Annotated in this window: 55 protein-coding genes (2 of these 55 running past the window's edge); 22 read left to right on the forward strand and 33 right to left on the reverse strand. The window is 33.1% G+C overall.

The features are described 5' to 3' along the window. From ccoN to N7277_RS02200, 6 genes are all read left to right on the forward strand, one after another. Positions 1 to 716 carry the final stretch of a cytochrome-c oxidase, cbb3-type subunit I gene (gene ccoN, locus N7277_RS02175; RefSeq protein WP_274780125.1) on the forward strand. 1,564 nt of this gene lie to the left of the window's left edge, so 716 of the gene's 2,280 nt are visible here — the last part of the coding sequence; its start codon lies beyond the left edge, outside the window; the stop codon is at positions 714 to 716. A 26-nt stretch (positions 717 to 742) separates the two neighbouring features. After that, positions 743 to 925: a CcoQ/FixQ family Cbb3-type cytochrome c oxidase assembly chaperone gene (locus tag N7277_RS02180; RefSeq protein ID WP_274780126.1), complete on the forward strand. Its 183-nt coding sequence runs from the start codon at positions 743 to 745 to the stop codon at positions 923 to 925. A 21-nt stretch (positions 926 to 946) separates the two neighbouring features. Next, positions 947 to 1,816: a cbb3-type cytochrome c oxidase N-terminal domain-containing protein gene (locus N7277_RS02185; RefSeq protein ID WP_274780127.1), complete on the forward strand. Its 870-nt coding sequence runs from the start codon at positions 947 to 949 to the stop codon at positions 1,814 to 1,816. A 70-nt stretch (positions 1,817 to 1,886) separates the two neighbouring features. Beyond that, positions 1,887 to 3,332, forward strand: a complete 1,446-nt coding sequence (gene ccoG, locus N7277_RS02190; RefSeq protein WP_274780128.1) for a cytochrome c oxidase accessory protein CcoG — start codon at positions 1,887 to 1,889, stop codon at positions 3,330 to 3,332. A 20-nt stretch (positions 3,333 to 3,352) separates the two neighbouring features. Beyond that, complete coding sequence (locus N7277_RS02195; RefSeq protein WP_446715119.1) at positions 3,353 to 3,802, forward strand: FixH family protein; 450 nt, start codon at positions 3,353 to 3,355, stop codon at positions 3,800 to 3,802. After that, a complete protein-coding gene (locus tag N7277_RS02200) occupies positions 3,793 to 4,527 on the forward strand; it encodes a sulfite exporter TauE/SafE family protein (protein ID WP_274780129.1) in 735 nt (244 codons plus the stop codon). The genes N7277_RS02195 and N7277_RS02200 overlap by 10 nt, the downstream gene beginning before the upstream one ends. A gap of 90 nt (positions 4,528 to 4,617) precedes the next feature. On the opposite strand, the gene serS is transcribed toward N7277_RS02200, so the two are convergent. The 10 genes from serS to N7277_RS02250 all read right to left on the reverse strand — a co-directional run bounded on the left by serS (position 4,618) and on the right by N7277_RS02250 (position 16,631). Next, the gene (serS, locus tag N7277_RS02205) at positions 4,618 to 5,886 is read right to left on the reverse strand and encodes a serine--tRNA ligase (RefSeq protein WP_274780130.1); all 1,269 of its coding nucleotides are present in this window, start codon (positions 5,884 to 5,886) and stop codon (positions 4,618 to 4,620) included. A 75-nt stretch (positions 5,887 to 5,961) separates the two neighbouring features. Continuing rightward, entirely contained in the window at positions 5,962 to 6,468 is a 507-nt protein-coding gene (locus N7277_RS02210; protein WP_274780131.1) for a hypothetical protein, read from the reverse strand. Positions 6,469 to 6,486: 18 nt separating this feature from the next. Continuing rightward, entirely contained in the window at positions 6,487 to 7,731 is a 1,245-nt protein-coding gene (locus N7277_RS02215) for an oligosaccharide flippase family protein (protein WP_274780132.1), read from the reverse strand. Next, positions 7,732 to 9,381 (reverse strand): asparagine synthase-related protein, encoded by a 1,650-nt coding sequence (locus N7277_RS02220; RefSeq protein WP_274780133.1) that lies wholly within the window; start codon positions 9,379 to 9,381, stop codon positions 7,732 to 7,734. Further along, positions 9,378 to 10,514 (reverse strand): glycosyltransferase, encoded by a 1,137-nt coding sequence (locus N7277_RS02225; protein ID WP_274780134.1) that lies wholly within the window; start codon positions 10,512 to 10,514, stop codon positions 9,378 to 9,380. The genes N7277_RS02220 and N7277_RS02225 overlap by 4 nt, the downstream gene beginning before the upstream one ends. Before the next feature lie 113 nt (positions 10,515 to 10,627). Continuing rightward, a complete protein-coding gene (locus N7277_RS02230; RefSeq protein ID WP_274780135.1) occupies positions 10,628 to 11,116 on the reverse strand; it encodes a hypothetical protein in 489 nt (162 codons plus the stop codon). A gap of 65 nt (positions 11,117 to 11,181) precedes the next feature. Continuing rightward, the gene (locus N7277_RS02235; protein ID WP_274780136.1) at positions 11,182 to 11,967 is read right to left on the reverse strand and encodes a (Fe-S)-binding protein; all 786 of its coding nucleotides are present in this window, start codon (positions 11,965 to 11,967) and stop codon (positions 11,182 to 11,184) included. Positions 11,968 to 12,047: 80 nt separating this feature from the next. Beyond that, positions 12,048 to 13,379: a (Fe-S)-binding protein gene (locus tag N7277_RS02240; protein ID WP_274780137.1), complete on the reverse strand. Its 1,332-nt coding sequence runs from the start codon at positions 13,377 to 13,379 to the stop codon at positions 12,048 to 12,050. Between the two features lie 34 nt (positions 13,380 to 13,413). Then, positions 13,414 to 14,358: an MlaD family protein gene (locus N7277_RS02245; RefSeq protein ID WP_274780138.1), complete on the reverse strand. Its 945-nt coding sequence runs from the start codon at positions 14,356 to 14,358 to the stop codon at positions 13,414 to 13,416. A gap of 131 nt (positions 14,359 to 14,489) precedes the next feature. Next, positions 14,490 to 16,631 carry a peptidylprolyl isomerase gene (locus tag N7277_RS02250; RefSeq protein WP_274780139.1) on the reverse strand — a complete coding sequence of 714 codons (2,142 nt, stop codon included), beginning with the start codon at positions 16,629 to 16,631 and terminating at the stop codon, positions 14,490 to 14,492. Between the two features lie 330 nt (positions 16,632 to 16,961). Between N7277_RS02250 and lon the strand changes: the two genes are divergently transcribed. Then, positions 16,962 to 19,352, forward strand: a complete 2,391-nt coding sequence (gene lon / locus N7277_RS02255) for an endopeptidase La (protein WP_274780140.1) — start codon at positions 16,962 to 16,964, stop codon at positions 19,350 to 19,352. A gap of 185 nt (positions 19,353 to 19,537) precedes the next feature. After that, positions 19,538 to 20,467, forward strand: a complete 930-nt coding sequence (locus N7277_RS02260; RefSeq protein WP_274780141.1) for a DUF4349 domain-containing protein — start codon at positions 19,538 to 19,540, stop codon at positions 20,465 to 20,467. A 2-nt stretch (positions 20,468 to 20,469) separates the two neighbouring features. Here N7277_RS02260 and N7277_RS02265 read toward each other — a convergent pair whose 3' ends face one another. Continuing rightward, a complete protein-coding gene (locus tag N7277_RS02265; protein WP_274780142.1) occupies positions 20,470 to 20,634 on the reverse strand; it encodes a hypothetical protein in 165 nt (54 codons plus the stop codon). A gap of 413 nt (positions 20,635 to 21,047) precedes the next feature. Between N7277_RS02265 and pgi the strand changes: the two genes are divergently transcribed. The 7 genes from pgi to N7277_RS02300 are packed head-to-tail and all read left to right on the forward strand — an operon-like array spanning position 21,048 to position 27,892. Beyond that, complete coding sequence (gene pgi, locus N7277_RS02270) at positions 21,048 to 22,688, forward strand: glucose-6-phosphate isomerase (RefSeq protein WP_274780143.1); 1,641 nt, start codon at positions 21,048 to 21,050, stop codon at positions 22,686 to 22,688. Positions 22,689 to 22,729: 41 nt separating this feature from the next. Further along, positions 22,730 to 23,617, forward strand: a complete 888-nt coding sequence (locus N7277_RS02275) for a bifunctional 5,10-methylenetetrahydrofolate dehydrogenase/5,10-methenyltetrahydrofolate cyclohydrolase (RefSeq protein WP_274780144.1) — start codon at positions 22,730 to 22,732, stop codon at positions 23,615 to 23,617. Positions 23,618 to 23,659: 42 nt separating this feature from the next. Further along, positions 23,660 to 24,250, forward strand: a complete 591-nt coding sequence (locus tag N7277_RS02280) for a 7-carboxy-7-deazaguanine synthase QueE (protein WP_446715132.1) — start codon at positions 23,660 to 23,662, stop codon at positions 24,248 to 24,250. A 34-nt stretch (positions 24,251 to 24,284) separates the two neighbouring features. After that, positions 24,285 to 25,652, forward strand: a complete 1,368-nt coding sequence (locus tag N7277_RS02285; protein ID WP_274780146.1) for an exopolysaccharide biosynthesis polyprenyl glycosylphosphotransferase — start codon at positions 24,285 to 24,287, stop codon at positions 25,650 to 25,652. 59 nt (positions 25,653 to 25,711) lie between these two features. Beyond that, positions 25,712 to 26,461 (forward strand): MlaE family ABC transporter permease, encoded by a 750-nt coding sequence (locus N7277_RS02290; RefSeq protein WP_274780147.1) that lies wholly within the window; start codon positions 25,712 to 25,714, stop codon positions 26,459 to 26,461. Further along, positions 26,461 to 27,273 carry an ABC transporter ATP-binding protein gene (locus N7277_RS02295; RefSeq protein ID WP_274780148.1) on the forward strand — a complete coding sequence of 271 codons (813 nt, stop codon included), beginning with the start codon at positions 26,461 to 26,463 and terminating at the stop codon, positions 27,271 to 27,273. Before N7277_RS02290 ends, N7277_RS02295 begins: the two co-directional genes overlap by 1 nt. Beyond that, a complete protein-coding gene (locus N7277_RS02300) occupies positions 27,260 to 27,892 on the forward strand; it encodes an outer membrane beta-barrel protein (protein WP_274780149.1) in 633 nt (210 codons plus the stop codon). Before N7277_RS02295 ends, N7277_RS02300 begins: the two co-directional genes overlap by 14 nt. Positions 27,893 to 27,948: 56 nt before the next feature. On the opposite strand, the gene N7277_RS02305 is transcribed toward N7277_RS02300, so the two are convergent. After that, positions 27,949 to 28,269 (reverse strand): hypothetical protein, encoded by a 321-nt coding sequence (locus tag N7277_RS02305; protein WP_274780150.1) that lies wholly within the window; start codon positions 28,267 to 28,269, stop codon positions 27,949 to 27,951. A gap of 72 nt (positions 28,270 to 28,341) precedes the next feature. Beyond that, positions 28,342 to 29,151 (reverse strand): M48 family metallopeptidase, encoded by an 810-nt coding sequence (locus N7277_RS02310; protein WP_274780151.1) that lies wholly within the window; start codon positions 29,149 to 29,151, stop codon positions 28,342 to 28,344. A 153-nt stretch (positions 29,152 to 29,304) separates the two neighbouring features. On the opposite strand from N7277_RS02310, the gene N7277_RS02315 reads away from it, so the two are divergent. Then, entirely contained in the window at positions 29,305 to 29,835 is a 531-nt protein-coding gene (locus N7277_RS02315) for a DUF4251 domain-containing protein (protein WP_274780152.1), read from the forward strand. A 1-nt stretch (position 29,836) separates the two neighbouring features. On the opposite strand, the gene meaB is transcribed toward N7277_RS02315, so the two are convergent. The 3 genes from meaB to scpA form a co-directional block, all read right to left on the reverse strand. Beyond that, positions 29,837 to 30,823, reverse strand: coding sequence for a methylmalonyl Co-A mutase-associated GTPase MeaB (gene meaB / locus N7277_RS02320; RefSeq protein WP_274780153.1), 987 nt, complete (start codon positions 30,821 to 30,823; stop codon positions 29,837 to 29,839). 178 nt (positions 30,824 to 31,001) lie between these two features. Continuing rightward, on the reverse strand, positions 31,002 to 31,214 hold the full coding sequence (locus N7277_RS02325; RefSeq protein ID WP_274780154.1) for a DUF2281 domain-containing protein: 213 nt from the start codon (positions 31,212 to 31,214) through the stop codon (positions 31,002 to 31,004). 214 nt (positions 31,215 to 31,428) lie between these two features. Beyond that, complete coding sequence (gene scpA / locus N7277_RS02330) at positions 31,429 to 33,552, reverse strand: methylmalonyl-CoA mutase (RefSeq protein ID WP_274780155.1); 2,124 nt, start codon at positions 33,550 to 33,552, stop codon at positions 31,429 to 31,431. 417 nt (positions 33,553 to 33,969) lie between these two features. Between scpA and pflB the strand changes: the two genes are divergently transcribed. Both pflB and pflA read left to right on the forward strand, forming a co-directional pair. Continuing rightward, positions 33,970 to 36,195, forward strand: coding sequence for a formate C-acetyltransferase (gene pflB, locus N7277_RS02335; RefSeq protein ID WP_274780156.1), 2,226 nt, complete (start codon positions 33,970 to 33,972; stop codon positions 36,193 to 36,195). 79 nt (positions 36,196 to 36,274) lie between these two features. Next, positions 36,275 to 37,012, forward strand: a complete 738-nt coding sequence (gene pflA / locus N7277_RS02340; RefSeq protein WP_274780157.1) for a pyruvate formate-lyase-activating protein — start codon at positions 36,275 to 36,277, stop codon at positions 37,010 to 37,012. A 61-nt stretch (positions 37,013 to 37,073) separates the two neighbouring features. On the opposite strand, the gene prfA is transcribed toward pflA, so the two are convergent. The 11 genes from prfA to N7277_RS02395 form a co-directional block, all read right to left on the reverse strand. After that, positions 37,074 to 38,156, reverse strand: a complete 1,083-nt coding sequence (prfA, locus tag N7277_RS02345; RefSeq protein ID WP_213190368.1) for a peptide chain release factor 1 — start codon at positions 38,154 to 38,156, stop codon at positions 37,074 to 37,076. A gap of 168 nt (positions 38,157 to 38,324) precedes the next feature. Beyond that, complete coding sequence (locus tag N7277_RS02350) at positions 38,325 to 38,597, reverse strand: hypothetical protein (protein WP_165785720.1); 273 nt, start codon at positions 38,595 to 38,597, stop codon at positions 38,325 to 38,327. A gap of 111 nt (positions 38,598 to 38,708) precedes the next feature. After that, positions 38,709 to 40,316: a fumarate hydratase gene (locus N7277_RS02355; RefSeq protein ID WP_274780158.1), complete on the reverse strand. Its 1,608-nt coding sequence runs from the start codon at positions 40,314 to 40,316 to the stop codon at positions 38,709 to 38,711. A gap of 173 nt (positions 40,317 to 40,489) precedes the next feature. Next, positions 40,490 to 41,197 carry an ABC transporter ATP-binding protein gene (locus N7277_RS02360; protein WP_274780159.1) on the reverse strand — a complete coding sequence of 236 codons (708 nt, stop codon included), beginning with the start codon at positions 41,195 to 41,197 and terminating at the stop codon, positions 40,490 to 40,492. 27 nt (positions 41,198 to 41,224) lie between these two features. After that, complete coding sequence (locus N7277_RS02365; RefSeq protein WP_274780160.1) at positions 41,225 to 42,691, reverse strand: DUF5687 family protein; 1,467 nt, start codon at positions 42,689 to 42,691, stop codon at positions 41,225 to 41,227. Positions 42,692 to 42,740: 49 nt separating this feature from the next. Continuing rightward, positions 42,741 to 44,390: a DNA repair protein RecN gene (recN, locus tag N7277_RS02370; RefSeq protein ID WP_274780161.1), complete on the reverse strand. Its 1,650-nt coding sequence runs from the start codon at positions 44,388 to 44,390 to the stop codon at positions 42,741 to 42,743. A 98-nt stretch (positions 44,391 to 44,488) separates the two neighbouring features. Further along, positions 44,489 to 45,391 carry a type IX secretion system protein PorD gene (gene porD / locus N7277_RS02375; protein ID WP_274780162.1) on the reverse strand — a complete coding sequence of 301 codons (903 nt, stop codon included), beginning with the start codon at positions 45,389 to 45,391 and terminating at the stop codon, positions 44,489 to 44,491. A gap of 27 nt (positions 45,392 to 45,418) precedes the next feature. Then, positions 45,419 to 46,621, reverse strand: a complete 1,203-nt coding sequence (coaBC, locus tag N7277_RS02380) for a bifunctional phosphopantothenoylcysteine decarboxylase/phosphopantothenate--cysteine ligase CoaBC (protein ID WP_274780163.1) — start codon at positions 46,619 to 46,621, stop codon at positions 45,419 to 45,421. 109 nt (positions 46,622 to 46,730) lie between these two features. After that, a complete protein-coding gene (locus tag N7277_RS02385) occupies positions 46,731 to 47,051 on the reverse strand; it encodes a DNA-directed RNA polymerase subunit omega (RefSeq protein WP_274780164.1) in 321 nt (106 codons plus the stop codon). 38 nt (positions 47,052 to 47,089) lie between these two features. Next, on the reverse strand, positions 47,090 to 48,064 hold the full coding sequence (locus N7277_RS02390) for an outer membrane protein assembly factor BamD (RefSeq protein WP_274780165.1): 975 nt from the start codon (positions 48,062 to 48,064) through the stop codon (positions 47,090 to 47,092). A gap of 107 nt (positions 48,065 to 48,171) precedes the next feature. Next, positions 48,172 to 48,795 carry a TetR/AcrR family transcriptional regulator gene (locus tag N7277_RS02395; RefSeq protein WP_274780166.1) on the reverse strand — a complete coding sequence of 208 codons (624 nt, stop codon included), beginning with the start codon at positions 48,793 to 48,795 and terminating at the stop codon, positions 48,172 to 48,174. A 102-nt stretch (positions 48,796 to 48,897) separates the two neighbouring features. Here N7277_RS02395 and N7277_RS02400 point away from each other — a divergent pair, with 102 nt between their 5' ends. From N7277_RS02400 to N7277_RS02415, 4 genes are read left to right on the forward strand one after another with little or no spacing between them, the layout of a single operon-like run. Then, positions 48,898 to 49,530 carry a TatD family hydrolase gene (locus tag N7277_RS02400; RefSeq protein WP_274780167.1) on the forward strand — a complete coding sequence of 211 codons (633 nt, stop codon included), beginning with the start codon at positions 48,898 to 48,900 and terminating at the stop codon, positions 49,528 to 49,530. Positions 49,531 to 49,546: 16 nt separating this feature from the next. Then, positions 49,547 to 50,293 carry a tRNA threonylcarbamoyladenosine dehydratase gene (locus tag N7277_RS02405; protein ID WP_274780168.1) on the forward strand — a complete coding sequence of 249 codons (747 nt, stop codon included), beginning with the start codon at positions 49,547 to 49,549 and terminating at the stop codon, positions 50,291 to 50,293. A gap of 16 nt (positions 50,294 to 50,309) precedes the next feature. Next, complete coding sequence (rnpA, locus tag N7277_RS02410; protein ID WP_274780169.1) at positions 50,310 to 50,660, forward strand: ribonuclease P protein component; 351 nt, start codon at positions 50,310 to 50,312, stop codon at positions 50,658 to 50,660. A 58-nt stretch (positions 50,661 to 50,718) separates the two neighbouring features. Next, the gene (locus N7277_RS02415; protein WP_274780170.1) at positions 50,719 to 51,327 is read left to right on the forward strand and encodes a DUF4126 domain-containing protein; all 609 of its coding nucleotides are present in this window, start codon (positions 50,719 to 50,721) and stop codon (positions 51,325 to 51,327) included. A gap of 57 nt (positions 51,328 to 51,384) precedes the next feature. Here N7277_RS02415 and N7277_RS02420 read toward each other — a convergent pair whose 3' ends face one another. From N7277_RS02420 to N7277_RS02445, 6 genes are all read right to left on the reverse strand, one after another. Next, entirely contained in the window at positions 51,385 to 53,052 is a 1,668-nt protein-coding gene (locus tag N7277_RS02420; protein ID WP_274780171.1) for a hypothetical protein, read from the reverse strand. Positions 53,053 to 53,055: 3 nt separating this feature from the next. Further along, positions 53,056 to 53,622 (reverse strand): LptE family protein, encoded by a 567-nt coding sequence (locus N7277_RS02425; RefSeq protein WP_274780172.1) that lies wholly within the window; start codon positions 53,620 to 53,622, stop codon positions 53,056 to 53,058. Further along, on the reverse strand, positions 53,622 to 54,905 hold the full coding sequence (locus N7277_RS02430) for a sigma-54 interaction domain-containing protein (protein WP_274780173.1): 1,284 nt from the start codon (positions 54,903 to 54,905) through the stop codon (positions 53,622 to 53,624). The genes N7277_RS02425 and N7277_RS02430 overlap by 1 nt, the downstream gene beginning before the upstream one ends. Positions 54,906 to 54,961: 56 nt before the next feature. Beyond that, the gene (gene miaB / locus N7277_RS02435) at positions 54,962 to 56,395 is read right to left on the reverse strand and encodes a tRNA (N6-isopentenyl adenosine(37)-C2)-methylthiotransferase MiaB (protein ID WP_274780174.1); all 1,434 of its coding nucleotides are present in this window, start codon (positions 56,393 to 56,395) and stop codon (positions 54,962 to 54,964) included. 48 nt (positions 56,396 to 56,443) lie between these two features. Then, a complete protein-coding gene (locus N7277_RS02440) occupies positions 56,444 to 57,157 on the reverse strand; it encodes an energy transducer TonB (protein ID WP_274780175.1) in 714 nt (237 codons plus the stop codon). A gap of 64 nt (positions 57,158 to 57,221) precedes the next feature. Then, positions 57,222 to 57,671: the 3' portion of a hypothetical protein gene (locus N7277_RS02445; RefSeq protein WP_274780176.1), read on the reverse strand. Its footprint extends 39 nt past the window's final position; 450 of the gene's 489 nt are visible here — the last part of the coding sequence; its start codon lies beyond the right edge, outside the window; its stop codon occupies positions 57,222 to 57,224.

A 57,671-nucleotide genomic window follows, 5' to 3' on the forward strand; every position in this document is an offset into this window, starting at 1 on the left:
ATTTAACTCTATTATCTTTCGTGGCATTAGCAATTGGAGGTATGGTAGAAATTATCCCTACATTAACTGTAAAAGATAATGTTCCTACTATCGCATCAGTAAAACCTTATACTCCGCTAGAATTAGAAGGTAGAGACTTATACATTAGAGAAGGCTGTAATGCGTGCCACACTCAAATGATTAGACCATTTAGAGATGAGGTTGTACGTTACAATGGTAAAAACGGTCAATACTCTAAAGCTGGTGAATTTATTTATGACAGACCATTCTTATGGGGTTCTAGAAGAACTGGGCCAGATTTGCATAGAGAAGGAGGTAAAAACCCAGATACTTGGCATTTCAAACACATGCTGAATCCTAGAGTTACTTCTCCAGGTTCTATCATGCCTAGATATCCATGGTTAATCTATAACGAACTAGACAGAACTAAAACTAAGGATAAATTAGTATTATTGAAAAATGTATTTGGTCACCCTTATACAGATGAAGAAATCAATAATGTAGACAAATTAGTAGACGAACAAGCTGCTAAAATTGTAGAAGGAATCTATTCTGGAGATGCTGAAATCAAAAAAGCATTTGATGCTCAAAAAGCTCAGCAAGGTGCAGCATTCGTTCCTGTAGAAAAGAGAGAAATCGTTGCTTTAATTGCTTATTTACAAAGATTAGGTACAGACATTAAAACTACCGAAGTAAAAACAGCAAGCAATAATTAATAATCTAATAAAGGAGTTTTTTCAATATGATACCAAGTAATATTAAAGATATCTTAGCAAATATAGATAATGCAGGAATCTACCAAACATTGTCTATGATTATCTTTATCATATTTTTCATCAGCACTGTGTTATACGTTCTTTCTAGACCGAAAAAACACTACAGCGAAGTTGAAAAAGCTCCTTTAGAAGATGATCATAACAATTAAAAGTTCTAAAAAACAAGAGTCATGAAACATAGAACACCCGTACTTGTAAACATAGTAGCAATATTATTTATCTTAGTATTTTTATTCTACATGTTTATACAAAATACCTCTTTCTTATCTTCTCCTTATTTCTGGGGAACTATAGTAATTGGTATTGTTTTAGCATACATTTTCAATGCAATCGGTGCATTAGCTGAAAACGAAAGATTCAAGCAAATGACAGATGCAGAAAAAGCAACTTTCTTAAAAGAAAAAGAAATTCCATTCTTCAAAAGATTATATGACAGTGGTTTCAAAAAACAATCAGATGTTGAAGAAAAAGACATCCTTATTGACCACGGTTTTGATGGCATCAAAGAATTAGATAATCAATTACCAAAATGGTGGTTAGGCTTATTCTATTTTGGCGTAATTTATGCAGTAGTTTATTTAATTGCCTACTCAGTTTCAGATTTTGCTCACCCAGACAAAGAATATGAAGCAGAGCACAAACAGCAATTAGCAGATATCGCAGCTTATGACGCAGTTACTCCTAAAGCGACTATCGAAACGGCAAAATATATTGCAGATAATATTGCAGAAGGAGAACAAATCTTCAAAACCAACTGTGTATCATGTCACAGTGAAGGTGGAAAAGGAGGAATTGGACCAAACTTAACAGATGATTTCTGGATCAATCAACCAGAAAAAACATTATTCAAAAATGTATTCCACATGGTTGAAAATGGTAGTCCAAACAATCCTGCAATGCAAGCTTTCGGTAAAAATGGAGTTCTTAACGGCAACGACATCGAAAAAGTAGCTGCATACATCTACCACATTAACCAAGAAATGCCAGATGCTGCTGGTGGAGCTGCTCCACAAGGAACCAAGGCAAATTGGGAAAAATAAATTTAAAAAATTATATTTGTTATAAAAGAAAATATGAAAAGTTAGTTTTTATAATAAATAACATACAAAAATGGCTAATAAAGAAGAACAATTTGGCGCTGGTCAAGTAATTCATGCAGAAACCTTCAGAGATTCTGTATCAACTATAGAACAATCAGGTTCTAGAAAATGGGTATATCCTAAAAAACCAAAAGGGAAATTTACCAATTACAGAGATATTGTCACGTTCATTTTATTAGCCATTTTCTTTATTACTCCATTTCTTAAAATAAATGGAAATGCAATGCTCAAAATAAATATTATCGATAGAGAATTTTTTATTTTCGGGCAACCATTCTATCCGCAAGACTTCTTTATTCTTGCATTAGGAGCAATTACTTCTCTTGTTTTCATTATTCTTTTTACCGCAATCTTCGGAAGAATTTTCTGTGGATGGATTTGTCCACAAACTATTTTTATGGAAGGGGTTTTCCGTAAAATAGAATTTTGGATTGAAGGAGATAGAAACAAACAAATTAGATTAGCCAGTCAACCTTGGAATGCAGAAAAAATCTGGAAAAAAGGATTGAAATGGTCTGTTTATGTAGTCATTTCTCTTATCATTACGCATTGGATGTTCATGTACATCGTAGGTGTAGAAGACACGCTAAAAATCATGAAAGGCGGTCCTGTAGAATACCCTACTAATTTCATTGTAATGGTAATTTTCACTGGATTATTTTACTTCGTTTTTGCTTGGTTCAGAGAGCAAGTTTGTACACTTGTTTGTCCTTATGGCAGATTACAAGGTGTATTGATTGACAAAGAAACCGTAAACGTTTTCTACGATTATAAAAGAGGAGAAAACAGAGCAAAATGGAGAAAGGGTGAAGACAGAAAAGCTGCAGGAAAAGGAGATTGTATCGATTGTAATCAGTGCGTAGTCGTTTGTCCTACTGGTATTGATATTAGAAATGGTCAACAGTTAGAATGCATCAACTGTACTATGTGTATTGATGCTTGTGATGAAGTAATGATCAAAACAGGTTTACCTACAGGTCTTATTCGTTACGCTACAGAAGACGAAATCGAAAAAGAAGAAAAATTCAAATTTACTAATAGAATGAAAGCATACTCGCTTGTTCTATTAGCATTAGTAGGTATTTTAGGCTATTTATTAAACAACAGAGGTGGTTTAGAAGCTAAATTCATCAAACCAGCGGGAAGTTCTTTCTATGTGAAAGACGGAAAAATTAATAATACCTACAATTACACCTTCCTAAACAAAACTAATGATGATAAACTTGTTACCATAAAAGTAATTGAACCAAAACATGGTGAAGTTATTTTCAGTGGAAACAGTACTATCGCTCTAAAACGTGACAAAATCACCAAAGGAACTGTAAATGTAAGTTTCCCTGAAAAAGAAGTGAACCAACCAAAATTAATTGTTACTTTTGGCGTTTATGATTCTAAAGGAAAACTTTTAGACACTTTCGAAACCAATTTTGAAGGTCCATTTAAGTTACAATTCTAATTTTTTAAAAAATATTTTTAATGAAATTCACTTGGGGACATGGTATAGTAGTCGCTTTAGGACTTTTTATATCCTTTATTTTGTATTTAATTTTCATTTTTCCAATTGGTAAACAGAATTCTGAGTTGGTTACCGAAAATTATTATGAAGACGAATTATCTTATGAAAAAGTGATCATCGCTAAAAAAAATGCGGCAAACTTAACTGCAAAACCTCAATATGCACAGTTGCCTTACGGAATTAGAATTGCTTTCCCTAAAGATATCAACAATGAAAATGCTAAAATAGAGTACTATTTATACAGAACCAATGACAAAACCCAAGACAAAACAGGTTCTGTACAACTAGATACTGATAATAGCTTTTTAATCCCTAAGAATTTTATGATTCCTGGTTCATATACACTAAAAGTTTTGTGGACCAAAGATGGAAAAGATTACCAAGTAGATTATGACGTAGAATGGAAATAACTCTTATTTTAGCGGCACTAGGTTTAGGTTTTGCAAGCGGATTCCACTGTATAGGAATGTGCGGTCCCATTGCGCTTTCGCTAGGATTGTCTAAAAAACAACAAGTTAATTTCCATCTTCAAAATCTTACTTATCAATTCGGCAGAATTCTCACTTATTCTATTTTAGGAGCCATTGTAGGAATTGTAGGCGAAGGTTTTCAGCTCGCAGGAATTCAGCAATACATCAGCATTTTTGCAGGAGTTTTATTAATGGTTATGGCACTTTTCTCTTTCGGAGGAGATTTTGCCTCAAAAATTCCAGCCATTAATAATGCTTTGCTCAAAGTTAAAATCAATCTCGGAAAATTTTTACAAAAATCTGATTATTCCTCTCGATTTTTAACAGGATTATTAAACGGACTTCTTCCTTGTGGAATGGTTTATATGGCACTTACTGCCAGTTTAGCAGCAGGCGGAATTTGGCAAAGTGCAAGTTTTATGGCTATTTTTGGTTTGGGAACATTTCCGTTCATGTTTGCCACTGTTCTTTTCGGAAATCTAATTAACACGGCTCTTAGAAACAAAATTCTTAAGATTGTACCAATTGTTATGCTCATTTTAGGCGGTTTATTCATTCTAAGAGGTCTAGAATTAGGAATCCCATACATATCTCCTAAAAAGGAAGCTTTGAAGGTAGAGAAGAAAATGAACTCAGAGAAAACTTCAGACGAAAACTGCCATTAAAATATAGAATATTAACGACTTTATCATAAAAACAAAAACCACCGAAATTTCGGTGGTTTTTTTATGTTAAAAATATTTCTAATTAAAATTTTAATCAATCATTTCAAATCTAGCGTATTCCGCTACTTTTTTCGGTAACTTAATTCCGCCTTCTACTTGATTGTTTTCTAACAGAGCAGCCATAATTCTAGGCAAAGCCATTGCAGAACCGTTTAATGTATGTGCTAGTTGTGTTTTTCCGTCACCTTTGAATCTGCATTTTAAACGATTCGCTTGGAAGGTTTCAAAATTAGAAACAGAAGAAACTTCTAACCATTTTTCTTGCGCAGCACTCCAAACTTCGAAATCATAAGTCATCGCAGAAGTGAAACCTTGGTCGCCTCCACACAATCTTAAAATTCTGAATGGCAATTCTAAATCTTCTAAAATAGATTTTACATGCGCTACCATTTCTTCAAGAGCTGCATATGAATTTTCTGGCTTTTCAATTCTTACAATTTCTACTTTTTCGAATTGGTGTAATCTGTTTAAACCACGAACATGAGCACCATAACTACCCGCTTCTCTTCTATAACATTGTGAAAAAGCAGTGTTCTTAATTGGCAAATCTTTTTCGTCTAAAATAACATCTCTGTAAATATTCGTTACGGGAACTTCTGCAGTTGGAATTAAATATAAATCATCAATTCCTACGTGATACATTTGGCCTTCTTTGTCAGGCAACTGTCCTGTTCCATAACCAGAAGCTTCATTCACAACATGAGGCGGATTAACTTCTAAATAACCAGCGTCTGTATTTTTATCTAAGAAATATTGAACCAAAGCTCTTTGTAATCTCGCTCCTTTTCCTAAGTAAACTGGGAAACCTGCACCTGCAATTTTTACGCCTAATTCAAAATCAATTAAACTATATTTCTTTGCCAATTCCCAATGCGGAATAGCACCTTCTCCCAAGCCGTGAACTTCGTGAGATTGATAAACGATTTCGTTATCATCAGCAGAAACACCAGCTTTAACTAAGTGATAAGGAATATTTGGAATTTGATATAAAATATTAAGCAACGCGGTTTCTATTTCCGAAAGTTTTGTGGTAAGTTCTTTGGAAGACTCTTTGTATTGAGCCGTTTTAGATTTAGCAGCTTCGGCTTCTTCTTTTTTTCCTTCTTTCATTAAAATTCCTATCTCTCTAGAAATTTTATTGATTTCAGCCAATTGCGAGTCTAATTCTTGTTGTGTTTTTTTACGTTCGTCATCTAATTGGATAGCTTCATCTACCAACTCTAATTGCTTAAAATTTCTTTTTTTAAGACCTTCTAAAACGCGTTCTTTTTCTTCGCGCAAAAAACTTACTTGTAACATCTTATTTGGTTTGAGATTTAAGATTTGAGTCTGAAATAAAACTCAAATTTTAATGATTTATGCAAATTTACGGAATTATTTTACGATATGAATGATGTTTGGCTGTCCTTCCACTTTAGAAAACGAAAGTTTATTATTATACCAAACTTTGGAGACTTGAAACAAGTTAGGAGACCAACTGTACTCTACTTTTACTGTGTCTACATCTGTTACCGTTTCTTTATTTACTATTTTAGAAAGATTGATGTAAAAATCAGATTGATACGTTTTTTGACTTGCCGAAATAGAATCCTTTAAAATTCTAACCGCACCAGTTGCATAATCTACATAAGCAATCGTGTCTTGGTCTTTTTTCACGGAAATTCCTGTAATATCTTGCAAAGCTCTATCCGCATTTAAATCCTGAGCTCTCACTGCGGTAAAACCTCCAGGAATATTGGTATTGAGCAAATCTTTTCCAGCAGAGTTTTTGATGTAAATATTAAGAACTTGGTCTATTTTCTGCAAGTCACTTTCATCTTCTCCTCTACAAGAGCTAAGAAAAATTAAAATTCCTAAAATAATTAATCTGCTGAACTTCATATTGCAAAGATAATTTTTCTAACCTAATTTTTTAAAATACTTCCAGAAAAAAAACATGCCTAGAAATCCTGAAAAACTCATCGCTAAAAAAACACTGATTCCCATTCCTAAGATTTGTAATTTTGGAACTAAAAGATAAGCAGAAATCGCCAAAACAATCAATGAAAATATAGAAATAACTGTGTTTTTCTTCATTTCTCCAACTGCAGAAAGTAGATTACCAAATAAATTTCTGAACAAGATATTCATTAAAAATGTCACTACTAAAATTTGAAACACTTGGATTTCATTGGCATATTGAGCCGAGAAAAATATCGTTAAAATTTCTTTGGCAAAGAAAAATGATATTCCAAAAATAACCAAACAAATCGGAATGAAAATCTTATAGTAATTTGAAATATAATCTTTTACAAAGGATTGATTATGAGCGTTTTTAGCGATTTTAGGAAAATCTGCTTGTAACATAGACAATGCCAAAAAGGTAAGATTGGAAGGTAAAATTATTGCTACTTTATAATCTGCTACCGCATTTTCGTTTAATAAAAATCCCAAAAGTAAGATATCTAAAGAAAACAGAAAATCTGATAAAAAAGCAGTAAAAACAGCATGAAACGAATAACTCCAAAGTTCTTTTTTTTGAAATTTTATTCTCTGAAAGTTTAGAATTTTATATTTAAAAAACCAGAACAAAGATAAAAATGGCGCAAGTGAAATAGCCAATAAATATCCTTTTAATCCGAAAAAGTAAGTTAAAATAATAATTAAAATCAGTCCAAAAACATTGACCACATTATTCACTCGAGCAAAGTTCTTGTTATCATGATACACCCTAAAGTAAGACTGTATATGATTGAAAAAATAAAAACCAATCAGCCGAATGGTGAAAAATATAAAAATCAGCAAAACATTACCATATTGCTTAACGAAAAAAATGCTTGAAAGGATAAAAAGAGCAGAAAGAATTAACTGATACAAAAATCCTTGAAGAAAAAAATGCTGGTGAAGTTTTTCTTTTTCTTCTGTTTGCTCTGCAGTGGCTCCGAATCTTAAAAATCCTTGCGCAGAACCAAATCCACTAAAAGTAGCAAAAACCGCAAAAACAGAAGCCACAATTGTCATCATTCCAAAATCACTTTGCGAAAGCAATCTTACCACCGCAATAGACGAAATAAGTCCACAGACTTTTGCAATCAATAGTGAAAAAAAAACGTATTGACCTTTATTTTTAAAAAAATTCTGCAAAAATTCTTGAAGGCTCTTCATTTATGACAAATAATATTTAAAAATAGCGAGAATATTCACCGCTGAAGATTTTGAAAAAAAATCTTTACGATGATATAATTCTTGAATATCTTTTTGAAGTTCTTTATAACCGTCTAAAAACCAAATATTTGACTGAAAATAATCGTTATAATAAGATTGAATTTTTGGATTTGAATCAAAATAAAATTGATAAGGATACATGCTTATTTTATATTCCTTTCCGAAAATTTTATTGTAAAAAACATTTACCAATCTTTTTTTAAAATGATCTCCAAGAGTCGTTTTCCAATGAGCATTGGGGTTCATCATGGTTCGTTCCCATTTGAAAAGAGTTGCCTCTTTACAATGTTCTTTAATCCATTCTAAGTAAAAACGATGGTTAAATTTCCATTTTTCTGGCAAACTTATAGCAAAACTCATAAAATCTTTTGTCATAAAAGGAGAAGTCTGATACGAGAACTGCTGGAATACTTGCCCTCCAAAAACGGCCCTGTTAAAAGCGATATTCCTGAGATAAAAAAGCTCTTCTCTCTCATATTGAGATTTTATTTTTTCTAGATTTTCAGAGACTTTTGGTAAAAAATGACTATTAACTACTATTTTCTTGTTGGTAGGTTTTTGTACATCGGGAACCGTATTAAAACCACCTAAAACACCATCACCAACTTGTCCAGAGTGAATTAATCCAAAGTTATCACCAACCATATTTTGCATCGCATAATCAGCATGAATAGCTCCTGTGTATAAAACCATTCCTTCTGAAATAGAAACCATTTTATCTATGTTTTTCAAGAAAATTCCGCCATCTAATGGAACAAAATCATAATCAAAATTAAATTTTTCAGCGATTTTCCTAGAAATGGTTTCGTCTAAATAATTGCTCTGCGAAAAACAAAAAACTTTATTGGGATTTAGCTGCAATTTTTCCGCATATAAAACGGCAACTCTACTGTCTAAACCTCCACTTAAAAGAGAAAAATGATTTTTGCCTAGTTCATCATCTTTTTCATATTCTAACGCAATCGATTTTGAAAAAATTTCGTCAATGGTATCAATTGCTTCATTTTTGCTTCCTAAAAATCTCTCTGCTTCTACATTAAAATATTGCTCTTCTTTTATAGATAAATTTTCTGCATCAACTTTTATATAAGATGCATCATAAATTTTAAAAATATTCTTTATTGGTGTTTTATTTTCAATAATATTGGTAAAAGCCAGCATTTGGTAAATACTTTCTACATCAATTTGGAATTGAATATTATTGGATTTTAAATTCTCCACAATATTTTTAATAGAGGTGTCAATGAGAATTAAATCCTTTGAACGATAATAAAAGACCTTTTGTGTAGAAGTGACATTGGTAAACGCGAACACTGTTTTTTCACTTTTATCTATAATGAACCCTGAAAATTCACCTTCTAAAAGTGCAAAAAAATGTTGTTTTTTTTGCTTGAATAAATCAAGAACTAAGTCATTAAAATTTGATGAGGCAAATTCCTGGCAAAGTGATTTTTTATTGAGAATTACCCCTTCTATAGCGATGAGAAAACGTTCATCTTCTATAATCACATTATCAAATAACCCTTCTTGAAATCTACAAAAAGATTCTATTTCTCCATTGAAAATTCTAACCGAAAACCCTTTTCTCATGATAAAACTTGATTATAAATTTCAGAAAATTTTTCGGCGATTACTTGCTTAGAATAATTTTCTTCTACAAATTTTCTTGCATTTTCAGGGGTTTCAAATTCTACTTTCTTGTCCAAAACATTTTTCATAGCATGGAATAAAGAACCTGTATCATTTTTGGCTATTAAAACGCCTCTATTTCCACTTAACAATTCTGGAATACCGCCAACGTTCGTAGCAATAACAGGAATCCCAGAAGCTAAACTTTCTAAAATCACACAAGGTTGATTTTCATAATCACTGAAAAGTACAAAACAATTCGCTGTTTTCATTTTCTCTGAAACATGTTCTAAACTAAGCATCCCAAAAGTTTTGATATAATCTTCTGCCTTGTTCTCATGGATAATTTCTTGTAAAGGCTTCAAATCGCCATCACCGCCAATTTGTAATTCAAAATGGGGATTTATTTGATGTAAATCTATTGCTGCTTTGATAATTTTTTTAGGATTTTTAAGAGCAATTAGATTAGAAATATGTAAAAAAGTGAAGTTTTCAGATTCTTTACACTTAGGCGAAAACAAATCTGTATCTACCACATTTCCGACTACTTTCATAGGAGTAGTGATTCCTAATTTTCGCAAACCTGAAATTAAATTTTCGGTGACAGGAAGAATGAAAGATGCTTTTTCTGCTATTTTCTTTGCTAAAAAGCGAGCAGATTTAGAACTTTTAGCATGATTCTGTTCTTGAAAAATTGACCAATGTTCTGAAATCACAAACGGAATTCCGTATTTTCTTTTTAGTGATACTGCAAAAAACATATTATTATGAAGAACATTCCCATGAACCAAATCTGGTTTTTGCATTTTTTTGAAACCCAATTGATAGGCTTTCATTCTTCTCAAAAAATTCTGCAGTGGATTTTTGGAATTCTTGTAATATACAATCAGCGTTCTGATTCCATTGATAACTTGATCATCAAAAACGAATTTCTCTTTTTGGTTAAAATCGCCAATCGCATGAAGAACTCCCACATCATGAAGCAAAGAAACAGCTTCTGCATGACGCTGTACAAAGTTTCCATTCGTAGGTTCTAATTGATTAGGAAACCAAGACGAAATGAAGAGAATTTTATGTCGTGTATGATTGCTCAAGCAGATTGTTTTATACAAATTTAAAGAAAACTTTCTAGGAAATAGATTTTGACTAAAGTCAAATTGTAGCTTGAAATAAAAAAGCCGGGATAAAAAACCCGACTTTTTAAAATTTATTTAATAAAACCAGCCCAACTTCGCTTGAATGGAAGTAAAAAGTCTGATAAATAATTTACGTAAGTATCTTTAGAAAAATCAAAAACTTCTACATCTTCAGAGATTTCTCCGTTTCTAACAGCAGCTCTGAATTCGGACAATTTCATGGTTTTCACTTCTTCATTTTCTCTATAGCAAGCTTTCATTCTATCAAAAATCCCTAACTGATATTCTGCTTCTATTTCTCTCATAAATCCGTTTAGAGAATCCATAGAACAGCCAGAGGCTTCTACTTTTTCTTCATCTACTGTAATGATGATAAATTGCTTGTAGTCTATTTTAAAAGATGACGTCAATAATTTTCCATGTGCATTCCAAGTAGGAAGAAAATCATACAATTTCTCAGTAATTTCCTTTACTTCTTTAGCGGTTAATGCTCTGGAAGCGGGATAAATAATGACTCTGAAATCATTGGTCTCTACTATGGTTGATTCTTCTATTTTCATAAAATTGTTGGATGTTAGATGTTGGGTGATGGATGACATCAAGCATCCATCTTCCAGCAATATTTCTACAAATCTTCTGCTTCTGCAATCAGTTCTACAATATCTTTTACTTCTACTTCTTCATTTTTGTTGAAGTGTTTTACACCATCTGTCATCATGGTGTTACAGAAAGGGCAACCCGTTGCTACTACTTTTGGATTAAGTGCAAGTGCTTCTTCTGTTCTTTCGATATTGATGTCTTTATTGCCTTTTTCTGGTTCTTTAAACATTTGTGCACCTCCAGCTCCACAACATAAACCGTTGGTTTTACAACGCTTCATTTCTACCAATTCTGCATCTAATTTTTCTAAAAGAACTCTTGGTGCTTCGTATTCATCATTCGCTCTTCCTAGATAACATGGATCGTGGAATGTAATTTTTTTACCTTTGAAGGCGCCTCCTTCTATTTTCAGTCTTCCTTGTTCCATCAATTGTTGAAGCAATTGTGTATGGTGCATTACTTCGTAATTACCTCCTAAACTAGGATATTCATTTTTTAAAGTATTGAAACAATGCGGACAAGCCGTTACGATTTTCTTTACTTCGTAAGCGTTTAAAACCTCTATGTTCGTTAATGCCATCATCTGGAAAATAAATTCATTTCCAGCTCTTTTTGCAGGGTCTCCAGTACAAGATTCTTCTTGACCAAGAACTGCAAATTCTACTCCTACTTTATTTAAAATTTTAGCAAATGCTTTAGTAATTTTTTTGGCTCTGTCATCAAAACTTCCTGCACAACCTACCCAAAAAAGAACTTCTGGAGATTTTCCTTCGGCAGCATATTCTGCCATTGTTTTTATATGTAAATCCATTTTTATAATGTGTTAATGTGAAAATTGAGGTAATGAGATAATTTTAAAAGAAATAAAGTACTATCTCATCATCAAATTATCTAATTTTCGTTTGCCCAATTTAATCTGTCTGCTTGGTTGTATTGCCAAGGTGCAGCGTTATTTTCAATATTAGTCATCATCATATTCAATTCTTGTGGTGCAGCAGATTGTTCCATAACCAGGAATCTACGCATTTCTACAATAATTGAAAGCGGATCAATTAATACCGGACAAGCTTCTACACAAGCATTACAACTTGTACATGCCCATAATTCTTCTTTGGTAATGTAATCGTTTAAGAGTTTTTTACCATCATCTACAAATTTTCCGTTTTTATTGATGTTTTTACCTACTTCTTCTACTCTGTCTCTGGTAGACATCATAATTTTTCTAGGAGAAAGTTTTCTACCTGTAATATTTGCCGGACAAACAGCAGTACATCTACCACATTCTGTACAAGAATATGCATTCAATAATTGCACTTGATTTAAATCAAAAATATCTTCAGCGCCAAATTTAGCTGGAGGTTCTGCTCCTTCTGGTTGTGCTGCATAAGGATCTGCATTAGGATCCATCATTAATTTGATTTCTTGAGTTACAGATTCTAAATTATTGAATTTTCCTTTTTTCTCAAGATTAGCATACCAAGTATTCGGGAATGCAAAAATGATGTGAAGGTGTTTAGAATAATATAAATAGTTCATGAAGAACAAAATTCCTACAAAGTGGAACCACCAAGCTCCTCTTTCTATGAAATGTAAAAACCCATCACTAAACCCGAAAGATTGAAAAATCGGTGCAATAAGGTTAGATGAAACTGGGAAACTTCCGTGTGCTGCTAAAGCGCCACTTTGCTGAAGCAACCAATCTGCTGCATTCATTTTGAAAAAAGCCATCATTAAGCAGAGTTCTATCACCAAAATCCAGTTGGCATCATTTTTTGGCCAACCTTTTAGGTCAATAGAAGATAATCTCGGGATTTTAAGACCATTTCTTCTGATGAAGAAAGCTACTACAGCAATCACTACTAATGCAGCTAAAACTTCTAATGTAGCAGTGAAAATTCCGTAAAGTGTATCTCCAAAAATTGAAGCTAAGAAACGGTGCGTTCCGAAAATTCCATCTACGATGATTTCAATCAATTCGATGTTGATGATTACAAAACCTACGTAAACAATCATGTGCAAGAAAGCTGCAACTGGACGTTTTTTCATTTTGCTTTGCCCTAGAGCTACGGTTGCCATCGTTTTCCATCTTTCTGAAGGGTTATCAGAACGATTGATTTCTCTTCCTAGTTTTATATTTCGGTAAATTTCTTTTAAACTTTTAAAAAAAAGACCGAAACCAGCAATGAGTAAAACAAGGAATAAAATATTGTCTAAATATTGCATAGTTATTTTTTTCTCTTTTTCAAAAATACGTTAATTATTTCTTACCAAAAACAGAAATATTTATGTATCGCTTAGGATTTTCTTTCAGGTCTAAAATTAGATTGTTTAGGTTCTCTGAAGTTTTATTGAGATTATTGTATAATTCTTCATCTTTAGCTAGTTTACCAAGGCTTCCTTCTCCGTTATTAATGCCAGAAATCACTTGATTGAGTTTGTTAGAAACTTCAGAAAGTCTTTCTACTGTTTGATTAAGTTGCTTAGTATCAATATTTTCTGCTACTTTGCCATATTTTTCTACTGCAGCATTTGCAGAAATCATGGTTTTATTGGTATTATCTAAAACATTCTCTATTCTACCTTGGCTAGAAGCAAGTAATTTATTGGTTTGGTCTGATGTATTTTTAAAAGAAGCAACGGTTTGGTTAAGACTCGCTAAAAGGAGTTTGATTTCTCTTCTATTTTGTTCATCTACTATTTGATTGGTTGCAGCTACTGTAGAATCTAGTTTAGCTAGAACACTTTGCACTTGATCTTTTACTGGACCTACTTGTGATGACAAACTTGCCATAAGAGAAGATTGAAAAGAACCTCTTAAGGTATCTCCATTTTTGGCAAAGGGCGCTTTATCATAAACCAAATGAATTCTCGCTTGTTTACCAGACATAATTCCTGGTTCGAAAATTTCTACTGTTGAGTTTTTAGAAAAACTGAATTTTTTGTCCACGAGTACTTTAACTACAAAATAAATGGTTCCGTCTTTAGTGGTTTGTGGAAGGATTTTATCTACCTGCCCCACTTTTAACCCATTAATAGAAACAGGGTTAGACTGCTCTAGACCATCTACATTATCAAATTTTGCATAATAAGTATTATCTGAAGTAAAGAAACTTTTCCCCTTCATAAACTGGAAAAGAATAACGAATCCTACAATAGCCAAAATTGCTATCAAACCTGCTTTTATCTCTTTAGTGTATTTCACAATTTTATGAATTTTTAATCAGCAAATATACTACTTTTTGAAGTAATGGTGGTTTCAATATTGCTGCATGTTGTTATAAAAAAAGCGACTTTTCCTAGAAAAAGTCGCTTTTTAAAATTTATTAAGAAGAATTATTGTGCTTGAGAAGCTTTATCCCAAACCTCTATTCTGTAGTCTTCTATCTTAGCATTGTCTTGTAAACTCTTCATTAGTGACTGGCTAAACATTTGAGCACCTTGCTGTTGCATTGCTTGCATGATTTGTTTAGCATCTCCTGGTTGTTTGTTTAAAGTAACCGCTTTTTGAGCTACTACAAAAACACCTGTAGCACCTTCTACTGGTTTAGAAGTTTTACCTTTTTGTACACCAAATGCAGCTCCTGCAACTTTAGCTTCCATAGCGCCTCCTACAAACGGAGAGAATAAACTTACTTGTGCAGACTGCTTAGTCGTACCAAATAACTTAGCTACCGCATCTAAAGTAGTCGCTTTGCTTGCAGTAATTTTTTCAGTAATTTTTTTCGCTAATAATTGGTTTCTTACAATCGGTTCTAACTGTTCTCTTACAGATTCTGGATCTGCAATTCCTGCTTCTTGAATACCGTTTAGATAAAATACGATGTAATCTCCATTACCTGTAGTTCTAATATCTACATCTCCTTTTTTTCTTTCTTTGTTAAATGCCCAAGCTAAGATTTCTTCATCTTTATCTGTGCCTAATCCTTGAATCTGACCTTGGAATCTTTTTATAGATTTTGGATTTTGGAAATTGAAGTTTTTCTTTTTCGCAGCGTTTGCAAAATCATTGAAAGATTTTCCTTGAACAGACTGAATGAAAGTATTGGCTTCTGTATATACTCTATTTTCTGTTTCTTTAGATGCTCTGATGTCTTTTGCTAAGTTTGCAATTTTGTAAACTGGCATTTTGTTTTCGTTTACAATGATATGATAACCGAAATCTGTTTCTACTACTCCTACAGCTCCTTTAGGATTTCCTTTAACCCAATCTCCGAAAGGCTTAGCGTAGTTATTATCATTATCTAAAATCCAATTTAAAATCCCACCTCTTTGAGCCGCTCCAGGCTCATCAGACATTTGCAGATACTCATTGAATTTTAATGGGTCAGCTTTTACTATTGCTCCAATGCTGTCTGCTAATTTTTTAGCTTCTTCTTTAGTTCTGGTTTGCTTTTCATCTGCTCTCATTGCACCTTTGTACGCAAATAAAATGTGTTTAGGCATCGTAGCATTGCTCTTTCCTACTAATTTAGTTACGTAATACTTGTCCCCAGACTTATAAGGTCCAAAGAATTGCCCTACAGATGCCCCTTTTACGAAAGCTTGCGCTTCTTGAGGAACTTCTTGATCAGAAACAAATGAATATTTAATTTGTGCTTCAGAATTTAATTCTACGAACATAGAATCGTTCGGAGTATTCTTGAAACTTTCTAGACCACTTCCATTATCTACACCTTCGTTATAAAGTTTGTTGATTTCTTTAAGTGCTAAAGCATCATCTGCAGCACTTGGTTTTGCTGGGAAATATACTATACCTAAATTTCTAGATGCTTCAGATTTAAACATCACAGGATGTTTTTTAATATAGTTCGCTAAATCTGCAGTAGTCACTTTCACTGGATTTTTAGCAGCAAAAGCAGCATAATCTACTTTTACAAAGTCTATATCAGCTACCTGGTCTCTTTGCTTCATTAGTTCAGCAGCTTCTTTTTTATTGGCAGTAACACCCGTAGTTACGTTTGCAAAAAGCTGTCTAGCCATCATTCTGTATTCTATGGCTTTTTTAGCTTTCAACCATTCGTTATATTGGTTTACATCTCCACTATTTTTAAGTTCTTCAATTTGCTTTTTAATTTCAGCAATTTTGAAGTTTCCTTTTTCGTCAAAATTTTGAGGATTGCTTTCTTTCGAAAACATTGGGTCAAATTGCAATTGATTCCAGAAAATCTCATCTGTAATTTTTAACCCCATTTTATCAAACTGTTGTTCGATTAATTTAGACTGTACCAAAATTTGCCAAGCTTGTTCTTCTAAGCCTTGCTGTGGTTGCCCTTGAGATTGTTGTTGTAGTAAACTTAACTGGTCATTAAATTCATCACGAGTGATTTCTACACCATTTACCTTTCCTAGAATATTTGGGTTTTTACCAAACATTTTTTCAAAACTATCAGGATTTACTAAAAAGGCGATTAAGCCTACTGCAACCATTCCTAATAATAGCCAAGGTCTCTTTCTTATTGAAGCTGTAATTGACATTTTATATATAAGTATTTAAAATCAGTGTGCGAAAATACATAATTTTAAGATAATAGAGAAATTTTATCACTCATTTTCATTCGTTTATATTTATTTTTTAAAGGATTTTACGGAAGTCTATCTGGCAAATATTTTACAATCGATCACCTTTTTGAAAATCAGTTCGGTTTTCTAAAACAAAAAAAGGAAAATTTGTCCATAAAAACTCTTGGCATAGCTATTGCGAATATTATAGTACTCATTATTTTAGGCAAGAAAATTTCGAATCTTGTCTTTATAATTGATTTATATACTTTAAAAATGACAAATTGTCATTCTAATTTTTAAATTATGATTGAAATAGAAGATATCGCTTTTGAAAATTTTTTAGACGAAAATTTTAGTATCGTAGCAAACGAGCAAAAACAAACCAAAGAAGAAAAAGCGCAAGAGATTTTTCCGATTCTACCTGTTAGAAATATGGTGATGTTTCCGAAAGTGGTTATCCCAATCACAGCGGGAAGAGAGAAGTCTATCAAATTATTAGAAGAAGCACAAAAAAATGGCCAACTGATAGGAATTTTGAGTCAAAAACGCTCTCATCAAGAAAATCCTACTGAAAAAGACCTTTACCAAATAGGAACTGTTGCTAAAATCATTAAAATCATCAAACTTCCTGATGGTAATATTTCTGCAATCACGAGAGGAATTCAGCGCTTCAAGGTAAAAAACTTCATTGAAACCGAACCTTATTTCACCGCAGAAATAGAAAAATTAAAGGATTCTTCTACCAAAAAGAAGGAAGAATATGAAGCTTTAATAGACAATATCAAGGATTTAGCGATTAAAATCATAGAAATAGACCCTAATATTCCTGGCGCAGCCAATTTTGCCATCAGAAATATTGAAGGACAAGAAGATTTACTGAATTTCATCTGCGTAAATGCAAATTTCTCTTCAGAAAATAAACAAAAACTTCTTGAAGAAAAATCATTGATGAAGCGTGCAGAATTATGCTATGAACTGATGCATGATGATTTCAGAAGATTAGAACTTAAAAATCAAATTCATCAGAAAACTTCTCGCGATTTAGATAAACAACAGAGAGAATATTTTCTGAACCAACAAATCAGAACGATTCAAGAAGAATTAGGCGGTGGAACCGAAACAGATGTAGATGAACTAAAGAAAAAAGCAGAAAAAATTTCTTGGAAACCAGAAATTCAAGAACATTTCGAGAAAGAACTGAAAAGACTTCAGCGTCATAATCCCAATTCGCCAGATTATAATGTACAGAGAAATTATCTAGATTTCTTCACAGATTTACCTTGGAATTCATATTCTAAAGACATTTTTGATATTCCAAAAGCTGAAAAAATCTTGAATAAAGACCATTTCGGTTTAGAAGACATCAAAAAAAGAATTTTAGAACATATGGCGGTTCTGAAATTGAAAAACGACATGAAATCTCCGATTTTGTGTTTAGTTGGTCCTCCTGGAGTTGGTAAAACTTCCCTCGGAAAATCTATTGCAGATGCTCTTGGCAGAAAATATGTAAGAATGAGTTTGGGCGGTCTCCATGACGAATCAGAAATCCGTGGCCACAGAAAAACATACATCGGCGCAATGGCAGGAAGATTACTGCAAGCCATCAAAAAGGCGGGAACTTCTAATCCAGTTATCGTTTTAGACGAAATAGATAAACTCGGACAAGGAATGCATGGCGACCCTAGTTCTGCGCTTCTCGAAGTACTAGACCCAGAACAAAACCACAGTTTTTATGATAATTTCTTAGAAATTGGGTATGATTTGTCAAAAGTAATGTTCATTGCTACTGCCAATTCGCTTTCTAGCATTCAAACGCCATTGTTAGACAGAATGGAAGTCATTCAACTTTCGGGATATACGATTGAAGAAAAAGTAGAAATCGCAAAACGCCATTTGATAAAAAAGCAAATGGAAGAAACTGGATTGCAAAAAAACGCCTATAAACTTGGAAATAAAGAACTTGCACATGTAATAGAAGCCTTCACCAGAGAAAGTGGTGTGAGAAATTTAGAAAAACAAATCGCTAAAATTTCGCGTTGGGTTGCCCTACAAATCACCATGAATAAAGAATACGACCCAAAAATTTCCATTCAAAAAATTGATGAAATTCTTGGCGTTCCTATGTCTAAAAACTTCTCAGAAATGATGGATGTTCCAGGTGTAGTCACAGGCTTAGCTTGGACCTCAGTTGGCGGCGATATCTTATTCATAGAGAGTATTTTAAGCAAAGGAAAAGGTAACCTCACGATGACAGGAAATCTAGGAAATGTCATGAAAGAATCTGCAACCATTTCGCTAGAATACATCAAAGCAAAACACGAAAGTTTAGGCATTTCTTTAGAAGATATTGAGAATAAAAATATTCACGTTCACGTTCCAGAAGGCGCCACTCCGAAAGATGGACCAAGCGCAGGAATTGCAATGCTAACCAGTATGGTTTCCAGCTATTTAAACAAAAAAGTAAAACCACATATGGCAATGACTGGCGAAATTACTTTAAGAGGAAAGGTGCTTCCAGTTGGCGGAATTAAAGAAAAACTTTTGGCTGCAGTAAGAGCCGAAATTAAAGAAGTGATTCTTTGTGAAGAAAACAGAAAAGATGTTTTAGAAATCAACCAAAACTATCTTAAAAATCTAAAAGTTCATTACGTGAAAACCATGAAAGAAGTAGTGGAATTAGCGATTGAGAAATAATTTTACAAATTCATATTAACATAAAAACAACCTGCAAATCTGTGGGTTGTTTTTTTTACAAAATATTGATATTCTATAATTTATATTGCAAACCAAGTTTACAAAAACAAAAAATCGCTTTTACAAACTTTACAAGAATCTTGTGCTCAACTTTGAGGAAGTCTAACCACAAAAAACATTAAACAATGAACACAAAATTCCAAAAATTGGTTTTCGCAATCTTTATTTTGGCTGGATTATTTTCTTGTCAAAAATCTGAAAGCGTAGCTGCCGAATACGAAAGCGCTGCCATGACTGTAGATTCTACTTCCGTTCAAAATGACAAAGTTTCTTACGCTGCTTCTCAAAAAATTCTAGACAAAAAATTTGTAAAAACTGCAGAAGTCAGCATGGAAGTAAAAGATGTTTACGAAGCCACAGTTCACATAGAAAATGCACTGAAAAATCTCGGTGGATTTGTTACCAAAAGTGAATTACAAAGTCAAGTTATCGGAGAAGAAACTTATAACACTTCTGACCAAAATGCGGTTTTACTCAGAAAATTCAACTCTTACAATAAGATGCAAGTAAGAGTTCCTTCGGAAAAATTAGGCGCATTTCTCAATGCTATAAATGACCGAAAACTTTTTTTGAACACTAGAATTATTTCGGCTGAAGATGTTACCAACAATGCTAAAATTGCAGAACTTGAACTTAAAAAAATCAATAAAACAGGCGAAGTTATTTCTCAAATGAAAACCAATGAAAAGAAAGCAAACCTCACCGAAGAAAATGAAGAGAAAAATAACACACAACAAATTGAAAATCTAAACCTTGCAGATAATATAAAATACAGTACTGTAGATATTTACATTAAAGAGCCAAAAGTAAGAATCGCCGAAATTGCCATTACCAACACACAATTTTACGACAATAAATACCAAGTTAACTTCTTCTACGAAGCGAAATCTTCTCTCCTTAACGGATTTTATTTCGTGCAAAAATTTTTCGTTTTCTTACTGAATTTCTGGCCTTTATTCGTGGGAATTTTAATTGTAATTTATTTTGTAAAGTATAATCTCACTACTCTTATGTTTCCGAAAAAGATTTCAAAATCTGAGAATATCGAAAAGTGATACTAATGAATGTTTTCTGTAATTTTAGGAACCCAAATTATTAAGATTTGATAAAAGACAATCATCACTAAAAAGAAAGCAAAAGCATATTCTTCTAGTTTTTTAAAATGAGTATATAAGTTTTGTAATCCTTGATTTTGATTATTACTTTCTGTGAAATTTTTCATTCTGAAATCCATAATTTTTCTCATGAAAAATAAAATGGGAATCACAAAAGAAAACATTAAAATCAATGCAATCTTGAAAGCTGGAAATTTTTGCTGAAAATTTTCAAAAAATAAAAAACACAAAACAGTCAAAAAAAGTAAGCCTAGAGAAAGATATAAATAATTTTTATTGAAGTCAACCAATCTTGTAAAATAGGAAAAAGACGTAAAACCTAAAGAGATTACCGTAAAAGATAAAAGTATTTGAAAAATCACGTTATTATTTTTCTCAAAGATAACAAAATTCATAAAATCTTAAAGCCCTGAAATTTTTCGGGGCTTTTATTTTTGCGTAAATTTGCACGGACTTTGTCCGCTTTATGAAGATGAATAAACTGTAAATTTTAGTTGTTAAACCTTAAACCAAAAGAATTATGTTACCAAAAATAAATCCAGAAAACACACAAACTTGGAAAGCACTCAACGAACATTTTGCACAAAATGATTTTGACCTAAGAACGCTTTTTCAAGAAAACGCTGAACGTTTCCAACAGTTTTCAGTAAAAAAAGAAAATTATCTTTTTGATTTTTCTAAAAATTTAATTGACCAAAAAGCATTTGATTTATTGCTTCAATTGGCAGAAGAAACACAATTGAAAGCTGCCATCAATGCTATGTTTTCTGGTGAAAAAATAAATGAAACCGAAAAAAGAGCAGTTCTTCACACTGCTTTGAGAGATTTTTCTGACAAAGAAATCCTTGTAGACGGCGAAAACATAAAACCAGGAATCAAAAAAGTTCTTGACCACATGAAAGCTTTCTCTGAAAAAGTAATTTCTGGAGAGCACAAAGGTTTCAGTGGAAAAGAAATTACTGATGTGGTAAACATTGGAATTGGAGGTTCTGATTTAGGACCTGTAATGGTAGTTTCGGCGCTTAAACACTTCAAAACCAGATTAAATGTACATTTCGTTTCGAATGTAGACGGAAATCACATGGCAGAAGTAGTGAAAAACTTAAATCCAGAGACTACACTTTTCATCGTAGCTTCTAAAACTTTCACTACTCAAGAAACCATGACCAATGCAAATTCTGCTAAATCTTGGTTCTTAAAAGCTGGAAAAGAAGAAGATGTAGCAAAACATTTTGTAGCTTTATCTACTAATATTCAAGCGGTTAAAGCATTCGGAATTGCAGAGGAAAATATTTTCGAGTTCTGGGATTGGGTTGGCGGAAGATATTCACTTTGGAGTGCTATTGGTTTAAGCATCGTTCTAGCGGTGGGTTATAAAAATTTTGAAAATTTATTAAAAGGAGCTTACGAAACCGATGTACATTTCCAAACGGCAGATTTTAAAGAAAACGTTCCTGTTTTAATGGGACTTTTGGGAATTTGGTACAGAAATTTCTTTGATGCAAGTTCTTATGCTATTTTACCGTACTCTCAATATTTAGATAGATTTGCAGCGTATCTTCAACAAGGAGATATGGAATCTAACGGAAAATCAGTAGACAGAAATGGCGAATATGTAACCTATCAAACTGGCCCAATTATTTGGGGAGAACCAGGAACAAATGGTCAACATGCTTTCTATCAATTGATTCATCAAGGAACAGAATTAATCCCTGCAGATTTTATCGCTTATGTAAAATCTTGCAACGAAGTTTCTGACCATCAAGAAAAATTATTGGCGAACTTTTTCGCTCAAACTGAGGCACTTGCATTCGGAAAAAGCGAAGACGAAGCAAGAGCAGAATTGGTAAAAGAAGGAAAATCTGAAGAAGAAATTGAAAAATTAGTGAAATTCAAAACCTTCATGGGAAACACTCCTACTAATTCATTCTTTATCAACGAACTAACTCCATTTTCACTAGGACAACTCATAGCACTTTATGAACACAAAATCTTCGTACAAGGTGTGATTTGGAATGTGTTTAGTTTTGATCAATTTGGGGTAGAATTAGGAAAAGTTTTAGCAGGAAAAATCCTACCAGAACTTACTGATAATGAGAAAATAAACTCTCATGACTCTTCTACAAATGGTTTAATAAACTATTTCAAAGAAAATAAGTAAATTTGAAATAAATCTAAAAAGTAAATAAAAAAGAAAAAAACATGGCACAAATTCTCGACGGTCTAAAAGTTTCTAAAGAAATAAAGGCTGAAATTAAAGCAGACGTAGAAAAAATTATTGCAAGCGGTAAAAGAGCTCCTCATCTCGCAGCAATTTTAGTAGGAAACAATGGAGCGAGCGAAACATACGTTGCCAGCAAAATAAAAGATTGTAAAGAAGTAGGGTTTACCTCATCGCTTTACAGATTTTCGAGCACTGCTTCTGAAGCTGAAGTTTTAGAAAAAATTGCAGAGCTCAATGTAGACCCAGAAATTGACGGATTCATCGTTCAGTTGCCTTTACCAAAACAAATGGATCAAGAAAAAGTAATCATGGCGATTAATTCTCATAAAGATGTAGATGGTTTTCACCCAGAAAACTTTGGAAGAATGGCACTCGAAATGAGTACTTTTTTACCGGCTACACCATTCGGAATTCTCACATTACTAGAACGTTATAACATTGAAACCAAAGGTAAAAACTGTGTAATTATAGGTAGAAGTAAAATCGTAGGAAGACCGATGTCTATCTTAATGGGAAGAAAAGATTTCCCAGGAAATGCTACGGTTACAGTAACACACTCTTACACTCCACACATTGAGGAATTTACCAAAAATGCAGACATTGTGATTACTGCATTAGGAGATCCAAAATTCTTAAAAGAAGATATGATTAAAGATGGCGTAGTGATTGTAGATGTAGGAATTACCAGAGTAGAAGATGCTAATGCGCCCAAAGGTTATAGAATTGTAGGAGACGTAGATTTTGCTAGTTGTGAGAAAAAAGCAAGTTGGATTACCCCAGTTCCGGGAGGAGTTGGACCAATGACCAGAGCGATGTTATTAAAAAATACTATTTTAGCATACAAACACACGATTTATAAAGATTAAGAATTGGATTTAACAAAAGAAATATTATTAAAAGAAGGAAAAATGCTCCCAGTGATGGAGCATTTTTACACTTTACAAGGAGAAGGTCACCACACCGGAAAAGCTGCTTATTTTATAAGATTAGGAGGTTGTGATGTAGGTTGTCATTGGTGTGACGTGAAGGAAAGTTGGGACCCAGAATTACATCCTTTAATGGATACTATAGAAATTGCCGAAACAGCTGCAAGCTATTGTAAAACCATTGTTCTAACAGGTGGAGAACCACTGATGTGGAATTTAGAAATTTTGACCAAAAGATTAAAGGAATTGGGTTGCCAAATTCACATCGAAACTTCTGGAGCTTATGATATGAGTGGAACACTTGATTGGATTACGCTTTCCCCTAAGAAAACAGGCTTACCAAAAGAAGAAATTTACAAAGTAGCTAATGAGCTGAAAATCATAGCATTTAACAACCATGATTTCACCTTCGCAGAAGAACAAGCTGCTAAAGTATCTGAAAACTGTAAATTGTATCTGCAAAGTGAATGGAGCAAAAGAAACGAAATGTACCCAAAGATTACAGACTTTATTTTAGCAAATCCGAAATGGCAAGCTTCTGTACAAACACATAAGTATCTTAATATTCCATAAATTAGTAGCATTGTAAGACTCTATTTTCTAAAACATGCAAAAATTAAGATATTCTAGATATTTTAAAAGCGCCATCATCATCCTTGATATTTTTATTGTGGCTGCCGTTTTTGTGTTCTTTTTTCTGATGAGACACAAATACGTTTTAGAAAAAGTAAGAAAAGAAGAAAATTTTTTATCTCTTGTATTATTGAGTCTTTTTTGGATTCTTTTAAGCGGAAGAACAAAACTATATTCCATTCCCAGAAACCTTACGTATACCCTTTATCTAGAAAGAATTATCACACACATTTTCATTTTTTTATTGGGGATTTTGCTTTTGGCCAAAGTAAGTAATAATGAATTTCTGAAAGATGAGAGGTTCTTGATAACCTTTACCCTTTTTATTACCTTTTTTATAGTTAAATCATTCATTTTCTTTTCTTTAAAGTACATAAGACTTCAAGGGAAAAACTATAGAAATGTAATGTTTATTGCAGAAAATTCATCATCTGACATTTTAAAAGACATTATTACACATCGTAAAGATTATGGATACAGAGTGTACGAATTTCTAAATGATGACATTACCATCACTAAACTCCAAAATTTTTGGAGAGAAAAAGAGATTCACACGATTTTTATCCCTTATGAAAATAATTTGAACCAAAATCTACTTGAAGAAATAAACAGAGAAGCTGAAAATGACAAAATAAAAATTTCTTTAATCCCTTCTGCAATTCATAATGAGTTTTTTCAATACGATTTGGGATATATTGAAACACAAACTATTTTAACACCTTCTAAATTTCCTTTAGATTACTATAGCAATGCTATTATTAAACGAATATTTGATTTTACATTCTCTTTACTGGTTTTAATTTTTATTGCAAGCTGGTTATTCCCCATCATTGCATTATTGATTAAATTAGACAGTAAAGGAAGTGTGTTTTTTGTTCAAAAAAGATATGGTTTTCATGATGAAGTTTTCGAATGCATCAAATTCAGAACTATGGTTGAAAACAATGAATCTACCACCAAAACCACTTCGCAAAACGATAGTAGAATTACAAAAATTGGTAGATTTCTAAGAAAAACAAGCTTAGATGAAATGCCCCAATTTATCAATGTTTTAAAAGGAGATATGTCTGTAGTAGGACCTAGACCACATATGCTATTGATTGATGAGTTCTACAAAGCAAAAATTGGTAGATATTCTGTAAGGAGCTTGGTACAACCTGGCATTACAGGCCTTGCCCAAGTAAGTGGTTTACGCGGTGATACTGGCGATATGGAAATAGAAATGAAAAAGAGAGTTATCGCAGATTCTTTTTACGTAAAAAATTGGAGCCTTACTCTAGATATTGTTATCATTCTTAAAACCATTTTATTAGTGATAAAAGGTGATCAAAAAGCCATTTAAAACAATAAATTGAAATTCTATAAAATTATTAATCCTAAAAAATGTAACTTCGCACGGTTATGTTAAAACTTTTAAGCGCAATAGGGCAATACTTTTTACTTCTGGGTAAAGTAATTAAAAAACCTCAAAAAAAGCAAGTTTTCTTTAAACTTCTCATGAGAGAAATAAATGACTTGGGAGTAAATTCTTTTGGCCTTACTTTATTCACCTCTATATTTGTGGGAGCTGTCATTGCAATACAGATGTATAATAATTTTAGAAACGCAACAATTCCTATTCCTGCACCTTTTATTGGGTATGCTACCAAGGTGGTCCTTATTCTAGAATTTGCCCCTACTATCATCTCTGTTATTTTAGCGGGAAAAGTAGGTTCATATATTACTTCAAGCATTGGTACGATGAGAGTTACAGAGCAGATTGATGCTTTAGATATTATGGGAGTAAATTCTGCCAATTTCTTAATCTTACCTAAAATTCTTGCCAGTGTAATTTTCAATCCAATATTGATAGCCATCAGCATTGTTTTTGGAATATGGGGAGGACATCTCGCAGGAGTAGCCACAGGAAACTGGTCTAAAGCAGACTACATTACAGGAATACAAATGTATATGCCACAATTTTATATTTGGTATGCTTTTTTAAAGACCGCTGTTTTTGCATTCCTAATTGCTACCATTCCAGCATTTTTTGGTTACAAAGTAAAAGGAGGCTCATTAGAAGTAGGTAGAGCCAGTACACAAGCTGTGGTTTGGACGATTGTAGCTATTATCATTGCCAACTTAATATTAACTCAAATGTTCTTAAGCTAATGATAGAAGTAAAAGATTTAAGAAAAAGTTTTGATGGTGTGGAGGTTCTAAAGGGAATTACCACCACCTTCGAAACCGGAAAGGTAAACTTAGTCATAGGGCAATCAGGTTCAGGAAAAACTGTATTTCTGAAAAGTTTACTTAATGTTTTTGAACCCACAAGCGGACATATTTTATTTGACGGAAGAGATATTGTAGGCATGTCTCGTCAAGAAAAAGAAGCATTGAGAGCAGAAATCGGGACCGTATTCCAAGGAAGCGCACTATTTGACTCAATGACCGTTCAAGACAATATTATGTTTCCTCTAGATATGTTTACCAACCTTACTTTTACAGAAAAGAAAAAGAGGGTGAAGGAAGTAATAGGCAGAGTGCACTTAGAAAATGCAGAAAAAAAATTTCCATCTGAGATTTCAGGAGGAATGCAGAAAAGAGTAGCCATTGCAAGAGCAATTGTTAATAACCCAAGATATTTGTTTTGTGACGAACCAAATTCTGGGCTAGACCCTTTTACAGCAAATGTTATAGATGATTTAATTGCAGAAATCACCGAAGAATATAATACCACTACGATTATAAATTCTCACGATATGAATTCTGTAATGACAATTGGCGAGAAAATTGTATACTTGAGAAAAGGCATCAAAGAATGGGAAGGAACAAAAGATATTTTAATCACCTCAGACAATAATTATCTGATAGATTTCGTTTATTCTTCAGAATTATTTAAGGAATTAAGAGAATACCTTATCCAAAACAACAAAACAAGTATAGATAACATTATAACACCAATAGAAAATGAAACAGATTAAGAAAATACTTAGCACATTATTTGTAACCGCATCATTGCTGTCTTTCTCTCAAATAACTTTCGGAGTGAAGGCCAATATGCTTTATCAGGCTGATAAGCCTACTTGGGAGAATATTAAAAACGGAACTACTACGGTTTATCAAGACAAGGGAAAAAATAATGTAGGCTATAATGCTGGTATTGCATTAAAAATTAATACTCCACTGGGCATTTTTATCCAACCAGAATTATATTATACTACATTTAGTAATGAATTTACTGATGTAGCAACTAATACCACCATTGAGGTAAAAAACAACAGAGCAGATTTGCCTGTTTTGGTAGGATATAATCTTTTAGGAAAAACACTTGGCATTTACGCTGGGCCAGTAGCTTCTTACAAGCTTTCTACAGACAATCAATATAATGATTTTAAAGAAAATGCAACCAAAGAATTTACACTTGGCTATCAATTTGGCGCACAAGTTACCATTTCTAAATTAGTAGTTTCTGCAAGATATGAAGGTGCTTTCAGTAATGATCAAAGAGAATTCATTAATACTAATGTATCTTCTAACGAAGTGATTAGATATGACAACAGACCTAGTTTATTAATGTTTGGTTTAGGTTTAAATTTCTAAAATAACATAAAGATTAATAAAAAAAACTCCGCAGCTTCGCTGCGGAGTTTTTTATTTTATAGATTACTATTGTCAGAATCAGTAATATTAGGATTTGGATTTACATTTTGCTGGGCTAGTTCAGCGGCTTGTTTCTCTATTTCTATTTTTTCTTGTTGTAGCTGCTGCCATTCTTTTCTTTTTTGTTCAGCTTTTATAGAAGAGCCTTTACTTACATACCCTACAATTCCTCCTATAATCAACCCTATTCCTACTCCTCCCATTATTCCCATAAAGTGAGAAAGTGTAAATTCTTCTACTTCTAAATTAGTGGTCAAATAGAACAGTAATCCAGAAATACCTAAAAGAAGAATTCCTATAATTGTTAAATTTTTCATTTTAGTTTATTTAAAAAAACCTTCTCAAATTTAAAAAATTTTAAGAAGGTTTATGTTATTTTTTAAAAAATTTTACAATTTACCACCTGCTTGTTTATAATATTCAAGAGCTTGAGGCATATGCTTGTTTAAGTCTGATCTTCTAGTATCTGGACTAGGGTGAGTAGACAAAAATTCTGGCGGTCTTTGAGAATTTGCGGCCTGAGCCTCCATTCTTTCCCAGAAAGGTAGTGACTGTCTTGGGTCATACCCAGCCATTGCCATAATATATAATCCCATTTGATCTGCTTCTAATTCTTGATTTCTTCCATATTTAAGAAGAGCTACTTGCGCTCCAATAGGATATGCCGCTTTAAAAATTTGTTGTAACTTATCATTAGAAATTACCCCTCCTGCTATTGCACCACCATATTGTGCAATCATTGCTTGAGAAATCCTTTCATTACCATGACCCGCTAGAGCGTGAGAAACTTCGTGCCCCATTACTACAGCTATCCCTGTTTCGTCTTTACAAATAGGCATAATACCTGTATAAAACGCTACTTTCCCTCCTGGCATACACCATGCGTTTAATTGCTTGTCTTCCAATAAATTAAACTCCCAGTTATAACCTTGTAAATCTGCTTCTCTACCAATGCCTTTATAGTAATTAATCGCCGCATTTTTTATTCTAATCCCTACATTCTTCACTCTTGTGGCATCTGTAGTATTGGTAATTACTTTAGCTTTAGAAAGTGCGGTTTGATATTCTTGAACTCCCATAGCAGTTAATTGATCATTTCCCACAATCTGAACTGATTTTCTCCCTGTAATGGGATTGGTAACACAAGCAATTAATGCTAATGAAATGGCTCCTGAAGCGATAATAGTTTTTATTTTCATTTTACTGTGATTTAATATTTGAAACAAAATTAAAACAATTTTTATTCCATAAAAAATTATATAGAAATTATATAAAAAAGAAATCAAATCCTGATAAGTTTTGCATTAAATTTGTATTGATAATTAATGATTTAACTCAACACCCATCATATTATGAAAAAATTAATTTATTTGAGTTTTTGTGCAATACTTTCGTTTTTGCATTCGTGTACTTCACAAATCAATATAGATCCTAAGACTTTAGAGGAAATTACAACCTCTAACCAATTTACATTTATGGCGGAAAGAGCCAACCCTACCAATTATGATGTTATCAATGTAATGAATGCTATGCCTAATGGTAATGCTGCTAGAATGCTAGACTTAGACTATGGCTATACAGTGGTGCTCAAAGAAAAAGAGCTAGATGTTAATTTGCCATATTTTGGCAGAATGTACAATCCTAGTTATGATACTTCCAAAAACAGTTACAGATTTACTTCTAAAGATTTTACACTAAGTAAAATTCAAAACAAAAAAGGAAACCTAGTATACACTATTTCGCCTAAAGATGTGCAGCATATAAGAGTGATTTACATAGAAGTATATAAAAACGGAAACGCATATGTTTCTATGGATGCTAATGACAGACAACCTATTTCTTACAATGGTTATTTAATGAAAAATGAAATCTCTAAAAAATAGTTTAGATTTTTTTATTCAATAATCTTTCTACAAAAATTTTGGCTTCAGAACTTGGATTAGACTTCAATTCTGAAGCATTTTTTTTATGGCTTTCAAATTGATTTTCAAGTTCATGGGTAGACTTAGTAGCGCTTAGAATATATTGATGTACCCAATATTCAAATCTTTTTTCAGATTGTATTTTTCTTACTTCTTCTAGCCTTCCTGTATTTATTTTTAAAGAAATGAAATTATTTATTTTTTGATACACCTCATCTAAACCTTCATGATGTAAAGCAGAACCCAACAAAACCGGAACTTTCCAGTCTTTTTCTTTTGGGTGCATAAATTGTAAAGCATGAATAAGTTCTGCACGGTGAGATCTCGCTTCTTTTAAATTTTCTTCGCTCACTTTATTTATAAAAATTACATCTACCATTTCCATCAGACCTCTTTTTATCCCTTGTAATTCATCACCCGTACCTATTACTTTAAGCATCAGAATTACATCTGTAATATCGGCAACCAAAACTTCTGACTGACCTACTCCTACCGTTTCTATCAAAATATAATCATATCCAGCAGCTTCGCAAATGAGCATGGTCTCAAAAGTAGTATTGGCAACTCCGCCTAGAAATCCAGAACTTGGACTAGGGCGAATAAATGCGTTTTCGTCTTTTGCCAACTCTTCCATTCTGGTTTTATCTCCGAGAATAGAACCTTTATTTACAGAAGAACTTGGATCAATGGCTAAAACAGCCACTTTTTTGCCTTGCGAAATGGCATATTTCCCAAAGCTTTCAATAAAAGTTGATTTCCCTGCGCCAGGAACTCCAGTAATTCCTACTCTCACTGATTTCCCTGTGTAAGGCAGAATTTTTTTCAGCAGTTCTTCCGCCAAAACTCTATGCTCTGGCTTTTTGCTTTCGATTAAAGTAATGGCTTTCCCAAGAATTCTTTTGTCTTGGGCTAATATTCCTTGTAAAAGTACTTCTGTAGAAAAATTCATCTTAACAAAATTAAGAAAGTATTTCAAACTATTTCCTAAAAACTTAGAGATTGCTTTAAATAAAATAAAAATAACAAATAAACACCCTTCTCTAATGGAACTGACGCACCCCATAAAGAAAAAAGGCTTCAGAAAACTGAAGCTTTTATGAAAAAATTTGATTTGATATGAAGAACTTTTACTCTGTCTCTGTTGGGATATCTAAATGACTTCTACCATACTTTATGTCTTCAAGACCTCTCAGTATCACTCTTTTTTGCTCGTCACTTAAATCTTCGTCTTTGTGAAATTTATACACCAAGTATTCTATATACTCCAATAATTCCTCTGCCAAATAATCTGGTAAATCTTTTATCAAATTATTAATTTTTTGTAATGTGGTTAATTCCATTTCAATTTAGTTTTTAGGCTTTTATTTGGTGGTATAAAGGTACATTAATACAATTAAAATTCCTCATGAAGTGATATGAATGATTTCAGTGATTTTTGTTAGGTTTTTATATAAAAAAAGGAAACCAAAAATGATTTCCTTATTATGTTATTTTAATTTTTTTTAGATTTCAGAAAAACTTCCTACTTCCTAAATCCTGCATCTAACAAAATGTTTATCCCAAAAACTTCTCCAAAATTTCTACTGCAGATTTCGGTAAATTCGTTCCAGGTCCGAAGATAAAATCAGCGCCATTTGCATACAAGAAATCATAATCTTGCTGTGGAATTACACCACCTACTACAATCGTAATATCATCTGCACCTAATTTTTTCAGTTCTTCCACCACTTGCGGAACCAAGGTTTTATGCCCTGCTGCAAGAGATGAAACTCCCAAAATATGAATATCATTTTCTACAGCTTGTTTCGCCACCTCTTCTGGCGTTTGGAAAAGCGGAGCCACATCTACATCAAATCCCATATCAGCAAAAGCAGTTGCTACTACTTTTGCACCACGATCATGACCGTCTTGTCCCATTTTAGCAACCATAATTCTCGGTCTACGACCTTCTTGGTCCTCAAATTTTTGAGTAAGCACTACCGCTTTTTCAAAATATTCATTTTTACTAGCATTCATAGCATATACACCTGAAATGGTTTTGATATTAGCTTTATATCTTCCGAAATTGCTTTCTAAAGCATCTGAAATTTCACCAAGAGTTACTCTTCTTCTCGCAGCTTCTATACTTAGTGCCAAAAGATTTTTGTCTCTATTTTTAGCCGCCTCACGAATTTCTGTTAAAATTTCTTCTACTTTAGCACTGTCTCGTTCTGCTTTTATTTTTTCTAGTCTTTCAATTTGTTTACGGCGAACTTCTGTATTGTCTATGTCTAGAATTTCAAATTCCGGTTGTTTTTGATTGGTTTTAAAAGAATTTACACCGATGATAAATTCTTCGCCACTATCAATTTTCGCTTGTTTTCTAGCTGCCGCTTCTTCTATTCTCATCTTCGGAATTCCCGCTTCTATCGCCTTGGTCATTCCGCCTTCTTGTTCTACTTCGTCGATATATTTCTGAGCTTCCTCAATCATTTGTTGAGTCAATGCTTCCACCAAATGACTTCCTCCCATCGGATCTACTACATCACATATTCCTGATTCTTGCTGAAGAATAATCTGTGTATTTCTTGCAATTTTTGCAGAATAATCAGTTGGCAAAGCAATCGCTTCATCTAAAGCATTGGTATGCAGTGATTGCGTTCCTCCTAAAGCGGAAGAAAGTGCTTCAATAGCAGTTCTGGTAATATTATTAAACGGTTCCTGTTCCGTCAAAGACCAACCAGAAGTTTGCGAGTGTGTTCTTAGTGCTAAAGATTTTTGATTTTGAGGATTAAATTGCGTCAAAAGATTTGCCCATATATAACGAGCAGCTCTCATTTTGGCAATTTCCATGAAATGATTCATTCCGATTGCCCAGAAAAATGATAATCTTGGCGCAAAATCATCTACATTCATTCCTGCTTTTATCCCCGTTCTTACATATTCCAAACCATCTGCAAGTGTATAAGCCATTTCTAAAACTGGAGTTGCTCCTGCTTCTTGCATGTGATAACCTGAGATAGAAATCGAATTAAATTTCGGGATATTTTGAGAAGTGTATTCGAAAATATCTGCGATAATTTTCATAGATGGCTCTGGTGGATAGATGTAAGTATTTCTCACCATAAATTCCTTCAAAATATCATTTTGGATAGTTCCCGAAAGTTGTTCTTGAGAAACGCCTTGTTCTTCTGCGGCAACAATATAAAATGCCAAAATCGGTAAAACGGCACCATTCATGGTCATAGAAACCGATATTTGATCCAATGGAATTTCATTAAACAAAATCTTCATATCTTCCACAGAATCTATGGCAACTCCCGCTTTTCCCACATCTCCTACCACTCTTGGGTGGTCAGAATCATAACCTCTGTGCGTTGCCAAATCAAACGCAACAGAAAGTCCTTTTTGTCCTGCCGCAAGATTTCTTCTGTAAAAAGCATTAGATTCTTCGGCGGTAGAAAAACCTGCGTACTGACGAATAGTCCAAGGTTTTTGCACATACATCGTAGAATATGGACCTCTCAAATAAGGAGCAATTCCTGCGCTGTAACCTTTTGATTTAAAAGCTTCTGAATCTTCAGAAGTGTAAGAAGATTTTAATTGAAGTCCATCTTTTTCAAAGATATAGTTTTCTGTATTTGAAGTAAATCCAAAATTTTTAAAATCGGGATTTACGTTTTGAATTTTCGTTCTCATTTCATGAAATTTCGATGAGTAAATTTACGATATTTTTAATTTTAAAAAAAAGTGAAATTTTATGTGATTTTGGCTTCTTGGTGGCAAAAACTGTAAAATTGAATATTTGTTAAATTTTAACCTATATCTATATCAAAACAACATCATTTAACCCCAAAACTAGTAATTATTTATAATTATATTAATTTTATTAACTCTTAATCAAAATAATTCACTAACATTAATTATTTGGTCTATTAAATCCCTGTTTTTCCATTCAAAAAATCAAACGAAACCCTAATTTATATCATAATTATTCGTTGTTCTAAGGTAAAATATCTTCCTAACTTTGCTTCGCTTTTTTAACCTTTTTACAAGTAAAATTTTAAGGAAATTAAGCCTAAAAATTACAATTAGAAACAATCAAAAATTAACATTATGGAAGCAACAATTGGTTTTAAACCCGGAGTTTGGCAAAAGGAAATTAACGTAAGTGATTTTATCAGAAATAATTACACAGAATACACCGGAGACGAAAGCTTCTTAACTCCAGCTACCGAAGCTACCAATCAACTTTGGGCAGAGTTATCTGAAATGTTCAAAGCAGAGAGAGAAAAAGGAATTTATGATGCAGAAACCAAAAAGCCATCTCAGATTGATGCTTATGGAGCAGGTTATATTAATAAAAACCTAGAAAAAATAGTAGGAATTCAAACAGACAAGCCTTTAAAAAGAGCTATTTTCCCGAATGGCGGAATTAGAATGGTAGAAGACGGCTTAAAAGCTTACGGTTATCAATTAGACGAAGCAACTAAAGAAATTTTTACCAAATATAGAGTTACCCATAACGAAGGCGTATTCTCTGCTTACAATTCACCGATTAGAAAAGCTAGAAATTCTGGAATCGTAACCGGTTTACCAGACGCTTACGGAAGAGGTAGAATTATTGGTGACTACAGAAGAGTTCCTTTATATGGTGTTGATTTCTTAATTAAAGACCGTCAAGATTATTTCGAAAATATGGATTGTGATGGTATGAACGAAGAAACCGTAAGACTTCGTGAAGAAATCACTATGCAAATCAATGCATTGAAAGCGCTTAAGAGAATGGCAGAATCTTATGGTTTTGACATTTCTAAACCTGCAACCAATGCTAAAGAAGCTATTCAATGGTTATATTTCGCTTATTTAGCAGCTACTAAAGACCAAAATGGTGCTGCAATGTCTATTGGTAGAGTTTCTACTTTCTTAGACATTTACATTGAAAGAGATATTAAAAGAGGCGTTCTTACAGAAATTGAAGCTCAGGAATTAATTGACCATTTCGTAATGAAATTAAGAATCATCCGCTTCCTTAGAACTCCAGAATATGATTCACTTTTCTCTGGTGATCCAGTTTGGGTAACAGAATCAATTGGCGGTTTAAATAAAGACGGCGGTTCTTATGTAACCAAAAACTCTTTCAGATTATTACACACTTTATACAACTTAGGAGCATCTCCAGAACCAAATTTAACTGTTCTTTGGAGCGAAAAACTACCAGAAAACTGGAAAAAATATTGCGCTAAAGTTTCTATCGACACTTCATCTCTTCAATACGAAAATGATGATTTAATGAGAGATTGCTTTAATGACGATTACGGAATTGCTTGTTGCGTTTCTCCGATGACTTTAGGAAAACAAATGCAATATTTCGGAGCGAGAGCTAATTTACCTAAAGCTTTATTATATGCAATAAATGGTGGTATTGATGAATTAACCAAAGTTCAAGTAACTCCAGAAATGCCAAAAGTAGAAGGCGAATATCTAGATTTCGATGATGTTTGGAATAAGTTTGACAAAATGATGGATTGGTTAGCAGAAACTTACATCCAAGCATTGAACATCATTCACTACATGCACGATAAATATTCTTACGAAGCTTATGAAATGGCACTTCACGATGTAAATGTTATCAGAACTCAAGCATGTGGAATTGCAGGAATCTCTATCGTTGCCGATTCTTTTGCAGCTATGAAATACGGAAAAGTAAGAGTAATAAGAGACGAAAACGGAATCGCAGTAGATTATGTAGTAGAAAAACCTTACGTTCCTTACGGAAATAACGATGACAACACCGATAAATTCGCAGCAGAAATTGTAGAAATTTTCATGAATAAAGTAAGAAAACAAAAAACTTACAGAAATGCAATTCCTACACAATCTGTTCTTACCATTACTTCAAACGTAGTTTACGGTAAAAAAACAGGAAATACACCAGACGGAAGAAGAGAAGGTGAACCTTACGGACCTGGAGCAAATCCTATGCACGGAAGAGACACAAAAGGTGCAGTAGCATCACTTGCTTCTGTTGCTAAATTACCTTTCGAACACGCTCAAGATGGTATTTCTTACACGTTCGCAATTACGCCTGAAACGTTAGGAAAAACGCTAGACGAAAAACAAGGAAATTTAGTTGGACTTTTAGACGGATATTTCAACCAAAAAGGTCACCACTTGAATGTAAATGTTTTCAATCGTTCATTGTTAGAAGATGCAATGCAACATCCAGAAAAATATCCTCAATTAACGATTAGGGTTTCTGGTTATGCTGTGAATTTCATCAAGTTGACTAAAGAACAGCAATTAGATGTCATCAACAGAACCATCACAGAATGTTTCTAATTTATATATAACATCAATTATCTTGAAGAAGAGTTAAGAAATTTCTTAACTCTTTTTTTAAGAATATTTATCTTTGAACATGTCAAATCACGGATTTATCCATTCATACGAAACTTTCGGCACCAAAGACGGCCCAGGAATTAGATTTGTCTATTTTCTGCAAGGTTGTCATTTGCGTTGCCTCTATTGTCATAACGCCGATACTTGGAACAAAGGCGAAAAAACCAAAATGTCCGTAGACGAAGCCTTTCACGAGATAGAAAAAGTAAAAGGTTTTATAAAATCTGGTGGCGTTACCGTTTCTGGTGGCGAACCATTAATGCAAGCCAAATTTGTTCTGGAATTATTCAAAAAATGTAAAGAAAACGGCATTCACACTTGTGTAGATACCAATGGTTATTTGTTCAGTGAAGAAATCAAAGAAGTTTTAGAAATTACAGATTTGGTGCTTCTGGACATAAAACACATAGACCCAGAAAAATATCTAAAATTAACTGAAGTAGAACTAGAACCTACGCTTCAATTTATGCAATATTTATCTGAAATCAATAAACCAACTTGGCTAAGATACGTTCTCGTTCCTGATTATACTGACGATGCGGAAGATTTAGAAAATTGGGCGAAATATGTTTCTCAGTTCAAAAATGTAGAACGTGTAGATATTTTACCATTTCACCAAATGGGCGCACACAAATGGAAAGAAATTGGTAGAGCCTATCCTCTAGAAAATTGCCGACCAGCCGATATGGAAGATGTAAAAAAGGCAGTGGAAATTTTTAAGAAATACCATTTACCTTTACCAGATAATCAAAAATAAAAGTCGAGATCATTTCTCGACTTTTTTGTTATTTATCCTATAAATAAGTTTTATATTAAGGTTAAATTTCCTCTTGACCTTTCATTTTTTCTGCATTTTCTGCCATAATCACGGCATCCATCATTTCTTGAATATCGCCATTCATGTAAGCATCTAGATTGTAGATAGATTTATTAATTCTGTGATCGGTAACTCTACCTTGAGGATAATTGTAAGTTTTAATTTTTGCAGAACGGTCACCGGTAGAAACCATTGTTTTACGTTGCGCTGCAATATCCCCAACAACTTCCTGTAACTTAATATCATACAATTTCGCACGAAGCATTTCCATCGCTAACTCTCTGTTCGCCAACTGAGAACGCGCTTGTTGACAAACCACCACAATTCCTGAAGGTTTGTGCGTTAATTGCACTTTTGTTTCTACTTTGTTTACGTTTTGTCCACCCGCTCCACCAGAACGAGAAGTTTGCATCTCAATGTCTGCAGGATTTATTTCCACATCTACTTCTTCAGCTTCTGGTAAAACCGCAATCGTAATTGCCGAAGTGTGCACTCTACCTTGAGATTCTGTCTCTGGAACTCTCTGAACACGGTGAACTCCCGATTCAAATTTCATGATTCCGTAAACGCCTTCTCCCTCTACTTTCATCACGAGTTCTTTGTAACCTTTAGACGCTTCAGAAGAATCGGTAACTTCGTGTCTCCAACCTTTAGTTTTGAAATACATGGTGTACATTCTGTACATATCTTCCACGAAAATAGCAGCTTCGTCACCACCAGTTCCGGCGCGCATTTCTAGGATAATGTTTTTATCATCTGCAGGATCTTTTGGAATCAAAAGAACTTTTAATTCTTCTTCCAAGCCTGGAATTTTTTCTAAAGCTTCGTTTTTTTCGATTTTTGCTAATTCTACAAAATCTTTATCAGAACCATCTGCGATGATTTCGTCTGATTCTTCAATCGTGTTCAAAGCTTGCATATACTCATCAAAAACCTTCACGATTTTTCCTAAATCGCTGTATTCTTTGTTGAGCTGACCATATCTTTTTTGGTCAGTAATGACATCTGGTTGTATAATTAAATCAGCAACCTCGTTATAACGTTGCTTAATTGCTTGAAGTTTTGGGATTAAACTTTTTGACATAGTCTAAAATAATTTGGGTGCAAAGATAAGGAATTTTGCTTGGATGTTAGACGTTAGATGTAAGGATGAAAAAAATCTGCCCAGAAAACTGAACAGATTTTAAATATATTTTGTTTTGCTTTGATATTACTTTTCTCAAATTCAGGGAGAAAAGCAATGTCACCTCAATTAATGATGACCAGCGTGTAAATAAGGCCCGTCTCCTTTTGGTTGGTTGTAGATTACTTCTACACCTTCTTGCTCTAGAAGAGTTTTTCTTCTGATATCTTCTGGGTTAAATTTCTTAGTTTTTCCGAAATATTCAGCTAAACCTTCAGTTAACCACATTGGAATCACTACTCCAAAGAACATGAAAATACACCAAAATCCTATTAGGAACATTACGATAAAATAAACGGTCCAAAGGAACTGATAAACTGGCCAAAATCCTGCTAAAAACATAATTTCTATTATTTTAGGCAAAAATATAACATTTTTTTAATCGACAAAAGTTTTTTTATTGAATTTTGTCGCATACTGCTAAATCTCCACCAAATATTTACATTTTCTTCATTAATGAGCCAAAGCTGCAAAGAAATCATTGCCCTTATCATCTGTAATAATAAACGCTGGGAAATCTTTCACTTCTATTTTTCTTACCGCTTCCATTCCTAATTCTGGGAAATCTACTACTTCCACAGAAAGAATATTTTCTTTCGCCAAAATTGCAGCAGGACCACCAATAGAACCTAGATAGAAACCGCCATATTTAGCACAAGCATTGGTTACATCTTTGCTTCTGTTACCTTTAGCGAGCATAATCATGCTTCCACCATTTTTCTGGAATTCGTCTACGTAAACATCCATTCTTCCCGCAGTTGTAGGCCCGAAACTTCCACTTGGCATTCCTTCTGGAGTTTTAGCAGGACCTGCGTAATAAATCGGGTGATTTTTAAAATATTCTGGCATTGGTTTTCCAGCATCTAATAATTCTTTGATTTTTGCGTGAGCAATATCTCTTGCTACAATCAATGTTCCGTTCAGTTTTAAACGAGTTTTGATTGGATATTTAGACAATTCCGCCAAAATTTCTGGCATTGGCTTGTTTAAATCTATTTCCACAGCTGGTTCTAAATGCGGAGCTGTTTCTGGTAAATACTGCGCTGGATTGGTTTCTAATTGTTCTAAGAAAATTCCGTCTTTGGTAATTTTACCTTTTATATTTCTGTCTGCAGAACAAGAAACACCCATTCCAACTGGACAAGAAGCAGCGTGTCTCGGTAATCTGATTACTCTAACATCGTGGGTTAGGTATTTTCCACCAAATTGCGCTCCAATTGCAGATTCCTGACAAATTTCTTGCACTCTTTTTTCCCATTCTAAATCTCTGAACGCTTGACCTGCCATATTTCCTTCTGTAGGAAGGTTGTCATAATATTTTGCAGAAGCTTTTTTCACCGCTGCTAAATTGGCCTCGGCAGAAGTTCCACCAATGACCAAAGCTAAGTGATAAGGCGGACAAGCTGCAGTTCCTAAATCCATAATTTTCTCGCGGATAAATTCTTCTAAAGATTTATCGTTCAATAGAGATTTTGTTTTTTGATACAAGAAAGTTTTATTTGCAGAACCTCCTCCTTTTGTTAAGAATAAAAATTCATAGTAATTTCCTTTTTTCGCATAAATATCAATTTGCGCAGGAAGGTTTGACCCAGAATTTTTCTCTTCAAACATGGTTAAAGGAACAATCTGAGAGTATCTTAAATTTCTGTTTTTATAAGTGTTATAAATTCCTCGGCTTAAAAATTCACCATCATCTACACCTGTGTATACATTTTCTCCTTTTTTTGCTACCACAATTGCAGTTCCTGTATCTTGACAAGAAGGCAGTGCACCTTCTACCGCAACCGCTGCATTTTGCAATAAATTATAGGCCACAAATCTATCATTATCAGTAGCTTCTGGATCATCTATAATTCTGCGTAAACTTGCCAAATGCTCAGAACGAAGCATAAAAGAAACGTCTTCCATTGCTTTTTCCGCCAAAAGTTCTATCCCTTTTGGGTCAACGGTTAAGATTTCTCTATCACCTAATTGTTCTACTTTTACGTAATCTGAAGTGAGTTTTTTATAAACAGTGTCATCCTTTAGAATTGGATACGGATCTTGGTAAATAAAGTCCATTTTATTTTTGATTTACAATTTGCGATTTTTGATTTTCTATTTTTAAAGTTAAAAAGTATCTCCTTTGCTTATGGAAACTAACTTAAAAATTGAATCGTAAATTTACAAAAATTTGATTACCCAAAGGGTGATAATTGTTACAAAAAAACCAGAGGAATTTCTCTGGCTTTATTTTATAGACTAACCTGACTGGCAAAATAATCTTCTAATTCCTTCAATGTTTCTGAATTGGTAGAAATATCTTTTACAATTTCACCTTTATTGATGGCTACAATTCGGTTGCAAACTTCTGTAGTGTGTGCTAAATCATGGCTAGAAATTAAGAAAGTGACTTCTGCATTTTGAGAAAGAACTTTAATAAGGTTCTTTAATTTAATCTGTGTAGAAGGATCCAAATTCGCGAAAGGTTCATCTAAAACAATGATTTCTGGATTGCCAATTAAAGCGCCTACAATTCCTACTTTTTTCTGATTTCCTTTCGATAAATCTCTGATATATTTTCTAGCATTGAGAATTTCTCCATTAAATAAATCTTCGAACTGCTTTAGAAATTCGTCTACAGAAGCTTTGTTTTGACCTCGCAACTCGCCTAAAAAATAAAAATATTCTTCTGGCGTAAGATAACCAATCAAGAAACTGTCATCAATAAACGCAGAAACTTTATTTTTCCAATTTTCTGACTTATTCACTTGAATTCCATCAATTTGAATACTTCCTGAACTGGGTTCAATTAAATCTAAAAGCAAGCTAAAGAGCGTGGTTTTTCCTGCTCCGTTATTTCCTACCAAACCGAAAGTTTCGCCCTTGGAAACACTAAGTTCTTGTATATTAAGCACTTTGGCAGTTCCGTAAATTTTAGAAATATTATGTATATTGATCATGATGAGTTGTTTTAAAATTTTAGATTATTAATTGCCTTTTTTAAAAGCCGCTATGGTAGAATATTTTTCGGTTCTGTAGATTTTTACAATGAGGTTGAAAATTTTGTCTCGAAGTAAAAATCCTATCAGTCCTAAGATTCCTAAACTCATTACCGCTGGAGTCATTCCGAAGAAATATTTCATCGCTCCAAAAACAGCCATTGGTAAAACCATTTGTGGCAATAAAAGGAAAAGAATTTTAATATTGAAATTGTTTTGTCCGCTTGTAAAACCTTTTGAAGCAGAGTTCAAATCAATCGGTTTTTTATTGTAAGCTCCCGCCAGTAAAGTTAGATAAGAGTTTACCCCCAAATTATATAAACCTGCCGCAAAAATGGTAAAATAAAATTCCCAACTGATAAATGCGTAACCGACTGCTAAAATCATAGAAACCGAAATGGCAATGACAAAAAGCGCCCATTTTGCTTTGAGAAAATCCTTATATGGAACATTTTGCGTCATCATCAGTGGATAATAAGAACTGTCCCAAGCTGGAACTCTTTGCCCGAACATAAAATTAAAACCGCCTGTTACAAAAATCCCTAAAAACACTTGCATGAAACTGGTATTGTAACCTTTGCTAAAGAAAAGTAACCCGTAAAAAAGGAATAAAACACCGCCAATTAAAGCACTTCTCGCTGCTTTACTTCTTTTAATCAATCGAATATCATTGTTGATAAAAGTTCCTAATGTTCCATATTTATTGAGAAAAGCAATGTTTTCGGTTTTTCCTACCGCTTTTTTCATTTCTAAACCTCTGTCTAAATACAAATTCTTTTTGATGAAAGAGAAAGTATACACCGCCAAAACCAACAATATAACTATCGGAATAATAAAGAACCCAATATTTTGATACAATCCGTAGAATACGTTCTCAGAAATCTCCAAAACATCTATAATTTCAAAGTAATGCAATCCGCCAATAATCGCCATCAAGCCAAAAAGGCTGTACATCAGCTTATCACTTTTATTGATAATGGTATTGACAAACGTATTGATAAAAACCATAGAAATACAAGCTGCGAAATAAAGCAAAACGTTTACTATATTTAGATTTCCTTTATAAATTAAAAGCGCTGCAAATGGAATCGCAAAAAGTAAAAACGCCCAACTGAAGAATGAAACTAAAATTTTCACTAAGGTGTAACCTGCCACTTGATTTTTAGAAATTTTCAAGGTCAGAAAGGGCTTGATATTTTCCGCAGGAAGTTGCTGCATAAAATATTTCAACAATAAATCGATGGCAATATACACTAAGAAAATTCGGCTGAAAAGTTGAATCGGTTCATAACCTACTTTTTTCGCTCCGAAATAGACTCCAAAAGCTCCGCCTACAAAAATAAGCGCCATATATGCGTACATAAAGAGCATTCCTATTTTCATTAAGATTCCCGCAGCAAATTGCGGGCTTCTCACAAAACTTTTGAGTTCAAGTTTTAGAAATTTTAGAAACATAATCGTTTTTCAATCATTAGTTTCTAAAACTATATTTTCGTTACAAAATTTATTGCATGAGTTCTTTTGCCTGAAGAATTGCGGCATCTGTAATCTTGCTTCCAGAAAGCAATTGGGCAATTTCTGTAAGTTTCTCTTCTTGATTAAGTGGGAAAATTCTGGTTTGGGTTTTTCCTTCAATATCAGATTTTTGCACTTTATAATTATCATTTCCTTTTGCTGCAACCTGTGCAAGGTGAGTAATAACAATCAACTGCATATTTTCTGCCATTTCTTGCATTACATTGCCCATTTCATCTGCAATTCTACCAGAAACACCGGTGTCTATCTCATCTAAAATAAGCGTAGGAAGTTCTGCATTTTCTGCCATGAGTTTTTTAATCGAAAGCATCACTCTGCTTCTTTCACCACCAGAAATGGCATTTTGAATCGGTTTTAAGGCAAATCCAGCATTTGCTTGAAACAGTAATTGGATTTTCTCCGTTCCAAATTTACCGAAATCTTTCGTTGATGATAATTCCACTTCTACTTTTGCTTTTTCTAATCCTAATTTATGTAAAAGTGACTCTACTTTTTCTACAAAAATAGGAGCAGATTTCTTTCTATTTTTTGATAAAATTTCTGCTTTTTTAAGCAAAGATTGAGAAGCTTCAGCAATTTGTTTTTCTAATTGAGCAATCTTATTTTCTATGTCTTCAAAAGAGTTCTTTTCTAAAGAAAGTTCTTCTTTTATTTTTAATAAATCTTCTATTTCGGATACTTTATGCTTTAGAAAAAGTGCATTAATTTTATCATTTTGCTCTTGTAAAGCCAACAAATCTTCAGGATTAGCATCTAGTTTATCCGCTTCATTTTGCAACTGAAATAGAATATCTTTGAACTCTACATAATTTTCTTCCATTCTCGCATTGATTTCAGAAAACTGCAAAGACAAGTCTGCAACTTTACTCAACTTGTTTTTTACGTCATAGAAACCATCAAACAACCCTACTTCTTCCTGGTCAGTTCTAGTGAAAATCTGTGCTAGCAATTCAGAAATCGCCCCTTTGTTTTCAGCTAAAGAAATTTGACTTTGCAGCAATTCATAATTCACCGTTTCTAATTGTGCTGCTTCTAATTCTTCCAACAAAAATTGTTTATAATCGCTCTCTTTATTTCCTTCAGAAAGTGTATTTTTCAGTTTTTCTAGTTCTCTTTGCTTTCTTTGAAATTCAAAATAATCATTTTGATAGGTTTCTATCAAGTTTTTATTTTCAGTAAGCCCATCGATGATTTTAAACTGATATTCTTCGCTGAAAAGTTGAGAAGTTTCAAACTGAGAATGAATATCAATCAACCTCTCAGAAAGTTCCTTCAAAACGTCTAAAGTTACGGGAACATCATTCACAAAAGCTCTAGATTTTCCCGAAGGTAAAATTTCTCTTCTTATAATGGTATCTTTCTCAAAATCGATATCATTTTCGTCAAAGAATAATTTTAAAGATTCAGAAATTTTAAATTCTGCCTCAACTATACTTTTCGTTGAGAAGTCAGAGATGCTTTTAGAATCTGCTCTTTCTCCTAAAATAAGTCTCAAAGCCCCCAAAATAATAGATTTACCTGCGCCTGTTTCGCCTGTAATCACTTGTAAACCTTTCTTGAAATGAATTTCAAGTTGGTCTATCAATGCAAAATTTTGGATATAAATTCTTGATAACATTATTTAAGAATAATTATTTGGAGTTACGATTTAGGAAGTGTAAAAATAGTGTAAATTTCAGAAAATTCAAATCTAAAAGTGTAACTCAACGATTGATTTTACTTCCATTTATTCCATTTTGTATCAATATCTTTTGGAGAGAACAAACTCATTAGGTTCTTAAGTTGATTCATATCCACACTTCCATTATTATTGGAATCAAAAATGTTATAAATTTCTTCTTTTTTGCTTTCTACAAAAAGATTAAAAGGATAATTCATTTGGAAATTACTTTCGTAGAATTTGAGTTTCAAAATCTCATTCGCAATCGTTTGTTTGGTAGAAATTTGGTCTTGTTTTCCTAAATTATCTAATCCTATTCTGTGATAATTGTAGTAAAAATTTCTGAGCGTAGAATTTTGCTCAGACAAAATTGTGCCAATAAGCGCTCCTCTATTCCTAGGGCTTTCGAGCTGAGACCATCCCATATAATTCTGATTTTGAGAATTTTGAGTAATCTGCATCGCTTTGTCATACCAAGGAGTTCCGGCTTTCATTTGATATGTATCTGCATCGTAACCTAAAATTAGGTATACGTAAAAACTCAATACATCAATCAAATTTTTCCCCGAAAATTGTCTTTCGTTAAAAACTAAATTTTGATTTTCTAGATATTCAAAAGAAAAATTGGTGTCATTAATATTGAGGATTGGTGTTTCATACTGCGTTCCAAAAACGGGGCGCACCGATTGAACGACCAAAGTTCCCTTGTAACTATTCCCACTTTTTTCGGCAAGAACAATAGAAAAATTGCATTTTATTTTTTCGTAGTTCTGAAATTTTTTGCCAGTCCAACTGGTTTTATTGATGAAGTCTTTCAGACTTTTCTCCATTGTTTTGAATAACTGCACGTTACTTCCACCAATTTGTTGGTAATTCACTTGAACTTGTGCATTAAGTTCTTGTGCAAAACTAAAATTCGAAAGCAATACAAGTGCAAATATGTAAAGTAGTTTTTTCATTGAATTCTAATCGAATTTTTAAAAAATTTATTTCTTAAGTTGAGTTTCTACAAAATCTAAAATGTCCTTTGCTACTTCGTTTTTAGATTTCATAGAAAATTCTTTTTGTTCCGAATGCGTTAAAATTTTAACCTTATTGGTGTCTTTTTGAAATCCTGCACCTTCATCACGAAGTGAATTAAGTACAATCATATCCAGATTTTTTTTCTGCAATTTGCTTTTGGCATTTTCTTCTTCATTCTGTGTTTCAAGAGCAAAACCTACCAAAAACTGATGGGTTTTTCTTTCGCCCATGGTTTTCAAAATATCTGGATTTTTAACCAATTCTATGGTAAATTCTTCTTCAGATTTTTTTATTTTTTCTTTGGCAACGATTTTTGGAGCATAATCTGCAACAGCAGCACTTGCGATAGCAATATCTACCTTTTCATAGCATTTAAAGACCTCCTCATACATTTCCTTTGCCGAGGTTATTTTATGAATTTCTATATTTTTATGGTCAGTTTTCTGCGAAGTAGGACCAGAAATTAAAATCACTTTAGCGCCACGTTTCACAGCTTCTTCAGCAAGTGAAAACCCCATTTTCCCCGAAGAATGATTACCAATAAAACGAACAGGGTCTATAGCTTCATAGGTAGGTCCTGCTGTAATGAGAACCGTTTTCCCTTCTAAGTTTTTAGATTGATTTTGAGTAAAAAAATCTTCTATTTTTTGTAATATAGTTTCTGGCTCTGCTAATCTTCCTTGACCTTCTAAACCAGAAGCCAATTCGCCAAACTCTGCTGGAATAATATGATGACCGAATCTTTCTGCTTTTTCTAAATTTTCTTTGGTGGAAGGATGTGCATACATATCCAAATCCATTGCTGGAGCGATAAAAACTTGGCATTTCGCTGACATATAAGTAGCAATGACCAAATTATCACAAATCCCATAAACCATTTTCGCCAAAGTATTTGCAGTACAAGGTGCTACCAATAATACATCTGCCCAAAGTGCAAGTTCTACATGAGAATTCCATGTACCATTTTGGTCATAAAAATTAGAATAAACGGCGTTTTTAGAAAGTGTAGAAAGCGTGACTTTTGTAACGAAATTTTCAGCAGAAGGTGTTAAAATAACTTTTACTTCTGCGCCTTTTTTTACAAAATCTCTTACAAGGTAATTCATTTTGTAGGCCGCTATTCCGCCAGAAATTGCCAATAGAATTTTTTTACCTTTTAGAGCCATATGATTATAATTTTAACTGAACGAATTTATGGTTTTTTTTTGAATTTTTAGAAAAATAAAAAGTCACAGAAATTCTGTGACTTTGTTTTTTATTCTTAGCGAAATTCGTTTATTTTTCTTCGGTTCTACGGAAGTAAACTTCGTCATCTAACCATTCTCTAATGGCAATAGACGTAGGCTTCGGTAATCTTTCGTAATTTCTAGAAATTTCAATTTGCTCTCTGTTTTCGAAAACTTCTTCCAGAGTAGAATTGTGCACCGCAAATTCATCTAATTTTTGGTGAAGTTCAGTTCTAATTTCAGCATTAATTTGCTCTGCTCTTTTCCCCATAATTACGATCGATTCATAGATAGAACCTACTTTTTCTTCGATTTTATCTCTATCGTAAGTAATGGTGTTTACTTCTGCTTTTGTATCTTTTACGCTCATTTTGAGTGATTTATTTTTATTTTAGTTTGCAAAGATAATTAATTTCTTCTAATCTTGAAAGTAGCACCTGGTTCTGGTGTGTTAATTTTTGCACTATCGATTCTAATTTTATTTGCTTCTTGCTGATCTTTCAGTTGTTTTTTAGCATCTTCTTTAGCGTTTGCTGTTTTTTGTTTTTCTGTAAATTCAGCTTTTCTAGCTTCTATTTCTTTTTGAAGCTTAGCAAATTCTACTACTTCTTTTTCTAGTTTTCCTCTAATGCCTAGTGCTTCTTTACTCAATTCAGAATTTGGATACTCTCTTTCTACTTGTCTGGTAAATGCGATGGCACTTTCTAATCTTTCTCTTTTTAAATCATAAATAGAGTTGATGGCCAATTCTGACTTAGACTTTAAAATAAAAGTATAGATTTTAGTTTTTAGTTTAGTTGCAGGAAAATCATTTAAAACGTTTTCAAAAGCAACAGTAGCTGCTTTATAATCTGCCATTTTAAAATATTGTCTTGCATTCTCATAAGCTTTGAACTCTAATTTATAATTCAATTCATCAATTAAATCATTGATGTTTTTTGCTTTTTCTGAACTAGGATAATTATTCAAAAATTCTTGTAATTCATTAATAGCCGAAGTTGTATTACTTTGATCTAGATTGTAATCCATAGACCCTTCATAATAGCATAATGCAGACATATAAGCAGCCTCTTCTTTTCTGGGGTCATTTGTAAAAGTAACCGAAAAATTCTTGAATTGGTGTGCTGCTAACTTATAGTTTTTATCATAATAATTAGCATATGCAGACTTATAAACCACTTCTGGAGCATCATCTGTTCCTGCCACCAAATTGGTTAATCTTTCGTAAAGCGCAAGGGCCTCTGTCCATTTCTTTTTTTCATATTTTTCATTGGCAACTTTCATGATAAAATCTTTATCAGCAGATTTCATTGCCAGATCATATTGTTTGTTACAAGACAAAAGCAAAAAAGCGATTGCGAATAATGAGAATATTTTTTTCATAAATATAAATTAAGGGAATCTTTACTATATGTTCCCTTTATCAGTTTGCAAAAATAAAACTTTTTTCGTCAAAAGATTTATTTTAAGATACTTTAACGCAAATAAGGTTAAATTTGATATCCTAAAAGTGAGAAAACACAAAGATTAAGATGATTTTTCAGTTTCTTTTCGGCATTAGCCAGATAATCTTCGTCATTCCCTTTTAGATAGATTTCATAATAGTTTTTATTTCTAATGGTAAAAACAATCGTTCCAATAATCGTAGAAACTATGTCTTCAGATTTTGCAGCTCTTTTAAAGACACCGCTTACAATACCTTTTTGCACCACATCTTCTAGAACTCGAGTAAATGTTTGATAAAATTCTAGCAAGGTATCTTTTACTCTATCATGGTGTCTGAGTTCTTGGGTAACGAAACCATGAAAATAATTGAATTTAAATAACTGTTTAATTACAAAATTAATAATTTCTTTGAGTTGCATTTCTGGTTTTCCGTCTTTTATCGTATGGGTGAACTCAGCGAATGTTTCTCTGGTTTTCTGCACTCTATATTGGTAGAGATTTACCATCATTTTTTCTTTAGAGCCGAAGTAATAAGAAATCATAGCCACGTTTATATTCGCTTTTGCAGAGATGTCACGTACAGATGTTCCATCAAAACCTTTCTGAGCAATAAGCTCTTCTGCTATGTCAAGAATATGAATTTGTTTTTCGGTAAATTTTTTCTTCATTCTCTAATTTGTTGAAAAGTAAAGATATAAAAAAGTTGTTTCTCAAACAAACAAATGTTTAATAGTTTGTTTAATTTTTTAATCGATTTCATATCTTTGAATATGATTTTTTTCAACTTCCATCATCATAACTCCCAAATCTCTTACGGAATTTATAATTCTGCTCCAGAAGAAAAGATTCCTGAGCATTATTTTTCGTCAGGAATTCATCCGCGAAACATAAATAAACAATGGGAATATGATTTAGAAAACCTAAAAATGATTTCTCAAAATCCAAAATGTTTAGCCATTGGCGAATGTGGCTTAGATGCTTTGGTAAACATCAATGAAAATCTTCAGAAAAAAGTTTTCGAAGCGCAAATTCTTTGGGCAAATTACATTAAAAAGCCCGTTATCATTCATTGTGTAAAAAGATTTCAAGAATTAATCCCTTTTCAAAAAATAGCAAAAGTCCCACTGATTATCCATGGGTTTAATAAGAAAAAAACGATTGCCGATGAGATGTTGAAACATGGTTTTTATCTAAGTTTTGGAAAATCTGTACTTCACAACTTATCTTTGCAAACTACATTGAAAGAAATTCCTTTAGAAAAAATCTTTTTAGAAACAGACGATGCTGATTTTGACATTGCTGAATTGTATCAAAAAGTAGCTGAAATCAAGGAAATTCCTGTAGAAGATGTACAAAAAGTGATTACTAAAAATCTAGGCTTTTGCTTCGCTCTGCCTAAATAAAAAATATACTTGGAAAATGACAGATTGGTTACAACGTTCGGAACTGTTGGTAAAAAAAGAAGGCTTAGAAACCTTGAAAAAAGCTAAAGTTTTAGTCGTAGGATTAGGAGGAGTAGGTTCTTTTGCAGCAGAATTTCTAGCAAGAGCAGGCGTGGGAAATATGACGATTGTAGATGGAGACATTGTAGATATCACAAACATTAACAGGCAGTTACCCGCTTTACATTCTACTATAGGAAAGGATAAAGTAGAAATCGTTGCCGAAAGAATTTTAGATATTAATCCTGAAATTAATTTAGTTAAAATCAATGAATTTCTATCACCTGAAAGAATGGACGAAATTCTAGAAGAACATCAATTTGATTACGTGCTAGATTGTATAGATAGTGTTTCGCCGAAATTAGCCTTGATTAAAGCTTGTAGAAGAAGAAAAATAAAAATCGTTTCTTCAATGGGAGCTGGTGGAAAAACAGACCCAAGTAAAGTTTTGGTAAGAGATTTAAGCAAAACCAATAATTGCTACCTTGCCAAGCAAATTAGAAAAAGATTAAAAAAAGAAGGAATTACCAAAGGTTTCAGATGTGTTTTTTCTACAGAAATTCAAAAAGAAGAAAGTCTAAAACTCACCGATGGAAGCAATTTTAAAAAATCTTTTTACGGAACCATCAGTTTTATGCCCGCACTTTTTGGTTTAAATGCTGCCGCAGAAGTGATTAATTATTTATTGAAAGAAACAAGTAAAAAGAGCCAAGAGCAAAATTAATTTTATACTTAATATTTTGAACTATAAATATCCCCGAGAAGAAAAACTCAAGCAAAAAAATGATATTTCCTTACTTTTTGAAAAAGGAAAATGGAAAACTTGTGGAAATTTGAGAGTAATTTCACTTTCTTCAGAAGAATTCACTCAACATAAAGTAGGCGTTTCTGTTTCTAAGAGATATTTTAAAAAAGCGGTTCACAGAAATAGAATCAAAAGACTTTTGCGCGAAGTTTACAGACTTAATAAAGCTCAATTTTTAGAAAAATTTGGCGAAAATTCCTTAACCATGTTATTCTACGTTTCACCTACTCTTCCAAAAAATTACCAAGAAATAGAAGAAGAATTTTTAAAACTTCTCAAAAAATAAAAATCAATTGCACGTTTTTTGTAATTTAGTTTGCACAAATAATAAACTATTTCACAAAATGTTAGACAACATTCCTTACCTACCATACTTCATCAGTGCATTTATTGGCATTGGTTTAGCTACAGCTTCTGGTTTTAGAGTTTTCTTGCCTATGTTTGCAGTAAGTCTCGCATCTTACATGGGCTGGATTCCTATGAACGAAAATTTCCAATGGTTGGCTGGTTTACCTACGCTCATCGCTACTGGAATTGCCACTATGGTAGAAATTTTGGCTTATTATATTCCGTATGTTGATCATTTATTAGATACGCTTTCTGTTCCTCTAGCTACAATTGCGGGTTCTATAATGTTTGCCGCTCAATTTACAGATTTAGGAACATTTCCTACTTGGGCACTTGCATTAATTGCAGGTGGTGGAACCGCTGCTGCCATAAGCTCTGGATTTGCAGGAACACGAGTTACTTCTACTGCTACAACTGGCGGACTCGGAAATTCCGTAGTAGCTACCACCGAAACAGCAGGTGCTGGTATCATGAGTTTTTTAGCTCTAGCAGCTCCCGTAATTGCTTTTTTAGCAGCAATTTCCCTTGTGATTATCGTGCTTATTTTAGGAAGAAAAATCTGGAATAAATTAAGAGGAAATCTGAAATCCGAAGAAACTTTATAAACTAATCGTTAGGCTTAGTTCAAAATAAAAACTCCAAGAAATTCTTGGAGTTTTGTTTTATTTACCCTGCTTTAAATATTTGATTTCTTGAATTTTAGCCTTGAAATCTTCGGCTTTTTCCGGATGCTTATTTTGAAGGATTTCGTAAGCTTTAATTGCTTTGGTATACAATCTTTGTTCGGTATAAAGTTTTGCTAAAGTTTCGGTCATCAAGTGTGAGATGTCGTCATTTTTTTCTTTTACTACGAAGCTAACCTCTTCTTTTAACTGAGAAATTTTAGGATTTTCTTCAATGAATTTATCGATGATTTCTGCTTTTTTCTCAATGACTTTTACTGGAATGTTTTCAGGTGTTTTAACCGATGTGCGATCTATTTTAAGCCAACTTTGCCAAGTATTTACAAAATCTGGAATATTACTGTTATTCTCTTCCTTCTCCGCTTCTTTTGGTTGATTTTCAACAGTTTGAACTGATACTTCTTGAATGTTATTTTTTAAGAAAGAAGTGTTTAAAATAGATTTTTCAACAGCTTTTTCTTCTATTTCAGCCTCTTCTAAAACCTCTTTTTTCAATTCGATTGGCGCAACTTCTTCTACAATTTTCTTCTCTTCTGTAATTGCAATTTCTGGTTTTACCTCAACTGGTTTTTCGGTAGCTTTCGGTTGAGAAACTGCTGATTTTTGAATCATAGAATCCAGTGGATTCATTACAAAATTCATCGGTTTCCAATCGGTATGAATTTCTTCTACAATTTCTTCTTTTTCTTCCGTCAAAATAGGAGTATTAATGTCTTGAGGCTCTTCTTTTTCAATCTTCATTTCTATTTTTTCCTCTATAATCTCTGTTTTTTCTGGTGCTGAAATGTTCACTTCTGGAGTTTTTTCAGATGAAACTTCTTCAGATTTTATTTTTTCTTCAGTTTGCTTTTCTTTAATGATTGGTGCAGGAATTTCTGCTTTCGGTTCAGACTTCGGTTCTTCTTTTTGAACGGGAGGAACAGTGAATTTTACGTTTGGCAAGAAACTTTCGAAACCATTAAAACTAATATCCGAAGGTTTTACAGACGTAATTTCTTTGTCATCGGATTTATCAATATGTTCTAAAACGGTTTCTTTACTGAAATTAAGGTCTTCTTCTCTCGTTTTGAACGCAATTTCTGCATTTTCTTCTTCCGCTTTTTCTTGCTCCAGCAATTGATTTTCAATTTCTAGAATCTCCAATTCTTTCAGAACTTCGAACTCATTTTCTTTTTTATCAAGAATTGGCGCTTCTAATTCGGTATCTCCTACTATACTTTTCGGATGCGTAATTACAGGTTTTTCCGCCTCTATTTTTTCTACTGTTTCGGTTAAATTTTCAGAAGGATTTTCAGTGATATTTTGCTCTGGAACCTCAACGATATTTACAGGTTCTTCAACGGTTTTTTCTACTTCATTTTCTGCTTTAGCGAGGACAATTTTCTTGAATTTCGTCAATTCTTTTTTCTCTTCTTCATTCTTCTTATTGATGAAAGTGTAAAGAATTTTTTTATCCGTAGTATACGCTGCGGTTTTGGTTAGTTCTTTTTGGTAATTTTCAGCATCGAAATTAAAAATCGCCGAAAGATGCAAGGTTCTAATACTCTGCATATAAGGAAATTTAGAAATTTCATTCTGAAGAAGCGAAATGTCTTCTTTAGAAATATTTTCTGGGCGCTGAAGCAATTCTAAAACTCGTGCATTCATCTTTTACCAATTGGCTACAATATCGTTAAAAATTTTATTGATAATCCTTTCGTTTACCAATTTCACTTGAGAAGTTTCTATGGCATTAATATCTAAATCACTACTGAAAACTGCTTCGTCTGAATAGGTTCTATCAAAACTTGCTTCTGGAAATTTTCTGTTTTCGTAATGAACTTTTACCGTAATGGTGAGTTTATTTTGTGCCGCTTGAATATTTCCACCAGCTGTAGCAACAGGCGTAGAAATAGTGGTAGGCGAAATGCTATAATCTGTGATTTCACCTTCTATAAGAACATCGGGATTTTCTGTGGCTCCTTTTAAGCCTGACCTTTGTAAAAATCTATTTTGAAGGGCAATAGAAAATTCTTGACTTAAATTAGCATTCACCAATGCTGCATTATTAGGGAAATTTTTAATCTGAATGGTTTTTTCGTCGTGATTCAGAGAATTCCCTGTAAAACTATAACAAGAAGACAAAAGAACCAAGGAAAAGAAACCAAGGAAAAAGAACCCAAAAGTATGCAAACTTTTGGCTTGAATTCTGAAATCTAAAATCTGAAATCTTTTCATTAATCTTCTAAATTATATTGTTTTATTTTTCTGTAAAGTGTACGCTGAGAAATCCCCAATTCATCGGCTGCTTTATTTCTTCTGCCTTTGTGTTTTTCGAGCGCTTTTACAATTAAATCTCTCTCATTATTGATTAAAGAAAGAGACTCTTCTTTTGGTTCTTCTTCTAAATCTATGTCTTCTACCCCATTTTCGTACTCCTCGGTATCATTGTAGAAATTAGGAGTTGGCGCAGCTGGTTGATCTTCGTAATACAAAATAGAACTTGTATTAACCGGTTGGGTTTCAGTTTTAAAAACTCTACCGATTAAATCTTGCTCGTGATGCGAAAAACTCTGACTTCCTCTATTCTTAATCAGTTCCGAAGTTAAGGATTTTAAATCATTTAAATCATTTCTCATGTCAAAAAGAATTTTGTACATGATTTCTCTTTCTGAACCGAAATCCGCTCCTGAATTTCCTGAATTTCCACCTCTGGAAACCACTGCAGGAAGCTGAGCATTCATAGGAATATATTCTGATAATTTAGTAGAATTTACGCTTCTGTTTTGTTCTACCACCGTCATTTGTTCCACTAAATTTCTCAACTGACGAATATTCCCTGGAAAAGTATAATTTTCTAAATATTTAACGCCATCATCTGTCAATTGCAACTCTGGCATTCTGTATTTTTCGGCAAAATCAATAGCAAATTTCCTGAAAAGCAAATGGATATCTCCTTTTCTTTCTCTCAAAGGTGGCATATCAATCTGTACCGTATTGAGACGATAGTACAAATCCTCTCTGAATCTGCCGTCTTCAATCGCCTTCATCATATTTACATTAGTAGCGGCTACGATTCTCACATTGGTTTTTTGAACCTGAGAAGAACCCACTTTCATAAATTCTCCACTTTCTAAAACTCTGAGAAGTCTTACTTGAGTTTGCAACGGAAGTTCACCCACTTCATCTAAGAAAATAGTTCCGCCATCTGCCACTTCGAAATAACCTTTTCTGGTAGAAGTAGCGCCTGTAAAAGCTCCTTTTTCGTGCCCAAAAAGTTCGGAATCTATTGTTCCTTCTGGGATTGCACCACAGTTTACCACAATATATGGTTGGTGTTTTCTACGAGATTCGCTATGAATAATTTTCGGGATATGTTCTTTACCAACTCCAGATTCTCCGATAACCAATACGGAAATATCTGTAGGCGCCACCTGAATTGCTTTTTCTATGGCACGGTTAAGTGCGGGAAAATTCCCTATAATTCCGAAACGGTTTTTTATGGATTGTAAGTCGCTCATAATTTTGAGATTTGAGGTTTAGTGTTTTAAAAAATTTAGAAAACTTTGCGATTTCCTTAAATCGCTTTCCCCAAAAGTGTGCCTTGAGTGCTGTCATGAACAAAAACAGTCACAAAGTCACCAATATTCTGCCCTTCTACTTTGTCAAAAACCACTACTGCATTCTGAGAAGTTCTTCCTTTCCATTGATTTTTATCTTTTTTAGACTCTCCTTCAATTAGAACTTCGTAGTTTTTGCCAACGTAAGATTTCATTCTTTTTCTAGATAATTCTCCTTGTAATGCAATGATTTCTGCTAATCTTCTTTGCTTCACATCTGCAGGAACATCATCTTCCATTTTTTTATGTGCTGGAGTTCCTGGTCTTTCAGAATAAGCAAACATATAACCGTAATCGTATTCCACTTGTCTCATTAAATCAAGCGTTAATTGGTGATCTTCTTCAGTTTCTCCACAGAAACCAGCAATCATATCTTGAGAAAAAGCAATGTCTGGAACTATTTCTTTCGCTTTTTTAATTAAATCTAAATATTCCTGACGTGTATGTTGACGATTCATTTTTTTCAAAATTCTGTCACTTCCGCTTTGTACAGGAAGGTGAATATATTTACAAACGTTATCGTATTTAGAAATCACACGGAAAACTTCTTCCGTCATTTCATGCGGATTAGATGTTGAAAAACGAATTCTCATTGCAGGAACTGCTTTTGCTACCATTTCTAACAATTGAGCAAAATTTACAGCCGTAGCTTTTTGCATTTCCGAAGCTTTATCAAAATCTTTTTTAGGGCCACCTCCATACCAAAGATAAGAGTCCACGTTTTGCCCAAGAAGTGTAATTTCTTTGTAGCCATTTTCAGCTAATGCCTTGCATTCTTCAATAATAGAATGCGGATCACGGCTTCTTTCTCTACCTCTAGTAAAAGGAACTACACAGAAGGTACACATATTATCACAACCTCTAGTAATAGTTACGAATGCTGTAACACCATTGCCTCCCAAACGAACAGGATTAATATCTGCATACGTTTCTTCTTTAGATAAAATAACATTGATGGCGTCTCTTCCGTCTTCTGTTTCTTTCAAAAGATTGGGTAAATCTCTATACGCATCTGGACCAACTACTAGGTCTACCAAATGTTCTTCTTCTAAAAATTTAGTTTTAAGACGTTCTGCCATACAACCAAGAACACCAACAGTAAGGTTAGGCCTTTCTTTTTTCAAATTTTTGAATTGTGAAAGTCGCATTCTAACAGTTTGCTCCGCTCTTTCTCTGATAGAACAGGTATTAAGCAAAATTAAATCTGCTTCTTCTACGTTCATGGTGGTATTATAACCTTGTTCGTTAAGAATAGAGGCTACGATTTCGGAGTCTGAGAAATTCATTTGACAACCGTAACTTTCTAAAAACAATTTTTTAGAATTTTCTGGTTTTTCAGCAATAGCAAAAGCTTCTCCTTGTTTAGTTTCGTCTATATATTTTTCTTGCACTTTTCAAATATTTTGAGTGCAAAGATAATGAAAAATTGTGACAGAATGTCAGTCAAAATTTACACTAAATGGAATTTTATATCTCTGTCTTACAGGATTACCATATACTTTAGCAGGCTCCCATTTCTTTTTGACATGTTTTAATGCATAAACAAATCTATCATCAAATTCTTTCAAGCCAGAGCTCTTTTCTACTGCAACATCTGTTACTGAGCCATCAACATCTACAACAAATTTTATAATAACTGTTATTTTACCTCTACCATTAAACCCACTTAAGTCTACTTTTTTAGCAACTTCATCTCTAAATGAACTTAATCCTCCATTTAAAAAACTAGCATCAGCATTTAATTTTTTAGGATCATAACCTTCTTTGTAATTATCAAACAAATCATCAGGAAAAAAAGCAAATACACTTCTAGCACTAATATTCTTGCCTTCTTTTTGAGCTGGAATCCAATTCTTAAGTTCTGGCAAAACTTGATCCAGCAAATCACTTGCACATTTATTGGCATTATAAACATTTGGATGATTTTCTATTTTTTTAAACTCTCCATGATTGGTTACAATAAATTCTTGATGATATAGAACTTCCTTTTTTTCACAAGGCACTAAATTTTTGTTCACAATTATTTGATGAACTTCTTTATAGAAATTTACAAATCCACCTTTGTACAATAAATCATTTCCAACAAAAGGAACAGATTCCTGAGCTTTAATAAAAGAAATAAAAAATAAAAAAATAAATACAATAGTTCTCATGTTTATTAGTTTTGTGCATCAAAGATAAATAAAAAAGTCGCTTTTCTCAAGCGACTTTTATTTTTTACATATCGAATAAATCTGTCCTGAAATTGACTTTCAGCCTTATTTTAGAATCTACTTTTGCGCCATCGCAAGTTGCGGGTGTCCATTTTTGATTCATGGCTTTTACTGCATTTTTAATATCCGCTTGCAAAAGATTACTATTAGGAACCTCTGGTTTTAATGCAAAATCTTTTAAATTCCCATCTTTGTCTAAATAAAAGATAAAATCAAAAGTTCCATTTACTGAGTATAAATTATTAGAAAGACTGGCTTTTAAATTTTTAAACAATTTGTCTTTGAAACCATTTTCTCCGCCAATGTATTGCGCATAAGTTGTATTAGCACATTTTAGTCTGTAAAATTCTAGCGGATTATTCATATCTAATGAAATATCTGCTCTTCCAAATTCTTTAGAATTTTCTGTAATATCATTGTCTTCTATCAGATATTGAGCACTCAAAAAGCTGAA

Origin of the sequence: Cloacibacterium sp. TD35, assembly GCF_028864635.1 — a bacterium.
Taxonomy (GTDB): Bacteria; Bacteroidota; Bacteroidia; order Flavobacteriales; family Weeksellaceae; genus Cloacibacterium.

Excerpts from the sequence above, each read along its gene's own strand:
- N7277_RS02285 (WP_274780146.1), top strand. The coding sequence starts at position 24,285 with ATGCAAAAATTAAGATATTCTAGATATTTTAAAAGCGCCATCATCATC.
- N7277_RS02295 (WP_274780148.1), top strand. The coding sequence starts at position 26,461 with ATGATAGAAGTAAAAGATTTAAGAAAAAGTTTTGATGGTGTGGAGGTT.
- N7277_RS02395 (WP_274780166.1), bottom strand. The coding sequence starts at position 48,795 with ATGAAGAAAAAATTTACCGAAAAACAAATTCATATTCTTGACATAGCA.
- N7277_RS02300 (WP_274780149.1), top strand. The coding sequence starts at position 27,260 with ATGAAACAGATTAAGAAAATACTTAGCACATTATTTGTAACCGCATCA.
- N7277_RS02425 (WP_274780172.1), bottom strand. The coding sequence starts at position 53,622 with ATGAAAAGATTTCAGATTTTAGATTTCAGAATTCAAGCCAAAAGTTTG.
- meaB (WP_274780153.1), bottom strand. The coding sequence starts at position 30,823 with ATGAATTTTTCTACAGAAGTACTTTTACAAGGAATATTAGCCCAAGAC.
- N7277_RS02420 (WP_274780171.1), bottom strand. The coding sequence starts at position 53,052 with ATGAATGCACGAGTTTTAGAATTGCTTCAGCGCCCAGAAAATATTTCT.
- N7277_RS02290 (WP_274780147.1), top strand. The coding sequence starts at position 25,712 with ATGTTAAAACTTTTAAGCGCAATAGGGCAATACTTTTTACTTCTGGGT.
- N7277_RS02275 (WP_274780144.1), top strand. The coding sequence starts at position 22,730 with ATGGCACAAATTCTCGACGGTCTAAAAGTTTCTAAAGAAATAAAGGCT.
- N7277_RS02430 (WP_274780173.1), bottom strand. The coding sequence starts at position 54,905 with ATGAGCGACTTACAATCCATAAAAAACCGTTTCGGAATTATAGGGAAT.
- N7277_RS02405 (WP_274780168.1), top strand. The coding sequence starts at position 49,547 with ATGACAGATTGGTTACAACGTTCGGAACTGTTGGTAAAAAAAGAAGGC.
- N7277_RS02220 (WP_274780133.1), bottom strand. The coding sequence starts at position 9,381 with ATGAGAAAAGGGTTTTCGGTTAGAATTTTCAATGGAGAAATAGAATCT.
- N7277_RS02180 (WP_274780126.1), top strand. The coding sequence starts at position 743 with ATGATACCAAGTAATATTAAAGATATCTTAGCAAATATAGATAATGCA.
- N7277_RS02400 (WP_274780167.1), top strand. The coding sequence starts at position 48,898 with ATGATTTTTTTCAACTTCCATCATCATAACTCCCAAATCTCTTACGGA.
- scpA (WP_274780155.1), bottom strand. The coding sequence starts at position 33,552 with ATGAGAACGAAAATTCAAAACGTAAATCCCGATTTTAAAAATTTTGGA.
- N7277_RS02360 (WP_274780159.1), bottom strand. The coding sequence starts at position 41,197 with ATGATCAATATACATAATATTTCTAAAATTTACGGAACTGCCAAAGTG.
- N7277_RS02440 (WP_274780175.1), bottom strand. The coding sequence starts at position 57,157 with ATGAGAACTATTGTATTTATTTTTTTATTTTTTATTTCTTTTATTAAA.
- porD (WP_274780162.1), bottom strand. The coding sequence starts at position 45,391 with ATGAAAAAACTACTTTACATATTTGCACTTGTATTGCTTTCGAATTTT.
- lon (WP_274780140.1), top strand. The coding sequence starts at position 16,962 with ATGATTGAAATAGAAGATATCGCTTTTGAAAATTTTTTAGACGAAAAT.
- N7277_RS02195 (WP_446715119.1), top strand. The coding sequence starts at position 3,353 with ATGAAATTCACTTGGGGACATGGTATAGTAGTCGCTTTAGGACTTTTT.
- pgi (WP_274780143.1), top strand. The coding sequence starts at position 21,048 with ATGTTACCAAAAATAAATCCAGAAAACACACAAACTTGGAAAGCACTC.
- N7277_RS02280 (WP_446715132.1), top strand. The coding sequence starts at position 23,660 with ATGCTCCCAGTGATGGAGCATTTTTACACTTTACAAGGAGAAGGTCAC.
- N7277_RS02235 (WP_274780136.1), bottom strand. The coding sequence starts at position 11,967 with ATGGATTTACATATAAAAACAATGGCAGAATATGCTGCCGAAGGAAAA.
- N7277_RS02230 (WP_274780135.1), bottom strand. The coding sequence starts at position 11,116 with ATGAAAATAGAAGAATCAACCATAGTAGAGACCAATGATTTCAGAGTC.
- serS (WP_274780130.1), bottom strand. The coding sequence starts at position 5,886 with ATGTTACAAGTAAGTTTTTTGCGCGAAGAAAAAGAACGCGTTTTAGAA.
- N7277_RS02185 (WP_274780127.1), top strand. The coding sequence starts at position 947 with ATGAAACATAGAACACCCGTACTTGTAAACATAGTAGCAATATTATTT.
- N7277_RS02385 (WP_274780164.1), bottom strand. The coding sequence starts at position 47,051 with ATGAGCGTAAAAGATACAAAAGCAGAAGTAAACACCATTACTTACGAT.
- N7277_RS02365 (WP_274780160.1), bottom strand. The coding sequence starts at position 42,691 with ATGTTTCTAAAATTTCTAAAACTTGAACTCAAAAGTTTTGTGAGAAGC.
- N7277_RS02325 (WP_274780154.1), bottom strand. The coding sequence starts at position 31,214 with ATGGAATTAACCACATTACAAAAAATTAATAATTTGATAAAAGATTTA.
- N7277_RS02250 (WP_274780139.1), bottom strand. The coding sequence starts at position 16,631 with ATGTCAATTACAGCTTCAATAAGAAAGAGACCTTGGCTATTATTAGGA.
- N7277_RS02350 (WP_165785720.1), bottom strand. The coding sequence starts at position 38,597 with ATGTTTTTAGCAGGATTTTGGCCAGTTTATCAGTTCCTTTGGACCGTT.
- N7277_RS02305 (WP_274780150.1), bottom strand. The coding sequence starts at position 28,269 with ATGAAAAATTTAACAATTATAGGAATTCTTCTTTTAGGTATTTCTGGA.
- pflA (WP_274780157.1), top strand. The coding sequence starts at position 36,275 with ATGTCAAATCACGGATTTATCCATTCATACGAAACTTTCGGCACCAAA.
- N7277_RS02210 (WP_274780131.1), bottom strand. The coding sequence starts at position 6,468 with ATGAAGTTCAGCAGATTAATTATTTTAGGAATTTTAATTTTTCTTAGC.
- pflB (WP_274780156.1), top strand. The coding sequence starts at position 33,970 with ATGGAAGCAACAATTGGTTTTAAACCCGGAGTTTGGCAAAAGGAAATT.
- N7277_RS02315 (WP_274780152.1), top strand. The coding sequence starts at position 29,305 with ATGAAAAAATTAATTTATTTGAGTTTTTGTGCAATACTTTCGTTTTTG.
- N7277_RS02415 (WP_274780170.1), top strand. The coding sequence starts at position 50,719 with ATGTTAGACAACATTCCTTACCTACCATACTTCATCAGTGCATTTATT.
- recN (WP_274780161.1), bottom strand. The coding sequence starts at position 44,390 with ATGTTATCAAGAATTTATATCCAAAATTTTGCATTGATAGACCAACTT.
- N7277_RS02240 (WP_274780137.1), bottom strand. The coding sequence starts at position 13,379 with ATGCAATATTTAGACAATATTTTATTCCTTGTTTTACTCATTGCTGGT.
- N7277_RS02355 (WP_274780158.1), bottom strand. The coding sequence starts at position 40,316 with ATGGACTTTATTTACCAAGATCCGTATCCAATTCTAAAGGATGACACT.
- N7277_RS02310 (WP_274780151.1), bottom strand. The coding sequence starts at position 29,151 with ATGAAAATAAAAACTATTATCGCTTCAGGAGCCATTTCATTAGCATTA.
- N7277_RS02260 (WP_274780141.1), top strand. The coding sequence starts at position 19,538 with ATGAACACAAAATTCCAAAAATTGGTTTTCGCAATCTTTATTTTGGCT.
- coaBC (WP_274780163.1), bottom strand. The coding sequence starts at position 46,621 with ATGGCTCTAAAAGGTAAAAAAATTCTATTGGCAATTTCTGGCGGAATA.
- ccoG (WP_274780128.1), top strand. The coding sequence starts at position 1,887 with ATGGCTAATAAAGAAGAACAATTTGGCGCTGGTCAAGTAATTCATGCA.
- N7277_RS02265 (WP_274780142.1), bottom strand. The coding sequence starts at position 20,634 with ATGAAAAATTTCACAGAAAGTAATAATCAAAATCAAGGATTACAAAAC.
- N7277_RS02200 (WP_274780129.1), top strand. The coding sequence starts at position 3,793 with ATGGAAATAACTCTTATTTTAGCGGCACTAGGTTTAGGTTTTGCAAGC.
- prfA (WP_213190368.1), bottom strand. The coding sequence starts at position 38,156 with ATGTCAAAAAGTTTAATCCCAAAACTTCAAGCAATTAAGCAACGTTAT.
- N7277_RS02215 (WP_274780132.1), bottom strand. The coding sequence starts at position 7,731 with ATGAAGAGCCTTCAAGAATTTTTGCAGAATTTTTTTAAAAATAAAGGT.
- N7277_RS02390 (WP_274780165.1), bottom strand. The coding sequence starts at position 48,064 with ATGAAAAAAATATTCTCATTATTCGCAATCGCTTTTTTGCTTTTGTCT.